We start from the raw sequence: 57,671 nt of genomic DNA, 5'->3' as shown, positions 1-57,671 counted from the left end.
GGTGACGACGAAGAATTGGCCGAGGTCGCGATGGCCGAGGCCGCGCGGGCCTCGCTGCGGCTGCTCGCCGCCGAGCGCGAGGAGGCCACCGAGGCGTCCGACAACGAGGACGCCGACGCCGACGACCCCGCCACCACCTATCACAGCCCGGTCTATCGCCGCGCGGTCATCGCCGCCGATGTGACCGGCGCGAAGCTGCGCCCCGACCTCGACGACGCGGTGGTGCGATTGGCCGGACCGATCGGTTACGACCGGATCGCCTCGGTGCACGTCGACCTGGCCGAAGCCGAACCCGAGGTGGCCAAGGCGGTCGATGTCGTCGATGCCGCCGACCTCGGTGACGCCGATGCCGAATTCGTGCTCGGTGATGCCGAGGACCATCAGCTGGCCTGGTACGCCGCCCAGGAGCTGCCGTTCCTGCTCGAATTGCTGTGAGCGAACGCCAGCGAGTGAACCAGAACACAGCGCCCTTCGGGGCACGGCGGAACCGAGCGCCCGCGATGTGGAGCCGTGACGCGGCAGCCTGCACATCCCGCACTAACCTACGATGCCGTAACCTGGCTGCGAGGCGGCTTCACCGGTCGCTACGACAGGGAGACGAACGGCGGCAATGGTCTTGAAAAAAGCGGCACTCTCGGTGCGCACGGTCCGGGAGTGGCTGGAGGCTCCGGCGGCGGAAGTCGCCGAACGCGGTGGACGGCTGAACGTACTGCGCGGCGCCGTCGCGCGCGTCACCACGCCACTGCTGCCCGACGACTATCTACACCTGGCGAATCCACTGTGGTCGGCGCGTGAGCTGCGCGGCCGAATTGTCGAGGTGCGCAAGGAAACCGCCGATTCGGCCACCCTGGTCATCAAGCCGGGCTGGGGTTTCGACTGGAAATACGAGCCGGGTCAGTACATCGGCATCGGCATTCTGGTCGACGGCCGCTGGCACTGGCGCTCGTACTCGCTGACCTGCCCGCCGAACTGGACCGATCCGGAACACCGCGGCAAGCGGCTGATCTCCATCGCGGTCAAGGCGATGCCCGAAGGTTTCTTGTCCAGCCACCTTGTCAGCGGTGTCGCGGCGGGCACCATCGTCCGGTTGGCCGCACCACAGGGCGGTTTCGTGCTGCCGTCGCCGCCGCCGGAAAAGGTGCTGTTCCTCACCGCGGGCAGCGGCATCACCCCGGTCATGGCGATGCTGCGCGCACTGGATCGCCGCGACGCGGTCACCGATGTCGTGCATGTGCACTCCGCGCGCACCCGCGACGATGTGATGTTCGGCGCCGAACTGCGCGATCTGCACGATCGCCACCCCAGCTTCTCCTCGCATCTGCACCTCACCGACGAGCAGGGCCGGTTCTCCCTCACCACACTGGACGAACACTTCCCGGATTGGCGCGAGCGGCAGACCTGGGCCTGCGGTCCGGCCGCCATGCTCGACGAGATCGAACAGCACTGGCGTGATGCCGACATCAGCGACCTGCTGCATGTAGAGCGTTTCGAGATCGAGCGCTCCGCCGTCGGCGAGGGCGGCACCGTGACATTCGGCAAGACCGGTCGCACCGTCGAGGTCGACGGCGCGACCAGTCTGCTGGAGGCGGGCGAGTCCGCCGGTGTGCAGATGCCGTTCGGCTGCCGGATGGGCATCTGCCAAACCTGTGTCGTCACGCTGACTTCCGGACATACCCGCGATCTACGCAATGGTGACGAGCGCCGTGAGGGTGACAAGGTGCAGACCTGTATCTCGGCCGCGGCGGGCGACTGCACTCTCGACGTCTGAGACAGCGACACTCGCAGACGCACCGTCGGGGGGGATCCGACAGGTACCCTCGAGATACATCCAGTCAGGGAAAGGACCCCGGTGGCCATCACCGATATCAAGGCGTTCGCCCATCTCACGGCGGCCGACATCGAGACACTGGGGCAGGAACTCGATTCCATCCGACGCTCCGTCGAACTGTCCCGCGGCGAGCGTGACGCCAAGTACATCCGGCGCACGATCGCGGCGCAGCGCGGGCTCGAAGTGCTCGCGCGCGGTGTGCTGTTCGGCAGCCGCAACCGGTGGGCCTGGCTGACGGGGACGGCACTGCTGTCGGTCGCCAAGATCATCGAGAATATGGAGCTCGGGCACAACATCAGCCACGGGCAGTGGGACTGGATGAACGATCCGGAAATCCACTCCAGCACCTGGGAGTGGGATATGACCGGGCCGTCGGCGCAGTGGCGGCGGGCGCACAACTATTCGCACCACACCTACACCAATGTGCTCGGCAAGGATGAGGACCTCGGCTTCGGCATCCTGCGGATGACCCGCGACGAGCAGTGGCGGCCGATCCATCTGATCCAGCCGCTGGCCAATATCCTGCTCGCGGCTACCTTCGAATGGGGTATCGCGCTGCACGACTGGAGCATCGAGAAGGAGCTCTCCGGCGTGCCGCCCAAGGAGCTGATGTCGGAGCCGAACAAGGAGTTCGCCCGTAAGATCACCCGCCAGGTAGCCAAGGACTTTCTGTTCTACCCCGCGCTTACCGGCCCGGCCTTCATATCGACGCTCAAGGCGAACGCCACCGCCAACCTGGTGCGTAACCTGTGGGCCTACGCGGTGATCTTCTGCGGCCACTTCCCCGACGGCGCCGAGAAGTTCACCACCGAACAGCTCGAGGGTGAGACCAGCGGCGAGTGGTATCTGCGCCAGATGCTCGGCAGCGCCAACTTCAAGGCCGGACCCGCGATGGCCTTCATGAGCGGCAATCTCTGCTACCAGATCGAACATCACCTGTTCCCCGACCTGCCGAGCAACCGGTATCCGGAAATCGCCGAGCGGGTCCGCGAACTGTGCGACAAGTACGACCTGCCCTACACCACCGGCTCCCTCGGTAAGCAATACCTGCTGGCCTTCCGGACCATCCACAAACTCGCACTGCCGGACCGCTTCCTCAAGCGCACCGCCGATGACGCACCGGAGACCTCCTCGGAGCACAAGTTCGCGGGCATCTCACTGCCTGCCATGCCGTCGATGCCGAATGCCGAGCGCTGGGCCGACAAGTGGAACGAGACGCACTGGCTGCCCGTCGACCCCGAGACCGGTAAGCGTCGCGGCCTACGTTCGGCGCTCAACGAGGCCAAGGTGGTGTTGCGGGAAAAAGCTCGGCACGAGAAGGAAGTGCTGCGCGAGGCCAAGCTGGCGCTGCAGGAAAAGGCACGTCAGGAGAAGGCGACACTGCAGCGAAAGGCCATGCGCGAGCGGGTGATCCGGCGCAGCCGACGCCGCCCATGAGATAGCATCCCCCAGCCACGTTTGCAATGCGGGATTTGCCACATCCCGGAGACAGTCCTCGCAACCTACGGTCTCGTAACTTACGGTACTGTAACCGTCATGGCGATCTCGGATGTCAAGGAATACGCGCACCTCACCGAAGCCGATGTGGAGGCACTCGGTGCGGAGTTCGACGCGATCCGGCGCGATATCGAGTCCTCGCGCGGTGCTCGCGACGCGCGGTATATCCGCAATGTCATCCGCCTGCAGCGTGCGCTCGAGATCAGCGGCCGCACGGTGCTGTTCGCCAGTTTCCTGCCGCCCGCCTGGCTCGCCGGTGTGGCCCTGCTCAGCACTGCCAAGATCATCGAGAATATGGAGATCGGGCACAACGTCATGCACGGGCAGTGGGACTGGATGAACGATCCGGAAGTCCACTCCAGCACCTGGGAATGGGATAACACCGGCCCGTCCAAGCACTGGAAGCAGACACACAACTATCTGCACCACAAGTACACGAATGTGCTGGGCATGGACGACGACATCGGCTACGGCCTGCTGCGCGTCACCCGGGATCAGCGGTGGAAGCCGTTCAATATCGGCAATCCGGTGTACAACCTGGTGCTGCAGCTGTTCTTCGAATACGGCGTCGCGATCCAGCACCTGGAGCTGGGCAAGGTGCACCGGCTGAAGGAGGGCTCGCCGGAGCGGGCAGCATTCGAGGTCAAGCGCCGCGAGGTGCTGGTCAAGATCGGCAAGCAGGTCGGCAAGGATTACCTGCTGTTCCCGCTGCTGACCGGCCCCGCCTTCTTTTCGACGCTCACTGCGAACCTGACCGCCAATATCATCCGCAATATCTGGACCAATGCGGTGATCTTCTGCGGCCACTTCCCCGACGGCGCGGAGAAGTTCACCAAGGCCGATATCGACGGCGAATCCAAGGGCCAGTGGTACCTGCGCCAGATGCTGGGCAGCGCCAATATCTCCGGCGGTCCGGTCATGCACTTCATGACCGGCAATCTGAGCCACCAGATCGAACACCACCTGTTCCCGGATCTGCCGAGCAACCGCTATGCCGATATCGCGGTGCGGGTGCGCGCCCTGGCCGAGAAGTACGACCTGCCCTACACCACCGGCTCACTTCCCGTGCAGTACTTCAAGGCCTGGCGCACCATCCTGAAGCTGGCGCTGCCGAACAAGTACCTGCGCGCGACCGCCGATGACGCCCCCGAGACGGCCTCGGAGCGCAAATTCGACGGCACCACCATGCCGAGCTTCGACCCGGTCACCGGCAAGCGTCGCGGCCTGCGCACGGCGCTGAAGGATGGGCGCCGCCGGTTCGCCCGTCGGGCCGTTTCCGTCGCCTGACGCACAGCCGCACCGACGGCGCCCACGGAAGTCCGTGGGCGCCTTCGCCTTTCGATGGGCCGGCCATTCAGGGCGCGACGGGCTCGTGGTATCCGCCCGGGCCTCGGCGGGAGCGCGGGTTGCGGCTGGTTGACTGAGGACGTGTGTGCTGAAGATCTGAGCGTTTACGAGGCCATCCGGATGCGGCGGGATGTGCGGGCCGAGTTCACCGGTGACCTCGTCGACGATGCCACGCTGTGGCGGATACTCGATGCCGCACATCGCGCGCCCAGTGTCGGCAACTCGCAGCCGTGGGACTTCGTCGTGGTGCGCGAGCATGCGACGCTGCGGAAGTTCGCCGACCACGTCGCGCAGAAGCGGATGGAATTCCGAGACGCACTGCCACCGGGGCGGGCGGCGACCTTCGACCCGATCAAGATCGAGGGCATTACCGAGAGCGGCACCGGCATCGTGGTCACCTACGACCACGACCGCGGCGGCCCCCAGGTACTCGGCCGCGCCACCGTCCCCGAAACCGGCATCTACTCGGCGGTTCTGGCCATCCAGAACCTCTGGCTGGCCGCCACCGCCGAACAGATCGGCGTCGGCTGGGTCTCGTTCTACGATGCCGAATTCCTCACCGACCTGGTCGGCCTACCCAAGGGCATTCGCCCCGTCGCCTGGCTGTGCGTCGGCCCGGTACACGAATTCCAACGCGTACCCGACCTCGAGCGCTTCGGCTGGCGCACCGGCCGCCCCCTCACCGAAGCCGTCCACCAAGAAACCTTCCGCACCTGATCCACACGTCAAAGCATGGTTCGAGCTCGCCGAGCGTAGTCGAATGGCGGTGCCGACAACCACCGTTCGACTCCCCTCGACAAATGCTCGAGTACGCAACCACTGCCGGTCGACCGAGCTGGGAACAGCGTGCATGCCCACCCGTCTGCGGGAGGTAATCCGGGTATGGCACACGACGCGCCCAGCACTGCAACTGCAAAATCGCGGGACCGCTAACACCCCGGGGCGGCAGATCCCGAGAAGTCGGTGCAAGACAACGGGACCCACCGCGGCACGCCAAGAGAACCCACTCCCGCAATAGTCTCGGCCCCTGCACAGTCGAATCCATGGGGCCGGATGCTCGGGGCCGTCAAATGCGTTCCAGCACGGCCGATGCGCCGATTCCGCCTGCGGCGCAGATGCCGAGCAGGGCGGCGTTCTTTCCGGTGCGGGCCAATTCGTTCGCCATGGTGGTGACCATGCGCGCGCCGGTCGCGCCGAACGGATGTCCGAGCGACACCGAACCGCCGTGCACATTGAGTTTGTCGATATCGATCTCGCCGACCGCGGTGTCGCGATCGAGGCGCGTCTTGGCCCATTCCTCGCTGTTCAGTGCGGCGAGCACGGACAGCGTCTGGGCCGCGAATGCCTCGTGGATATCGACGAAATCGATATCGCCCAGCGACATTCCGGCCTTGTCGAGGGCGCGCGGCATGGAGATGGCCGGGCCGATCAGCACCTGATCGGCCGGGTCGACGCTGACGTAGCTCCAGGAGCGGAAGGCGGCAAGCGGACGGTAGCCGAGGGCATGCGCCCGCTCCTCGCTCATCAGCAGTACCGCGGACGCGCCGTCGGTGAGCGGGCTGGCATTGCCCGCGGTCACGCTGCCGTCGCGGGCGAAGACCGGCTTCAGCTTCGCCAACTTCTCGACACTGGTATTCGTGCGCACCAGTCCGTCGCGCGTGACATCCGTGCCGTCGGGGGTGCGCACCCGCAGCACCTCGTCGTCGAAGCGGCCCGAATCGATGGCCGCTGCGGCCCGGTGGTGTGAACGCGAGGCGAATTCGTCCTGATCCGCGCGGCCGATCCCGTGGATGCGGGCCATCTTCTCGGCCGACTCCCCCATCACCTCGCCGGTGGTGCGTTCGGCGATCTTCGGTCGGCTCGGCAGCAGATCGGTGAAGGGCGCGAGCTGACGCGCCGCCGCGAGATAGTCCTTCGGCTTCGGCTTGCCCAGTGCGAGCGGCGCACCGGCGTGCACCAGCTTCTGCGGCAACTTCACCTCGGCATTACTGGTCGAATCGCTGCCGCCGGCGATCATGATGTCGTATTCGCCGCGCTCGATGGCCGCCACCGCCGAGGTGACCGCCTGGAGTCCGGAAGCGCAGGCCCGCGTCACCGTGTAGCCCTCGCACCCGGGGTCGAGGCCGAGATCCAGTGCGATCTCCCGCGCGATATTCGGTGCGGCACTCGGCAGAATCACGCCACCCCATACGATCGCCTGCACCTGCGCGCCGGGCAGACCGGTCCGCTCCAGTAGCCCACGCACCGCGGCATCGGCCAGCGCGATCGAATCCATCCGCGTGTAATCACCGAACGCCTTGACGAACGGCGTGCGCGCACCGGAAACGATGACGGCACGGCGAGCAGCACTGGTAGCCATGGGATTTCCTCCTCGAGAGATCTACACCACAAACTTACTCGGAAGTAAGTTCGAGGTCCAGACCCGCGAGCACCCGGCTCAGCGATCCCCTCCATCGCCGCTGAGCCGGGCATTCGCCACCGTCCCGCTGCGCCCGATTTCGCGAGCACATGGGCAACTCCTCGGGCGCGCCCGAAAAAGAGCCCCGGCACTCAACCGCCGGCCCGCGACAACGCTGTCGGGGCACCCCGCGCCGGCAAAAGGCCCGGGGAGGCGGATGAGCGGCGCCTTGTCCCGGCGAACGCCCCTGCTCGTCCCGGAACCCGCAAGGCCGACGTCGACACCACTCGGCGCGAGGAAACAGTAGCAATCTTTCTATTAGTTTTTCAAACCTTTTCTATGAAGTTGTCATTTCTACCAAAGGGCCTCTAGCATGAGGCTCACTATGCAAAGCCCTTCGGAGCTGTCGCGACATAAGCGCTTCGGCCGAATCATCAAGGAACGCCGGGACGAACTCGGCCTCACCCAGATGCAGATCGGCGATCTGGGAGGGCCCTCGGCGCCGACGATCCGCAAGATCGAAGACGGCGATGCGACCATCAGCACGCACACGCTGAACAAACTCGACGCGCCACTGCGCTGGCTGCCCGGCAGCGCGGCGCGCACCTATGCGGGCGGCGATCCGACCGCGCACAAGGTCGCGGCGCACACCCCGAGTACCGATGAGTCGGTCGTCTCCGGACCCGATTCGATCCGCTTCGAACTCTCCGACCTGACCGGACTGCTCGCGGCGGCGGGTCGGCTCAACGATGCGGTCGAGCGCGGCCGGACCACCGAACCCCATGTGGTGGCGGCCATTTCGGATCTCAACGGGGTGGTCTCCCGGCTATCCGCGCGCTACGCCACCGCGATGCTGGAACGCAACGGCGGACCGGGCAAAACCCTGCATCCGTTGGTCGCGATGGCGTTCTCGCATCTGCTCGACGTGCCCGCCGAGTCCAGCGACCCCGCCGACCTGGAGGAACGCCGCTATCGTCGCTGGCTGGCCGGGCGCGCGGAGGATGTGGACGCCGGCACCGAGGGCCGCTTCCGCGCACGCTGGCTGGCGGCCAATCCTGGGGCAGCATCGATTCGAAACGGCAAGCAGTAGAGGGCAGTACAGATGACCGAAGATGCGGCGAGCCGAGCACGACTGACGCTCAGCCACAAGGTGAATCGACTATTCGCGACCGTGCACCCACGCTCGGAGCCCGAACGCACGACGGCCGCGGTGGCCGAACAGGTCGGTGCGCAATTGGGCAGCACCGTCCCGGAAGAGCAGCTCGACCGGTTGCGGCGCGGCGAATTCGACTCGGTGCCAGTCGGATCCGAACTGCTCAGCGCCATCGCACAGTGCTTCGGCGTGAGCGCCGACTATCTGATCACCACGGGCGCGGCGGCGGCTGCGATCGATCGGGAACTCGAACTTCTTGCCACCATGCGCGATGCCAATGTCGCCAGCATCGCGCTGCGCGGATCCGATGTCGATCTCACCACGCTGACCGCGCTCATCCACCGCACGGATCAACCGATCGAGCGACCGTAGACCGGGCAGTTTTCCGAACAGTCGGTAGCATCGTCGGTTGCATGGGGCGGGACCGCAGCACTGTAGGAGATTGCCGACGAATGCCCGGTATGGAGAACCGGTTCCGGGAAGTATCCCGGAACGTACCGATACCGTCCCCGTGGAATCTGACCGCATACCTCGATGCCGTCGCCGACCATCGCGGTCGCACCATCACCCTGCAACCGGTCGACACCGCATTGCTCGCGAGCACTGGCTGCGGCACCGGCAGCGGTCTGTGGATTGCCAAGCGCGACAGCGACATCATCGTCTACGGCGCCGATACCACCGAATGGCATGCCGAGCACATCATCGTCCACGAACTGGGTCATATGCTGCTCGGCCACGGACCGGAATCGTGGACCGAAACCCCCGCGCCACAACCGATGTCGGCCCTCGCGGACCTACTGCCCTCGATTTCCCCGGAGTCCATCGCCTACGTGCTCGGGCGCAGCGACTACGCATCCGCCCGCGAACGCGATGCCGAAACCTTCGCCGACCTGGTCATGTTGCAGACCATGCGCCCGCAGCGCCGAGATTCCGTGCTGCACAGAACCTTTTTCCGCGAACGCAGGCACTGACGGCAGATACGCAAATTCTCCGGGCATTCAGCTCATGCGCTGAATACCCGGAGAACGAAGGGTTGGCGCGGTACTACGCGAGCCGGATCAGGCCGTAGTCGAATGCGTGGCGACGGTAGACGACCGACGGTCGGTCGGTCTCTTTGTCTTGGAAGAGGAAGAAGTCGTGCCCGACGAGCTCCATCTGGTAGAGGGCGTCGTCGACCGACATCGGGGTCGCGGAATGGACCTTGGTTCGGACGATATGGCCGGGACCGGCCGCGTAATCCGGGGACTCCGTTTCGTGCCGACTACGTTCGGCCTCGGGATGCTCATGTGCGGCGGCGCCCTCCGCCTGGGCGAACAGTGAGTCATCGATCAGATCGGCGGTCGCCTCGGCCACCGAGACCGGGGTCTTGTCCCCGTAGTGGACGCGGCGGCGATCCTTGGTTCGACGCAGCCGGCTCTCCAGCTTCGCGGTCACCGATTCGAGGGCAGCGTAGAAGCTGTCCGCACATGCCTCCGCCCGGACGACCGGGCCCTTGCCGCGCGCGGTGATTTCGACGCGCTGGCAGGCTTTACGCTGACGACGATTGCGTTCGTGGAACAACTCCACATCGAAGATGAATATCGAAGGATCGAAGCGTTCGACACGGGAGAGTTTCTCCGCGACGTAAATTCGGAAATGGTCAGGAACCTCCACGTTGCGGCCCTTCACCACGACATCGCCGCGCGGCGCGCGAGGTCGGTCCGCTGTGGATTGCTCTGTCGCATCCAGGGTGCTGTCATCGAGCACCGAGGCCTGTGTTTCTTTCACAGCGAGGGCGTCTTTCACTGAAGGTCGTGAAGAAGTCGTCACGCGTACCTCCCGGATATGGCCGCACAGACCAGCGTGCGTGCGGCGGGATGAGCCGTGCCGATAGACAATCTCTCGGCACATGATGTCCGAGGCGCCACCTCCAAACTCCCGGTTCGGGTGTGTGATCGCGACGCTAGTACGTCAACGGGCGGTCCGCCACTGTTCACGCAAATTTCCCGGAGTCAAGCCGAACACGTCACCAGCACGGCACGTACCGGCACCCCGATCCGGTCGAGTGCGCGCACCGATTCGCGGGCCGTAGCGCCGGTCGTGAGCACATCGTCGACCAGTACGACCTCGGCATTCGCCGCGCTTGCCGACCCGGCTCCGGTACCTGGTCGGGCCATGATCCGACCGCGCAGATTGTGTTGCCGCTCACCGACTGTCAAGCCCACCGAATCGCGCACACCCCACCACACCCGCAACATCGGTATCACCCGGCTATCCGGCAGCCATCTGGCCGCCGCCCGCGTCGTGCGCACCACCGGATCTCCGCCACGGCGGCGCGCGGACAGCCGCCGACTCGGCGCCGGGACCAATACCAGCGGCCGCTGGTCATCGCGCAGTCGCGCCAGACCATCGGCAAGTGCCAGCCCCACCGGCTCGGCCAGATCGCGACGCCCGTGTTCCTTCGCCGCGAGCACGGCCCGCCGCGCCGGACCCGTATACGACGCCAGCGCCCAGCACGGCACACCCGGATCGGCGCGCGGCCGCACCCGCATCGGCGGCCCGGCCAGGGTGGCCGCACAGTCCGCACACCAGCCCATACCCGCCACACCGCATCCGGCACAGGTTGTCGCCAGGATCAGATCCAACAGCGTTCGCATCGCCCGAGTCTGCGCCCACCCACCGACAGATTCGGGAATATCGGTGGCGCAGTACTCGTTTCGGTGCCGACGATCAGCCGGGTAGCACCGGGACCGAGTTGTCGCCGTTGAGGCCGGGCACCTCGCGCCAGAACCGGTCGGAGGTCTGCTCGCTGTACTGCAGTTGGAGCACCGCACGCGAGTCGCCGACGTACTCGGTCTCCGGCGACGCACTGACCACCCGGACCGGCGCGGTCAGATTCTGGCTGGTCTGCGGTGCGAACTGGGATCCGTCGATGGAGACGGTCGAGAGCGGATCGACATTGCCCTCCCTGGCAATGACGATGGTGTCCGCGGTCAGCCAACTCAACGAAACCGCGCGGGTGCTGAGTGAGAGCGCGAGCGGCACCGGCGAGGTGAGCGCGTATTTGCCGTCCGGGCGTCGTTCGACCACCGCCACATAGACCTTGCCGTCGGCGATGAGCGCCGCGCGCACGCCCGTGCGCGATACCCGCAACTCGGTGATCGGCAGCCGGAGCGCCGATCCTTGTGCCGACGCCATCAGGGCCGAGATGTCCACATCCTGTACCGAGACGTTTCCGGTGGCGCGATCGTTGACCGCGCGGATGACCCGTTCGCCATCGATCACGGCCCAGGCGGCGGTGCCGTCGGCATTCCAGGACGGTCGGCTGATGGTGGAGCCCTCGGCGACCGGGAAGGCGTTGCCACCGTAGCTGCCGACCATCAGCGTGCGCGGCGGCTCCGGTGGCGGACGTCCGGCATCGGCGACCGCGGCGACCAGTTGACCGTCCGGAGAGAGTGCGACCGACTGCAGATTGTTCACCGCGCCGAAGTAGCCGGGCGGTGTGATCATCCCGCCGTCGGTGACCTGTACCAGCGAGCCGTTGCGCAGCGCGTGCAACCCGATCTGGTTGCGCGCGTAGACAGCTGGGCTCAGCTGTTCGACATCGGCGACCGACCAGCCGTTGGCAGCGAAGCGATCGTCGAACGGCTTGCCGTCGGCGAGCAGCATGTACGGGCCGAGGATTTCCGCACCCGCCAGCGTGAGCACCACCTGTCCGGCGAGGAGTTCTTTATCGCGCGGGGACAGCCCGGACGCACCGGCGAAATCAATGCGCACGCCACCGAGCCCGACACCGACGTCGTTGTTGTCATTGTTCGGCTTGGTGATCGAGCCGCGCAGAGTCACCGGTGGTGCGAGTTGATTGCGTACGACCGAGGCGAGGGCGGGTTGGGTGCCCTCGGCCAGCAGGCTGAGCAGGCGTTGGGCCAGCTGGTTCTTGGCCACCGAGATCCAGCGCAGATCGGGGACGGCGGTGGTGCCGGTCGGGTCGATGAAGTACAGGACGTAGCGCCGGTAGGACTTGGCGAAGGCGGTCTGCTCCATCACCACGCCGTCGGGCAGCTCATCGATGCGCCATTCGCCGTCGACCTTGGTCATTTCGATCTTGTTTTCCAAGGGCGCGTCGATGGCCCGATAGGCGCCGTCGGCGGCCAGTTCGCCGACCTTGTGCGCCCGGATCACGTAGGTCGCCTTATCGCCCGAGCGCGATTCGCGCAGGGTATCGGCCTTGTCCACGATCAACGTGCCGGCCGCGTCGTCCCACTGCGCCGACGCCGACGGTGTCATGTACTGGCGTGCGGCCAGGTGCCGGTTGGCCGGATCGGCGGTGGCCTGCAGGAAATCGCGGAGCAACAGGTCCGGATCGCGACCGCCGATGGGCGGCGGCGGACCGTCGGAGGTGGGCTGGCGATTGATGGTGCCGAGGGCCTGCGGTGCGGAGGATTCCGGCAGGCTCGCGCATCCGGTGAGTACCAACAGCGCGGCCACGGCGGCCGCACCCAGCGCGGACAGCCGGAGCGAAGTGCGCCTCGGATACCAGCTACGCATCCTCATGACTGTACGTCCCCGCCGTCACCCGGCACGCTGTGCCCGGCCTGCTTCGGTTCGGTGGATTCGGTTTGCTCGGCCTCCGGTCCCGTGCCATCGAGTCCGATCGAACCGGCACCGTTCGAGTCGTTCGCGGCCGCCGCATCGGTGTCCGTCGCTTCCGCGGCAGTTCCACTCGGGAGCGCGTCGCCACCGTTGGTCTCGACATGGATCACCGGCAACTCGGTGACCGTGGCTTCGGGTTCCGACTCGTCGGTGGCCGGATCCTCGGCCGGTTCCGGATCGACCCGCGGCGCGGACAATGCCTTGCGCAGCACCGGTTCCAGCGGCAGCGGGCTCGCGCCCATCTTCTTGCCGCGCACCAGCGGCAGGGTGAGCCGGAAGCTCGCGCCGATACCGATCTCGCCCCACGCCTCGAGCTTGCCCTCGTGCAGATTGGCGTCCTCGACGCTGATCGACAGACCGAGTCCGGTGCCGCCGGAACGCCGCATCCGGGACGGGTCCGAACGCCAGAACCGGTTGAAGACCAACTTCTCCTCACCGGGCCGCAGGCCGACACCCTGATCGCGCACGATCACCGCGACCGCATTGGCCTCCAGATCGCCACGCATCCGGATCAGCACCGGCTTGCCCTCGCTGTGGTCGATCGCATTGGCCAGCAGATTGCGCAGCACTCGCTCCACCCGGCGCGGATCGACCTCGGCGACCAGCGGCTCCTCCGGCATATCGATGACCACCTCGACACCGGATTCCTTGGCCAGATGCCGCACGGTGGAGATCGCCGCCCGCGCGCACATCCGCACGTCGAGCGATTCGACCTGCAGTTCGGCCACACCGGCATCGTGACGGCTGATCTCGAGCAGATCGTTGAGCAGACCCTCGAAGCGGTCGAGTTCGGTGACCAGCAATTCCGAGCTGCGGGCCAGCGCCGGATCGAGATCGTCACTGCTGCCGTGGATCAGGTCGGCCGCCATGCGGACGGTGGTCAGCGGGGTGCGCAGCTCGTGGCTGACATCGGAGGTGAAGCGGCGCTGCAGATTTCCGAACTCCGCCAACTCGTTGATCTGGTTGGACAGACTCTCGGCCATCTCGTTGAAGGCCTGAGCCAGCCGCGCCATATCGTCCTCGCCGCGCACCAGCATGCGTTCCTTGAGCCTGCCGTCGGCGAAGCGGCCCGCGATCCGCGCGGCCGAGCGGATCGGCAGCACCACCTGCCGGGTGACCAGAGCGGTGATCGCGGCCAACAGCACCAGCAGTACGACGCCGCCGATCAACATGGTGCCGCGCATCAGCGACAGGCTGCGCTCCTCATTGGTCAGCGGGAAGATCAGGTAGATCTGCAGTGTCGGAATCTCCGCGCTCGGACTGCCGATGATCAGCGCCCGGCCGTGGTAGCCGTCCGGATCCGCGACCGTGGCGAACTGGTAGCTGACCTGGTTGCGCGCGACGAAGCGGCGCAGTTCCTCGGGCACCTCCTGGATCGGCCCGGTCGAGATCTGCTGCTGCGGGGTACCACCGACGATGCTGAGCGCGGAATCGAAACTGCCTGCGACACCGGTGGATTGGCCGGTCCCGCCGCGGTTGGACAGCGCGTTGCGGGCATCGATGAGCCGCTGCTGCTGAGTGCCGATATCGTGCACACCCGCGAGCTGGCTCTCCACCGTATTGCGGGCGCGATCCATCTCCTCGACCGCACCGTTGATCTTCGCGTCGATCAGCCGATCGGTGATCTGGCTGGTCAGCACCACGCCGAGGATCGTGATGACGATCAACGACAGGGTGAGTGTGGACACGATGACGCGCAACTGCAGCGAACGCCGCCAAACATGGCCGAGTGCGCTGCCGACTTCCTTGAGCCACGCGACCACCGGCGCGAGGGACCGTTCGAGGCGCTGCACCACACCGGGCGAGGCGGTCGAACGATCCGCGTCGCCACCGATCACGGGGGTCCGGCCTTGTAGCCCACACCGCGGACGGTCAGCACGATCTCCGGATTCTCGGGATCCTTCTCGACCTTCGCCCGCAACCGCTGCACGTGCACGTTCACCAGGCGGGTGTCGGCCGCGTGGCGGTAGCCCCAGACCTGCTCGAGCAGGACCTCACGGGTGAAGACCTGACGCGGTTTGCGGGCCAGCGCGACCAGCAGATCGAACTCCAGCGGTGTCAGCGAGATCTGCGCACCGCCGCGGGTCACCTTGTGCGCGGGCACATCGATGACGATATCGGCGATGGAGAGCAGCTCGGCGGGCTCCTCTTCGGTGCGCCGCAGGCGAGCACGCACGCGGGCGACGAGTTCCTTCGGCTTGAAGGGTTTGACGATGTAATCGTCGGCACCGGACTCCAGACCGAGCACGACGTCGACCGTATCGGTCTTCGCCGTGAGCATCACGATCGGAACTCCGGAGTCGGCCCGCAGCACCCGGCACACGTCGATACCGTTCATGCCCGGCAGCATCAGGTCGAGCAGCACGAGATCGGGACGAATCTCCCGAACCGCCGCCAACGCCTGCGTGCCGTCGCCGACCACATGCGGGTCGAACCCTTCCCCGCGCAAGACGATCGTCAGCATCTCAGCGAGTGCCATATCGTCGTCGACGACCAGAATCTTCGGCTTCATAAGTACTATGTTGTCATCTCTCGCGCTCGGAACGGGCCGCCACGCCAACACTGGTGCAATCCCGCCGCACATCCAACCTTATCCGGCAACAATTTCGACCAAACGAGTAGTCAGCGTCGCCGGATCGTCATCGGATCGGTATCTCGACCACGGCCCGTACCAGTCCCGTTCGGCCAGCTCACGGTACACCTCGCCGGTGCGGCGCTGTAGTCCACCGTCGCGCTCGTAGGCATCGAGTGCGCGGCTGTCGTCGAGTTCGCCACGCAGCCGGGCACGCTCGGCCGCGACCTCGGTCGGCACGTCCAGCAACAACTGCAGCGTCGGCACCGGTAACTCGAACCGGCCGAACTCCAATTCGCCCACCCAGCGCACGATTTCGCCGTCGGCCGACTGATGTAGGCGCGCAGCCGAATACGCGGCATTGGAGGCCACGTAGCGGTCCAGGATCACGATGTCGTTGTCGGCCAACAGCTTCGACAGGTCGTCGCGCGCCGCGGCCCGATCGAGTGCGAACATCAGCGCCATACCGTGCACCGAATCGGCGAGATCGCCATGGGCGCCACGCAATGCCTCGGCCGCGAGATCCGCGTGGATGGACCGGTCATAGCGCGGAAACGCGAGTGTTTCCGCGCGCAGGCCCCGCGCGCGCAGGTTCGCGACGACGCTGTCGATCAGCGTCCGCTTCCCGGCGCCGTCGAGGCCCTCGACCGCAATCAACACGCCCATGGCGAGCAGGCTACCGCCAGGCCACGACACCGAACGACAGTGCCCCGCCGACCGGACTCGGTCGGCGGGGCACAGGCCTTTTCGGTGCTACCTGCGGCGGCTCAGTAGCGGTAGTGCTCGGGCTTGTACGGGCCCTCGACATCGACGCCGATGTACTCGGCCTGATCCTTGCTGAGCTTGGTCAGTGTGCCGCCGAGCGCCTCGACGTGGATGCGCGCGACCTTCTCGTCCAGGTGCTTGGGCAGGCGGTAGACCTCGTTGTCGTACTCGTCCGGCTTGGTCCACAGTTCGATCTGCGCGATCACCTGATTGGAGAAGCTGTTCGACATCACGAAGGACGGATGTCCGGTCGCATTGCCGAGATTCAGCAGCCGACCCTCGGACAGCACGATGATGGACTTGCCGGACTCCTTGAACGTCCACAGGTCGACCTGCGGCTTGATATTCAATTTCGTTGCGCCGGAACGCTCCAGCGCCGCCATATCGATCTCGTTGTCGAAGTGGCCGATATTGCCGAGGATGGCCTGGTCCTTCATCGCCTTCATATGGTCGAGGGTGATGATGTCCTTGTTGCCGGTCGAGGTGATGACGATATCGGCCTGGCCGATCGCCTGCTCGACGGTCACGACGTCGTAGCCGTCCATCAGCGCCTGCAGCGCGTTGATCGGATCGATCTCGGTGACCTGCACCCGGGCGCCCTGTCCCGCAAGCGATTCCGCGCAGCCCTTGCCGACGTCGCCGTAGCCGCAGATCAGTACCTTCTTGCCACCGATCAAAACGTCGGTGCCCCGGTTGATTCCGTCGATGAGGGAGTGGCGGGTGCCGTACTTGTTGTCGAACTTGGACTTGGTGACCGAGTCGTTGACGTTGATCGCCGGGAACACCAACTCGCCCGCCGCCGCGAACTGGTAGAGCCGCAGCACGCCGGTGGTGGTCTCCTCGGTGACGCCCTGCACCGACGCGGCGATCTTGCCCCACTTGGTCTTATCGGTTTCGAAGCGCTCGCGCAGCAGGTTCAGGAAGACCTTGTACTCGGCCGAGTGGTCCTCGTCCTCCGGCGGCACCAGGCCCGCCTTCTCGAACTGCGCGCCGCGCAGCACGAGCATGGTGGCGTCACCGCCGTCGTCGAGGATCATATTGGCCGGCTCGCCCGGCCAGGTCAGCATCTGCTCGGCGGCCCACCAGTACTCCTCCAGGGTCTCGCCCTTCCAGGCGAAGACCGGGGTGCCCTTGGGCTCGTCCACGGTGCCGTGCGGTCCGACGACGACCGCGGCGGCGGCATGGTCCTGGGTGGAGAAGATGTTGCAGGAGGCCCAGCGGACCTCGGCGCCCAGCGCGGTCAGCGTCTCGATCAGCACGGCGGTCTGGATGGTCATGTGCAGCGAACCGGAGATGCGCGCACCTCGCAGCGGCAGCACCTCCGCGTACTCGCGGCGCAGCGCCATCAGACCGGGCATCTCGTGCTCGGCGAGGCGGATCTCCTTGCGACCGAATTCGGCCAGCGACAGGTCCGCCACCTTGTAATCGATGCCGTTGCGGACATCGGCGGTCAGGGACGTGCGTGCGGGAAGTTCTGAGGTCGTCATCTGCCTCTATCAGCCTCTCCTGGTTCGTCAGTACCGGGTTAAGGCTAACCGCTGAGCGCACCCGCCGGACTACGCGGTCACGCCATAGGACATCAGGATCCGACGGCGCTTACGCGGCTGGATATTCGCGAGGGTGATGTCGCCGCCGTAATGGGCCAGTACGCGGTGATCCATGATGTGTCGCCACAGCGGCGGGATGGCCGCGAACACGATCATGGACAGGTATCCGGCGGGTAGTTGCGGCGCCTGCATCGAACTGCGCAGGGTCTGGTACCGACGCCCCGGATTCGCGTGGTGATCGCTGTGCCGCTGCAGATGGAACAGGAAGATGTTGGTGACGAGGTGGTCGCTGTTCCAGCTATCGCGCGGCGAGCAGCGCACGTAGAGGCCATTGGGGCGGCGGGCCCGCAGCAGTCCGTAGTGCTCGATGTAGTTCACCGTCTCCAGCAGCATGACGCCGACCACCGCCTGCAGCGCCAGATACGGAAGCACGCGCCAGCCGAAGATCGCGATCAGCGTGCCGAACAGCACCACACTCATTGCCCATGCCTGCAGAATGTGGTTGTCCAGGGTGAACCAGCCTTTGCCCTTGCGGGTAAGGCGCTCGCGTTCGAGCCGGATGGCCGAGCGGTATCCGCCGGAAATGCTGCGCGGCAAAAACTCCCAGAGTGACTCGCCCAGCCTGGCGCTGGCGGGATCCTCCAGTGTCGCCACGCGCGCGTGATGGCCCCGGTTGTGCTCGACGAAGAAGTGTCCGTATCCGGATTGCGCCAGCGAAATCTTGGCCAACCAGCGCTCCAGATGTTCGACCCGATGCCCGAGCTCATGCGCCGCGTTGATGCCGATACCGCTGACGAACCCGAGAGTCATTGCCAGCCCGAGCTTGTCGACCACGGCCAGCTCGTCGCCCGACCACATGACGGCGGCGATGACCAGGCCGACCAACTGGACCGGCAGGAACAGATAGGTGCACCACCGGTAGTACCGATCGTTGGACAGCAACTCGTAATCCTCATCGCGTGGATTTGTGCCGTCCACACCGACCACCCAGTCCAGCACCGGGATGACGATCAACACGATGATCGGCCCGATCCACCAGCAGACCGGGGCGCCGGTACGCAAGACCAGCTGCGATGGCAACAGCGCGATCGCAGGAGCGATCAGGCCGAGAACCCACAGATGGCGTTTGGGGTCGGGCGACCCCGCCGGTTTGCCAACCGTTTGCACGTTTGCCCCGCTAAATAATTGCCCTAACTCCGACGCATGACAATACATACAGACCTTACGTCCGTTACACAGCAGCTTGGCGCCGAAAGATGTCAACCGTTACATGCGTGGCGGTCGGTTTTTAAGCATCTTCACATGTGGTCATGATCAGGGCATACTCACCGCAAACAGTCAATTTCCCAGTGGTGGAATCAGTGCAGCTCACGCGCGGCCAGAATCGCCTCGACATACGGGCTGAAGACGGCGCTCAATTCCGCGGGCGCATTGCGGCCTTGCGCGGGCGGCGTCGGGATGTAACTCAGCGCGATACGCACCAGAGCCTGTGCCAGCACATCGGATTCGGCGACCGTCGCCTGTACCCAGCTGTGCTGGAACGCGATGGACAGCCGTGCGGTCGCATGTTCGACCAACGGCTCGGCATCAAGGGTGATGAGCCGCAACAGATCCAGCTTCACCTCACCGGCGACCAGCGACTGGACCAGCGGGTCGGCGGCGGCTGCCTGGAAGAAGTCGCGCAGCCCCTCTTCGAATGCGGCGAGCGCGTCGCCGATATTGCCATCTATCGCCGAGCCGACATGATCGACCAGATCGTCGGCCAGGCGTAGCGCATAGGACTGCGCAAGCCCGGCGCGCGAACCGAATTCGTTGTAGAGAGTCTGTCTGCTGACACCGGCGCGGGTGGCCACATCACCCAGGGTGATCTTGGACCAGTCCCGCTCGGTGAGCAGCTCGCGCATCGAATCCAGAACGGAGGTGCGCAGCAGTTCCCGCGCCGCCTCCTGATAGGAAACTCTGGGTCCGTTGCGCGGCATACCCGCGAGGTTGTCACGGGTGGTTGCCGCAGTCAAAATTCACGACCGTTCGATCTCGACCATGTAGAAGTCGGCCTTGGCGGCGCCGCAATCCGGGCAGGACCAATCGTCTGGAATGTCGTCCCAACGGGTGCCCGGCTCGATCCCGTCCTCCGGCCAGCCCTTGGCCTCGTCGTACTCGAAGCCGCACTGGATGCATTGAAACAGTTTGTATTCACTCATTTGAGAACCCCCATCGGTTCGAAGTCGATCTTCTCGCGCACGCCGCAGTCCGGACAGCACCAGTCGTCGGGTATCTTTTCCCACGCCGTGCCCGCCGGAAACCCTTCGTGCGGTGCGCCTTTCAGCTCGTCGTAGACGTAATCGCAGACGGGACAACGAAATCTGCTCATGATCACGCCTCCGATGCGGCTGTGCCGTAGCGCGCGATCACCTTGTCCCGCTTGGCCGGATGGATATTGGCGCGGGTGATATCGCCGCCGTAATGCGCGAGCACCCGCTTGTCCATCACGCGCCGCCACAGCGGCGGGAAGTAGGCGAGCAGGATCATGCTGGCATAGCCGCTCGGCAGATTCGGCGCACCGTCCCAACTGCGCAGCGTCTGATAGCGGCGGGTCGGGTACGCGTGGTGATCACTGTGCCGCTGCAGGTGGTACAGGAAAATATTGGTGACGATGTGGTCGCTGTTCCAGCTGTGCACGGGGGCGGGCCGCTCGTACCGGCCGGACGCGGTGCGCTGACGGACCAGACCGTAGTGCTCGAGGTAGTTGACCGCCTCCAGCAGGCTGAAGCCGACGATCGCCTGCAGGATCAGATACGGCAGCAGGCCGATTCCGAACACCCCGAGCAGGACCGCGAACAACGCCACCGACATCAGCCAGGCGCTGAGCACCTCGTTGCGTAGACTCCACGACTTCTTGCCCAGCCGATCCAGCCGGGTCTTCTCCAGCCGCCACGAGGAGATGAAGCCGCCCCATACCGTGCGCGGCCAGAAGGCCCAGAACGATTCGCCGACACGGGAACTCGCGGGATCCTCGGGCGTCGCGACGCGCACGTGATGGCCGCGGTTGTGCTCGATGTAGAAGTGGCCGTAGCAGGACTGGGCCAGGGCGATGCGCGAGAGCCAGCGCTCCAGATCGACCTTCTTGTGGCCGAGTTCGTGCGCGGTATTGATGCCGATTCCACCGATCATGCCGACGGTGATGGCCAGGCCGATCTTGTCGACGATGTGCAGCCCGCCGTCGATGCCGAGCCAGCTCAGGTTGTCCGCCGTGATCAGGTAGCACCCCAAGATCAGCGTCGCGTACTGGAACGGCAGGTAGAGGTAGGTGAGATAGCGGTAGTACTTGTCGTTCTCCAGGTACTCCATCACCTCGTCGGGCGGATTGTCGCCATCCGGCCCGAAGAAGATATCGGCCAGCGGGATCACCACGTAGACCAGCACCGGGCCCAGCCAGAACGGCACTTGGGCCAGCCCGTGCCAGCCGAATTCGTTGAACGCCCAGATCAGCGGAAGGCCGATGGTGAAAAGGCCGGTCGGCGCGAACAACCCCCACAGCCACATGTATCGCTTGCGGTCGCGCCAATCGGTCGCTGCGGCCTGCCGGTCTGGCGCATGGGTTTCCGTGGACATCGTTGTCTCCTCATCCAAGCGGCACATCACATGTGATGTGCAGTACCACTTACTTGGACATTAGAGATCGACTTGTCTTCTGTCTAGACAAATTTATGAATTTGTAAAGACTGGCGGAAACGGCAAATCTGGCACCGCGGCACGCGCGAAACGACAATCGCCGCGTCATCCCGTCGAGGGCGGGATGACGCGGCGATCGAGCTGTCGAGATTCAGCGAAGCAGGACGTCGGCGTTGTCGGGCAGTGCGTCGATCGGCCACCAGCGCAGATCGGTGGATTCATGGCTGCGGATCGGGACCGCACCGGGCGGCGCGACGATGCGGAACAGCAGGTCGAGGTGGCGCGTCGGGACGCCGAGCGAGCAGGTGATCGGATGGGCCTGCGCACCGTAGAGTTCCGCCTCCATGCGCAGGCCCGTCATGCCGGACTCCTCGGTCGCCTCGCGCAGCGCGGCGTCGGCCACCGTCTCGTCACCCTCCTCGCAGTGCCCGCCGAGTTGGATCCAACGGCCGACCCGCGGGTGCAGCGTCAGCAGCACCTCGCGCCCGTCGTGCGAGAAGACGACGGCAGAGGCGGTGATATGACCGGGTGCGTGCTCGCGCAGACACCCGCGCGGTGCGGATCCGAGGAAGGCCAGCATCGCCTCGCGCAGCGAGGCATCGACCCCCGTCGGCTTCCACGTCTCCAGTAACTGCGTTGCCGAGGCATGCAGCGAACTCGCGCTCACGACTGCGCCTCGCCGACGCTCGGCTCCGTCGTGCGCGGGGGCGCACTGTGCCCATGGTTCACTCGCCGGCGCTCGCTCACAGTTCGACCAGGCCGGGGCCCGGGCCGAAGACCGGACGTGGGGTCAGTTCTTCGAGGGGGTGGCCGATCGCAATGGCGCCCAAGGGGTTCCAGTCGTCGGCAAGGCCGAGAACCTCGCGGGTGGTCTCCGGAGCGAAGATGGTCGAGCCGATCCAGCAGCTGCCGATGCCCTCGGTGGCCAGCGCGACGAGCAGGCCCTGAACCGCGGCGCCCACCGCGACGGTGAACATGGTGCGTTCGTTGGCGCGCCGCCGCTCATCCGGATAGTCGTGTGCGCCATCGGGCACGCAGAACGGGATGATCACCTCGGGTGCGTCGTGCAGGATGCGGCCGCGGGCGATGCGACGTTCCACCCGCTCCGGATCGAGACCGTCCGCGCTGAGATCGGCCCGCCACCGCTCGGCCATGGCCTCCAACAGTTGCGCGCGCAGACCGGGTTTGCGGACCCAGACGAAGCGCACCGGACGGGTGTGATGCGGCGCCGGCGCGGTGAGTGCCTTCGCCACCGCGGCGCGGATGCGTTCGGGATCGACTGGGGTATCGGCGAATTGACGGATCGAGCGACGTAGCAGCAATGCCTCGGAGCGCCCCTGCTCGATCGCTTCGGCCGTGCCGAGCCAGAACAGGTCATCGGTGCCGCCGCGCAGCAGATCCGCGGCGCAGGAGCCGTCATCGGTGACCGGCAGCCCGCGCACCACCGCGACCGGGACACCACCGAGCTTGCCCTTCACCAGATCTGCGGCGGCGGCCAATTCGTCGGCCACCGCCACCTGGGTGACATGCAGTTCATTGCCCTGCCCATCGACCGCGCCCGCATAGTCGTGCAGCACCCGCAATCCGGCGGCGCCGATGGCGGTATCGGTCTGCCCATTGCGCCAGGCCCGGCCCATGGTGTCGGTGACGACCACCGCGACGTCCACCCCGAGCCGCTCGGACAGCGCGGTGCGCAATGCCTTCGCACTCCCATCCGGATCCGATGGCAGCAGGACGAGCTCACCCTGCTCGACATTGGATCCGTCCACCCCGGAGGCGGCCTGCACGATGCCGAGCTTGTTCTCGGTGATCAGCGTTCGCCCCTTGCGCGCGAGCACGCGCACGGCCTCCTGCTCCACCAGCGCGCGGCGCGCGGCATCGCGCTCCTCCGGATCCAGCGGCGCCTCGACGATGCGGCCCTCGACCTTGGCGACGATCTTGCTCGTGACGACCAGGATGTCGCCGTCGACCAACCAGGGCGCGACGGCGGCGATATGTTCGGCGAGATCGTCGCCGGGCCGGAATTCCGGCAGCCCGGTGATCGGCAGGATCCGCAACTCCCCCGCCGCGTGATCGGCCGGTTCCGTCAATGGCTCTTGCGTTGTCATGGCTTCACCTCGCTGACGCTCGGTTCCGCCATGAATGACGGCGCTGTGTCCTTGGTTCGCTCGATGCGCTCGCTCACGCCGGCCAAGTCGAGCGCCTCCCGCACCATTTCAGCGGTGGTCGGCGGATCGGTCATCAATAGCGGCACGCTGCGCACTTCGACACCGGGCACATCCGCGGTATCGGTGCTGTGGATCAGCCATCCGTCCAGGATGCCGGTGGCCGAGCGCGCGCCGTAGTGGCGCCCGATCGCCTCGGCGGTGGTTTCCACGCCGATCACCGAGAGGCATTCATCGGCCATTCCGCGCAGCGGTTTTCCGTCGATCACGCCGGAGATGCCGATGACCTTGGCCTCGGTGGTGCGCAGTGCGCCGCGAATGCCGGGCACCGCGAGGATGGCGCCGATGCTCACCACAGGGTTGGACGGGGCCAATAGCACCGCATCGGCCTCGGATATGATCTCTGTCACATTTGGCGCCGGTTTGGCGTCATCGGCCCCAATTGTGGCGAATCCGTGCGTCTCGATGTCCGCGCGATAGCGAACCCACCACTCCTGAAAATGGATCGCGCGGCGTTCGCCAGGGTTGTCGGGGTCGCTGACAACGACATGCGTTTCGCAGCGATCGTCGGTAGCCGGGATGAGTTTTACGCCCGGCTGCCACCGGTTGCACAACGCCTCGGTGACCGCGGAGAGCGGGTACCCGGCACGCAGCATTTCGGTCCGAACCAAGTGCGTCGCGATATCGCGATCCCCCAAACCGAACCAATCGGGCTGGGCGTGATATTTGGCCAGTTCTTCCTTGGCGTGCCAGGTTTCGGCGACCCGACCCCAACCGCGTTCGGTATCAATTCCGCCGCCGAGGGTGTACATGCAGGTATCGAGGTCGGGGCAGATCCGGAGGCCGTGCATCCAGACGTCGTCACCGACATTGACGATGGCGGAAACATCCGCATCGGGCAGTAGTTCCCGGACGCCCTGAAGGAAGCGCGCGCCGCCGACCCCGCCCACCAGGACGGCGATCTTGGGCCCACTTGCGGGTGCGGTGTCCGCTTGTTGTGGAGTCACATCGACACAGCCTATGCGCTGCCGAAGCGGCCGCGGTTCGCACTGTATTTGCCGGTCATTTGCTGTTCCGCGTTCAAGATCAGCTACGGAAAGCGGTAGCGGATAGTAACGGAATTGCGACGGCGGCTTGACCATCGACACGTTCGGCGTGTCTAATCACAGTCATGTCATTTCGGGTTCGCGCGAGAGTTCAAGGCGCGGACAGCTTTTCGAACAGGTGTTCGCACCGGGGTGGCAAGCTCGGGGATGTCCGCGGGACAACGTCGCGGGGTACGGCCGTCGGTGTGCGTGTTGGTCCGGCGGAAAGAATCAATCTGCGCTAACACACAGTGAGGAGGCGGAGCGATGGCCAATGAGCTGGCCCCTTCGGGCATGCCGGGCGGCGTATCGCAAACCGATTCCACAGCAGGCGCAGCACGTGGCGTCTGCGCAGAGATCGGTCGGATCGAACCGGACCGGATCGGGCCTGAGATGACCGACGGAGTGACAGCACCCCGGCTCAGCTTGGTCGTGACGGGCTTCGACGAGATGTTCGAATCGATCGAGGAGCAGTGGCAGGAACGTGCCCTGTGCGCACAGACCGATCCGGAGGCGTTCTTCCCCGAGAAGGGCGGCTCGACCCGTGAGGCCAAACGGATCTGCATGGGCTGCGAGGTACGCGACGAGTGCCTGGAATACGCGCTCGCACACGATGAACGCTTCGGCATCTGGGGCGGCCTCTCCGAACGAGAGCGGCGCCGCCTGAAGCGCGGCATCGGCTAGAACTTCGCGTCGGCCCGCCTCGGGTGCGCATAGCAGAGGCGGGCTGACTAAGTTTTAGTCATGGCCCGTTCACGTAATCGTCGTCCACCGACCGCACGATCGGTGATCCGTCGTGGACGCGGGGTGCGCGGGCCGATGCTCCCACCGACGGTGCCGGCCTGGCGCACCAGGGGGCAGCAGTTCGACCGGCTGGTCCTGGAGGCCTTCGCACCCTTGGACACCCGGTGGCACGATCGACTCACCAAGCTCGATATCGCCGTCGACGATGTGCCGAAAATCCGTCCGCTGCACCCGGATTCGGTCACCTGGCCGGACGAGGTGGTGGCCGACGGACCGGTGCCGCTCTCGCGACTCATTCCGGCCGGCGTCGACCGGCACGGGGTGGCCACCCGCGCCCGAGTTGTGTTGTTCCGCAAGCCACTCGAACTGCGTGCGGGCGATCCCGACGATCTGGTCGATCTACTGCGCGAGGTCCTCGTCCAACAGATCGCCACCTATCTCGGCGTCGATCCGGACATCATCGATCCCGAAGGCGCGTGACGAACACACCGCCGAGCGGGGATGAACTCGCCCGAAAACGCCGAATCCTCAGCGTGTCTGAGCACATCGCAACGTCGAGCGCGTTACTCTCATCGGCGTGATCCCCATGCGTCGTTGCTGCCGACCAGGTTGCAAGAATCCCGCTGTTGCGACGCTCACCTACGTGTACTCCGACTCGACCGCGGTGGTCGGGCCACTGGCGACGGTGGCCGAACCGCATTCCTGGGATCTGTGTGAAACACATGCTTCCCGCATCACCGCACCAAAGGGCTGGGAAATGGTTCGCCACGAAGGCGGATTCTCTTCCAGCACACCGGATGACGATGATCTGACGGCATTGGCCGAAGCAGTCCGCGAGGCCGGGCTGCGCCGCCGTCCGCCGGAGCACGACCAGCGTGGCTACTCCGATTACGCCCCGCCCGCACCGCGCGCCACGCGCACCGGCCGGCGCGGACACCTCCGAGTACTCCCGGACCCACCCAGCTAGCAGTCGGGACGGGACCGTGTCAGGGGTGTCGGCGCGAGCCACTAGGGTGGTCACCATGACTGTGGCCCGCTCTGCCGAATTCGTGAACGCGGTGATCAAGGCTTATGACGTTCGCGGGGTCGTCGGTGAACAGATCGACGGAGAATTCGTCAAGGATGTGGGGGCCGCGTTCGCGCGGTTGATGCGTGCCGAGGGCGCGACCCGCGTGGTCATCGGACACGATATGCGCGAGTCCTCCCCGGAACTGGCCGCCGCCTTCGCCGACGGCGTGCGCGGCCAAGGCCTCGACGTGGTGCACATCGGGCTCGCCTCGACCGATCAGCTCTACTACGCCTCCGGTGACCTCGACTGTCCCGGCGCGATGTTCACCGCCAGCCACAATCCGGCCCGCTACAACGGCATCAAGCTGTGCCGGGCGAAGGCGCTTCCGGTCGGTCAGGACACCGGCCTGGCGACGATCAAGGACGAGGTGATCAACGGGGTACCCGGTTACGACGGAACGCCGGGCAGCGCCACGAAAGTCGATCTGCTGGCCGATTACGCGAAGTTCCTGCGCGGGCTGGTCGACCTCGACGATGTCCGCCCGCTCACCATCGCGGTGGACGCGGGCAACGGCATGGGCGGGCACACCGTGCCCGAGGTGCTCGGCACCGTGGCGCAGCTGACCCTGGTGCCGCTCTACTTCGAGCTGGACGGCTCGTTCCCGAATCACGAGGCCAATCCGCTCGATCCGAAGAATCTGGTCGATCTGCAGGAGCTGGTCCGCAAGTCCGGCGCCGATATCGGACTTGCCTTCGACGGCGACGCCGACCGCTGTTTCGTGGTGGACGAGAACGGCAATCCGATTTCGCCATCAGCGATCACCGCCCTGGTCGCCGAGCGTGAGCTGGCCAAGGAACCGGGCGCGGTCATCATCCACAACCTGATCACCTCGCACGCGGTGCCCGAACTCGTGCACGAACTCGGCGGCACCCCGGTGCGCACCCGGGTCGGGCATTCGTTCATCAAGCAGGAGATGGCGGCCACCGGCGCGGTATTCGGCGGTGAGCATTCCGCGCACTACTACTTCCGCGATTTCTGGGGCGCCGATTCCGGCATGCTCGCGGCCCTGCACGTGCTCGCGGCGCTCGGCGAGAAGGACCGGCCGATTTCGGAACTCATGTCGTCGTACGAAACATATGCGGCGTCCGGAGAGATCAACTCGACAGTGGCGGACGCGAAGGAGCGGACGATGGCTGTAGTGGACGCATTCGGGGCTCGGGCCATATCGGTGGACCGGTTGGATGGGGTCACCGTCCAGCTCGCCGACGACGCCTGGTTCAATCTTCGCGCGTCGAATACCGAACCGTTGCTGCGGCTGAATGTCGAGGCCCGGTCGACGGAGGAAGTAGACGTACTCGTGACCGAGATTCTGAGCATCGTCCGGTCCTGACTGGGATAGTGGAATCACAGCCGGAATGGACGCGCAGGCTCACGATTCGACGCCCGAGGAAGGGGACGGCTCAGCCCGAAACCGCGATTCTGAGCATCGTTCGCTCCTGACTGGAATAGTGGAATTACAGACGTTGGATTCGCCCGACCCGGGCGCCCGTGTCGAACCCTCCGGGTCGACAGTCCGGGTGGGAGCAGGGCGGGACCGCACACAGCGCGATGAGGGGAGGTGGGACGCCCGATGATCGCTGGAACACCGGTGCTCGACCTCGACGATGCCGCTTCGCTCGAGGCCGCCGATGTCGGCGGCGCCCTGCGCTCCGCGGCATCCGGCGGCGCGCAGGTACGCGCGACCGCGGCAGCAGTCGGTGAGGACGCGCTCGCGCGCCTCGCGGATCTGCGACCACGCAGCGTGGTGTTGGTCTCCGGCGCGGGCCGGGCCGCACGCGCCGCGAGTCTGATCGTCGCCGCACTCGGCGACCGTGCCGGCCTACCCGTGGTCCCGGTCGCTGCCCTTCCGCCATGGGTCGGCCCGTTGGACGTCGTGCTCGTCGCGGGTGACGACGCGGGCGATCCCCGGCTGATCGATGCGGTCGACCGGGCACAGCGCCGGGGCGCGGAGGTTGTGGTCGCCGCGCCGCACGAAGGTCCGCTGCGGGCCGCGGCGGCCGGGCGTACCTCACTGCTGGAGCCGCGGATTCCGGTCCTGGAGCACAATCGGCTGCTGCGTTTCCTCGCCGCCTGTATTGCGGTGCTGCGCATAGTCGATCCGACCCGCTCCGGCGCGGCCGTCCCCGATCTGACCGAGCTGGCCGATGTGCTCGATGCCGAGGCATTGCGCGATGGCCCGCACAACGAGGTCTTCCATAATCCGGCCAAAACGCTGGCCGCGCGCATGCAGAAGCGCGCCGTCGTGCTGGCCGGGGACTCCCCGGCCGCCAGCGAACTCGCCGAGCACGGCGCCGAGGTGCTGTTGCAGTCGGCGGGCAGGGTCGCCACCGCGGTGGATCTGGCCGAGGCCGTGGCCGCCAACCCCCGAATGGTCGAGGCCGCAGGAGAATCCGCGCCGAACTTCGATCCGCTGTTCCACGACGAGGAACTCGACGGACCAGCGCCGGTGGAGCGCATCCGGGTGTTCGTGCTCAGCGCGGATCTGGATCAGGCCGCGGCGCGGCGCCGGCTCGCCGTCTTCGGCGGCAACGGATCGGGTCTGGTCGACGCCGATCTGGTGAGCGCGGATATCGAACCGCTGCACACCTCGCTCACCGATCCCGCCGCGCCCTTGCCTGCAAGAGTGGATGATTCGGGCGCGCCGCTGCCCGGCACCCTCGCCCATGCCAGCGAACTCGAACAACTCGCGGTGCTCGCGCTGCGCTTGGAGATGGCCGCCGCCTATCTGCGGTTGATCGGATCGCGCAGCGGTGCGACACAGTCCACGGAAGAGCTCGACGGGGGACACTACTAGTGCACGAACTCGTTGGTGCGCTGCGTTCCTATGCCTGGGGTTCACGCACCGCACTCGCTCAGTTGTGCGGCCGACCGGTCCCTTCCGCGCATCCGGAGGCGGAGCTGTGGTTCGGCGCGCATCCCGCCGATCCGGCGCATGTCCGCTTGGAGAACAGCACCCGCTCACTGCTGGAATTCGTTGCGGACGATCCGGAGCGTGAACTCGGCTCCGCCGCACCGGAATTCGGCGGGCGGCTGCCGTTCCTGTTGAAGATCCTGGCCGCCGAGGAACCGCTATCGCTGCAAGCGCATCCGAGTTCGGCGCAGGCGCGGGCCGGATTCGAGCGCGAGAACCACGCGCGAGTGCCGCTGGATTCGCCGATGCGCAACTATCGCGACGAGAACCACAAGCCGGAATTGGTTGTCGCGCTGGACCGGTTCGAGGCGCTGGCCGGATTCCGAGATCCACATCGCACGGTCGAACTGCTACGCGCACTGGATGTGCCGGGACTGCGCTCATATGCGGATCTGCTTGCCGCCCAACCTGATTCGGCCGGACTGCGGACGCTGTTCACGACCTGGATCACGCTGCCGCAGAACGTCCTCGGCACACTGCTCCCCCAGGTGCTCGATGGATGCGTGCGTTATCTCTCGGTGAAGGGCGCCCGGGAGTTCACCGCCGAGGCGCGCACCACACTCGAACTCGCCGAGGCATATCCGGGCGACACCGGTGTGCTGGCCGCGCTGCTGCTCAATCGGCTGACGCTGGAACCGGGACAGGGACTGTTCCTCGCGGCTGGCAATCTGCACGCATATCTGCGCGGACTCGGTGTGGAGATCATGGCCAATTCCGACAATGTGCTGCGCGGTGGTCTCACGCCCAAGCATGTCGATGTGCCGGAGTTGCTGCGGGTGCTGGACTTCGAGCCGATCGATCTGCCGGTGGTGCTACCGGAACCGGCGGGTGACGGGTCGGTGCGCTATCGGACACCCGCGCCGGAGTTCGCGCTGCGGCGGTTCGACCTGACCGCGGGAGCAGGGCAGGTGCCGCTGACATCCGCCGGACCGGGAATCGTGCTGTGCACGGGCGGGACTGTGCGGCTGCTGCAAGGGGTGAGTGAGCTGGTGCTGGAACGCGGCGCGGCGGCGTGGATATCGGCGGCCGACACCGAGATTCGCGCCCAGGCCGTCGACGGCGACGCCCAGTTGTTCTGCGCCTGCGTCGGTGGCACGAACTGACCTGTCGCCCAGTTTGTTCGTCTGCTGCCCTAGGCTGTTCGTTCGACGGCCTTAACCGGACCGCAACGGAGCGAGTCTTACGAGCGACGTTCGCGGCCCGTCTCGCGGCCGAGTGGCCGAAGCGCATGCGACGAAGTCGCGAGTCTCGGCCGCTCGGCCGCGAGACACCAGGGGGCTGCGAACACGCAGCGCCGCAGGCGCTGCAGATCGGACACAGGAGGACCTACCCAGATGTCGGCTGGTGGTGGCAAAAAGGCGATTCTCGCCGCGTTGTCGGCGAACGCGGGGATCGCGGCGGCGAAGTTCGTCGGCGCGTTCATCACCGGTTCCGGATCGATGCTGGCCGAGGCGGTGCACTCGGTCGCGGACACCGCCAACCAGGGTCTGCTACTGCTCGGTCAGCGCCGCGCTGCGCAGGATGCCGATGAACTGCACCCGTTCGGATACGGGCGCAACCGCTACTTCTATTCGTTCATCGTGGCGCTGGTGCTGTTCACACTGGGCTCGATCTATGCCATCTACGAGGGCATCCACAAGATTCAGCATCCGGAGGAGCTGAGCAATCCGATCGTCGCGATCGTCATCCTGTTCCTCGCGATCTGTCTCGAGGGCTACAGCTTCATGACCGCGATGCGGGAATCCATCCCGCTCAAAGGCAATTCGAGCTGGTGGCGGTTCATCCGCAATTCGCGCAGTCCGGAACTGCCGGTGGTGCTGCTGGAAGACACCGGCGCGCTGATCGGTCTGGTCTTCGCATTCGCGGCGGTCGGGCTGACCATGCTCACCGATGACCCGGTCTGGGACGGCATCGGCACCCTCGCCATCGGCGCACTGCTCGGCGTCATCGCGCTGATCCTGATCGTGGAGATGCAGAGCCTGCTCATCGGTGAGGGCGCGACGCCGGAGGAGGACAGGGCGATCCGGGCCAACCTGGTCGACGGCAAGCGCATCGACCGGGTGATCCACCTCAAGACGCAGTACCTCGGGCCGGAGGAGATCCTGGTGGCGGCCAAGATCTCGATCGTGCCCGATCTGGATATCGAGGACATCGCCGCGGCCATCGACGATGCGGAGGCCAGGGTGCGGGCGGCCGTGCCCGCCGCACGGGTGATGTATCTGGAACCCGACCTGTACCGGACGCCGCGGGCCTGATTCGGTGATCGCGCGCGCGTCCTGCCGCGCGATCCGGCCTGGGCGCGCACTTTCCGCCAAATCTGGGGACTCTTGCCAGATCCCGCGAGAAATGCATGCTCAGGCGGGGTTCGGTGTGCGCAGCAGATCCAGTGGATTGGTGTGAATGCCGAACTCCGTGCGCAGCACGTGCCGCGCGGCATGCAAACCGGACATGCCGTGAACACCGGGGCCGGGCGGGGTCGAGGCGGAGCAGAGGTAGACGCCGGGTAGTGGTGTGGCGTAAGGGTTCCAGCGCGGAACCGGGCGGAAGGCGAACTGGCGCAGAGTCATCGCGCCCGCGGAGATATCGCCGCCGATGTAGTTGGCGTTGTGCGTCGGCATTTCGGCGCCGGTGACGACATTTTTGGCCAGGATCAGGTCGGCGAAACCCGGGGCGAAGCGTTGCACCTGGGCGATGACGGCGGCGCTGATATCGCGGGTGGAGCCGTTCGGGACGTGGGCGTAGGTGTAGAGCGTGTGGCCGCCCGCCGGTGCCCGCGTCGGGTCGACCACGCCCGGCTGAATGGCGAGGACATACGGACGATCCGCGTGCTGTCCTGCGGCGACGGTCTTTTCGGCGGCCATTGCCTCCGCGCGGGTGCCGACCAGATGCAGTGTCCCGGCGAGTTCACAGCCCGGTGCCTGCCACGGCACCGGCCCGGACAGCGCGAAGTCGACCTTGCAGGCCGCGCCGCCATAACGGAAGCGGCGCAACCCCTTTGCGTAATGATCCGGCAGCCGGTCCCCCGCCATGCGCAGCAGTTCGGCGGGCGCGGTATCCAGCACAACCGCCCGCGCGCCGCCGAATTCGTCGAGCGATTCGACGCGGTGCCCGGTGACGAGCTTGCCGCCGAGGCGTTCGAGTTCGGCGATCAACGCATCCGGAATGGCCTGGCTGCCGCCGCGTGGCAGCACCCAGCCTCCGGCGTGCGCGAGTGTCGCCAGCAGCATGCCCGCGCCGGCCGCGGGGATGGCCCGCGGCGGTGTGATCGCATGCGTGGCAACGCCGGTCAGCAGTGCCGGCGCCGTCTGCTCGCGAAATCGTAGATTCCACAGGGGCGACCCCTGCTCGAGCACCCGAAGTCCGAAGCGGAGTCCGGTCAGCAGGTCGGCCGGCGGACGGCGCAGATCCGACATCGCGAAATCCACGACCTGCTGCCAATGTCGGACCATCGGCTCGAAGAGGGCACGCCATGCGGCACCGTCACGACCGAGACCGGCGGCGGTGCGGTCCAGATCGCGCCAGGCCACACCGGCCGTCCCGCCGTCGAGCGGATGCGCGTAGGACACCTGGGGCGCGAGCAGTTCGACACCGTGCGCGGACAGATCGAAGGCGCGGAAGAACGGCGACGCCAATGCCATCGGATGCGCACCGGCACAGACATCGTGCCGATATCCGGGCAGCGTCAGCTCGGCGGTGCGGCTCCCACCGCCCGCGGCGGCCTGCGCCTCGTACACCTCGACGGTGAGACCGGCACGGGCCAGGATCACCGCCGCGGCGAGACCGTTGGGACCGGAACCGACCACGACGACATCAGGCATACCTCGATTCTGCCGGGCCGACCCGGGACGTGCCGTCACCCGAGCGAGGTTTCGATCACTGATGTGTCCATTGGCCGAGCAGCACCCGGATGCGTTCCTCGCGCAGGTCGTCGACCAGGCGACCGCTGCGGTCCAGGGTGGCGATGCCGTGCACCGTGCTCCAGACCACCTCGGTGCCCGCCTGTAGATCGAACTCGCCGGCGAACGGCGCGTATGCGCTCTGGATCTCACCGAACGCATCGCGCAGCGCCTGTGGTGCGTCGTTGCCGAAGGTGAGTTCGGTATCGAGGACGAACATCGCGTCATAGCGGGCCGGGTTCTCGGTGGCGAAGTCCAGGTAACCGCGCACAACGGCCTCGAGTACCGCGACCGGATCCTGCGCGGCCGCCCGCCTTTCCCGCAGGTGGGCGGTGAGTTCGGCGATTCCCTGCTCGGCGACGGCCGACACGATCGCCGCCTTCCCCGCGAAATGGCTGTAGAGGACCGGCTGGCTGTATTCGATTCGTTCGGCCAGGCGGCGCACGGTCACCGCCTCCCAGCCCGAGGCTTCGGCGAGTTCACGTGCGGTGTCGATGATGCGCTGATGGCGTTCGGCTCGTTCGCGTTCTTTGCGGCTCTGCGTGGTCATGCCGAAAATTCTAGCAGCGCTAGACAAACTAACAGGGTCTCCATTATCGTTGCTCGCAGACCTAGCGACGCTAGATTTCAGAGCAGCACGCAAGCACGTATGGAGGAGCACCCATGACCATCTCGCGCATCGCCACCACCCTTTCCCTCATCGGCGCGGCCTTCATCCTCTACATCGGCATCAGCTACCTGGTCACTCCGGAGACCATTGCCACCGGATTCGGCCTGCCGGAATGGCCGAAGGGCGACGCGGTCGCGTTCATGAATCTCAAGGGCGTCCGCGATACCGTCTCCGGGCTGATCATCTTGGTACTGCTCGCCACCGGGCAGCGCTATGCCCTCGGCATCGTCACCCTGGTCATCGCGCTGATCCCGATCGGCGACATGCTCACCGTGCTCAGCTGGGGCGGATCCACCGCGGCCGCCTTCGGCATCCACGGGCTGACCGCCGCACTGGTCGCCGTGACCGGTGTGCTGCTGATCCGCGAGCGGACTGTTGCGGACCAGCAGGAACGCGCGTCCGTCAACGCCTGAGCACCGATGAGTTTCGGCGATCGGCCCCGTCCATATCGCTGAACGCACGAACAGAGGAGACGAACATGGCAACGACCAAGCCCAAGGGGCCCGCGTCCTACTTCCCGTCGATCGAAGCCAAATACGGTCGCACCATCGATGAGTGGAAGTCCGCCGTGCGCGCGTCGAATCTGGCCTCGCACAAGGAAATCGTCGAATGGCTGAAGTCCGAGCACGGCTTCGGCCACGGCCACGCCGCCGCGATCGCCCAGCACTACCTGCATCCGGAGAAGTGGGCCGACTGATCCCACCCGACACCACGAAGGGGCCCGCAGATCCTGCGGGCCCCTTCGTCATACGGGTACAGCTAGGCCGAAACCAGATCCTTGGTGTCGTCCTGCTGTGGCCGCGGGCCGTGGTCATCGTCGACCATGGTCCGCTCGTCGAAGGGCAGTTTGCGATCGAGGACCGTGTGGACTCGGTCCACATCGACGGTCTTGGTCCAGGTGCCGACCAGCACCGTGGCGATGGCGTTGCCCGAGAAGTTGGTCAGCGCACGGGCTTCCGACATGAAACGGTCGATGCCGACGATGAGGCCCACGCCGTCGAGCAGTTCGGGACGATGGCTCTGCAATCCGCCGGCCAGCGTGGCCAGACCTGCGCCGGTGACACCGGCCGCGCCCTTGGAAGCGACGATCATGAACAACAGCAGGCCGACCTGTTCCCCGATGCTGAGCGGTTTGCCCATCGCATCGGCGATGAACAGCGACGCCATGGTCAGGTAGATGGCGGTGCCGTCCAAATTGAACGAGTACCCGGTCGGCACAACGACACCGACGGTGGTCCGTTCGACGCCGAGGTGCTCCATCTTGGCGATCAACCGCGGCAGCGCCGACTCCGAAGAAGAGGTGCCGAGGATCAGCAGGTACTCCCGCGCCAGATAGCGGACCAGCTTGAAGACCGAAACCCGCGATACACCCCACAGCAGCACGCCGAGCACACCGAAGATGAACACCAGACAGGTCAGGTAGAACGCGATCATCAGCAGTGCCAGTTGCTTGACCGCATCGAGTCCGGTCTTGCCGACCACATTGGCGATCGCGCCGAACGCGCCGATCGGGGCCAGCCACAGGATCATCGACAGAATCCGGAACACCAGCTTCTGCAGCGATGCGACACCGCGCAGGATCGGCTCGCCCGTCCTGCCCATCGCCTGCAGCGCAAACCCGACCAGGAGGGCGATGAACAGCGCCTGCAGCACACTGCCGGTGGTCAGCGAGGACAGCAGTGTGGTCGGGATGATGCTCTGGATGAACTCCCACGTGCCGCCCGCGGCATGCGCCTGATCGGCCAGCTTCGCGCCCTGCTTGGCGGTCCTGGCGATATTCATGCCGGAGCCCGGCTCCAGCAGGTTGCCGACGACCATGCCGATGCCGAGCGCAACTGTCGACATGACCAGGAAGTAGCCGAGCGCAAGTCCGCCCACCTTGCCGACATTGGCGGCCGAACGCACCGAGCCGATGCCGAGCACGATGGTGCAGAAGATGACCGGCGCGATCATCATCTTGATCAGATTGACGAACATCGTGCCAAGCGGGCCGACGTCCTGACCGAATTCGGGGGCCTGCCAACCGACCAGAATTCCCGCGATGACAGCGACGATGACGGCCAGATACAGCCAGTGGGTACGGTCGCGTGGCACCTGTCGCTCTGGTGTTTTGGCGAGGTCGATTGTTCGGTCGCTGCTATCGCTCATGGTGGGTGAAGTCCCCTTCAAGTGGTACCGGCGTGAGGTGGCTCACGCCCTCACGGCACAATGTTGGCTGCTAGAGGTGATGCCGGTCACGCTTTGGTGCATTACGTTCAAAATGGCACGAGGGAAAGAAAGTGTTGCGCGGTGAGAAACACGGGGGACGCGGTCGGCTATCGCTGGCCGGACAGGCCTTCGTGCTCCAGCTCGTGGTGCTCGGGTTGGTCATCGGAATCGGGGCGGTTCTAGCCGTACTGGACGCCAGGCACAACAGCGATGTCACCACCTCACGCGAGGTCACCGATGTCGCGGTGGCCGTGGCGGGCGCGCCGTCCACCATCGAGGCCCTGCGCACCCCGGACCCCACAGCCCTGCTGCAACCGGTAACCGAGCGGACCCGCAAGGCGACCGGGATGGACTTCATCGTGGTGATGGCACCGGATCGGACCCGGTACACCCACACCACACCCGAACGCATCGGGCAACCGTTCAGCGGCAATATCGATCGGGCACTGGCCGGGGAGACGTTCACCGAGACGTTTTCCGGAACGCTCGGGCCCTCCATTCGAGCGGTCACACCGGTCTATGACGACGGGCGCATCGTCGCGTTGGTGTCGGCGGGCGTGACGCGGGCGCGGATCGGCGCTCAGGTCGGTACGCAATTGCCGTTGATTCTCGGCGTTGCGGCGGCCGGTCTGGCGGTCGCGGCGGCGGGTTCGTTCCTGCTGAGTCGCCGGATTCGCCGGCAGACGCACGGTCTCGCGCCGGATGAGCTGCGCACGATGTACGAACAGCACGATGCGGTGCTGCATTCGATCCACGAGGGCCTGGTGGTGTTCGGTCCGAGCGGTGAGGATGCGGAAGTCGTCAACGATGAGGCGCGCAGGCTGCTAGATCTGCCCGATGGCCGCGTCGCGCGCGCGGATCTGCCGATCTCGATGCAGCGGATGAGTTGGGGGGTGGTCCGTGACGAGATGCATGTGACCACGGATCGGATTCTGCTGGTCAATCAGGATGTCGTCACCTGGGAGCGGCGGCCGATCGGCACCGTGATCACCATTCGCGACCACACCGAATTGCGTACCGTGATGGGCGAACTCGATTCGGTGCGCGGTTTCGCGGAATCGCTGCGCGCGCAGGCACACGAATCGGCAAACCGGCTGCACACCGTGATCACCATGGTCGAGTTGGGGCGCTATCGGGAAGCAGTGGAGTTCGCGACCGCGGAACTTCGACTGTCCCAAGCCCTTATCGATCGACTGCTCGCCTCGGTCGGCGATCCAGCGCTTGCGGCACTATTGCTCGGCAAGGTGAACCAGGCCGCCGAGCGCGGCATCGAGCTGACGATCACCGAGGATACGGCGCTCGACTCGACCGCGCCGCTGTCCGCGCAGGAGACGGTGACGCTGGTGGGCAATCTGATCGACAATGCCATCGACGCGGCCGCCGAAGGTGACGCTGGATGGGTGGAAGTGACTGTGCGCCAGCATGATTCGGCATTGCATGTGCGCGTCGCGGACAGCGGGCCCGGAATGTCGGCCGAAGCTTTCGCCCGCGCCGCCGAACGCGGCTACTCCACCAAGGCCGACCATCAGGGCCTCGGGCTGGCACTGGTCCATCGCCTTGTCGACCGGCACAGCGGCGTGATCGGCACCGAACGTGATCCGGAAAGTGCCGTAACCGTGACGATCCCACGAAAGGATGCGCGATGATCCGAGTGTTGATCGTCGAGGACGAGCCATTGATTGCCGAGGCGCACCGCGCCTACGTCGAACGGATTCCGGGCTTCAGCGCGGTCTCGGTCGCGCACACCGGTCGCGAGGCCATGCGCGCCGCCGCCGATGCCGCCGCCGAGAATGCGCCGATCGACTTGGTGCTCATGGATATCGGACTTCCCGATGCCAGCGGCCTCGATGTGGCCGCCGCCCTGACCGGCCTCGCACCGCGCCCCGACGTCATTGCCATCACCTCGGCCCGCGACCTGGCCATGGTGCGCACCGCGGTCTCCTACGGCGTGGTCCTCTACCTGCTGAAACCGTTCACCTTCGCCGCCTTCCGCGACAAACTCGAACGCTACCGCGAATTCCGCACCGCCCTGCCCGCGGGCGAAACCGCCATCTCCCAACAGGACATCGACCGCGCCCTCAGCGCCCTACGCACCTCCGACCAACGCGCCACCGCCCCCAAAGGCGTTGCCCCCCAAACCCTGGACGAAATCTCCCGCACTGTCCGCGACGCCCCGGGCGGCCTCACCGCCGCCGACACAGCCAGCACCGTCGGCGTTTCACGCATCACAGCCTGGCGCTACCTGGAAAAGCTAGCCGACGACGGCCTGGTCGACCGCAAATCCGACTACGGCCGAGCCGGCCGCCCCAAAACCCGCTACACCTGGAAGATCCGCCCAGAATAAATCGCTATTCCGGATGGACAGTGCGGCTTATCAGTCCGGACGGGGTTTGGGGGTGGTGCGCAGGTGGGCGCGTTCGCCTTGTTTGCCGAAAAGGCTCAGGAATTCGACGGGGTCGGGGCCGGCGGTGCCGAACCAGTGTGGGACGCGGGTGTCGAATTCGGCGGCTTCGCCGGGGGTGAGGACTACATCGTGTTCGCCGAGGATCAGGCGGAGGCGGCCGTTGAGGACGTAGAGCCATTCGTAGCCCTCATGAGTTCGCGGGTCGGGCTCGCGGCGGATATTCGGGGGGATCACCAGTTTGTAGGCCTGGATGCCGCCCGCTCGGCGGGTCAGGGGCAGGTAGGTCATGCCGTGGCGGGTGGTCGGGCGCAAGTGGATGCGCGGGTCGCCGGTGGGTGGGGCGTCGACGAGTTCGTCGAGGGTGACGCCGTGCGCCTTGGCCAGCGGCAATAACAGTTCGAGGGTTGGGCGGCGGGCGCCGGATTCCAGGCGCGACAGGGTGCTCACCGAAATGCCGGTTTCCGACGAAAGGTCGGCCAGTGTGGTTTCGCGCTGGCGGCGCAGCGTGCGTAACCGAGGTCCGACCGCGTCGAGGGCACTGCCGAGGTCGTTGTCCATGCCGCCAGTTTGCCATATCGGCAAGATAGTTTGCCAATGTCGCCGACCGGCCTGCATGGTCTTCCCGAGGAGGTGGTCATGGTGACTGATCAGCTGAAAGACGGCTATGACGTGGTGGTGATCGGCGGTGGCGCGGCCGGATTGAGCGGCGCGCTGATGCTGGCCAGGATGCGCCGGTCGGTGGTTGTCATCGATGCGGGGCAGCCCCGGAATGCCCCGGCCGAAGGCGTGCACGGACTGCTCGCCAGGGACGGAACGCCGCCGGGCGAGTTGCTGGAACGCGGTCGGGCCGAGGTCCGCGGCTATGGCGGACATGTGGTGAACGGCGAGGTCGTCACGATTGCGCGGGACGCCGACGGGTTCGCGGTGTGCCTCGGTGACAGGTCCGTGCGGGCACGTCGGCTCTTGGTGACCACAGGCCTGATCGATGAGCTACCCGAGATCGCGGGACTGCGGGAGCGTTGGGGCCGCGATGTGATCCACTGCCCGTACTGCCACGGCTGGGAGGTTCGCGACCAGGCCATCGGTGTGCTCGGCACCGGCCCGATGGGGGTGCACCAGGCATTGCTGTTCCGTCAGCTCACCGCCGATGTCACCTACTTCTCGCACACCATGCCACTCACCGCCGAACAGTCGGAGGAGTTGAACGCCCGCGGCATCCGCGTGGTGCACGGCGAAGTGACGGCGCTGGAGATCGTCGACGACCGCCTCGCGGGAGTGCGGTTGAGCGACGGCACCGCAATCGCCCGCGAGGTCGTGGTGGTCGGCTCGCGGATGGTCGCCCGAGCGAACTTCCTCGAAACACTCGGACTGCAACCGACCGAACACCCGGCCGGTGTCGGCGAATACCTCACCACCGACGCCACCGGCCGAACCGATGTGCCCGGCATTTGGGCCGCAGGCAATGTCACCGACCTGACGGCCCAGGTCGGCGCGGCCGCAGCGGCAGGCGCAGCTGCCGGAGCTCAGATCAACGCCGATCTGGTCGCCGAGGAGACCCGTCGAGCCGTTGCCGCCTACCGCGAACCGTTCTCCGCCGAAGCCGAAGCGCAACTGTGCGAGGCCGTTACGGGCGACCGTCGGCACGGCATGTAGCCCCTCAGACCGTCGTCGGCTCGGGAGCCGGGGTGCTGGCCCGGCGACCGAGCCGAACCGGCATCCGCTCATATCCGTGCAGCGTGAACAACTTTCGACGCTGCGGCGCCCCATCGAGTTGCAGGTCCGGGAAGCGCTCGAACAAGGATTGCAGCGCGTAGGTGGCTTCCATTCGGGCCAGGCTCGCACCGAGGCAGACGTGGATGCCGCTGCTGAATGTCAAGTGCTCCTTGGCATTCGAGCGGCCGACATCGAAGACATCCGGATCGGCGAAGACCGCGGGATCGCGGTTCGCGCCTGCCAGCGACAGCACCACGGTATTGCCCTTGCGCAGCCGCACACCCTCGAGTTCCAAGTCGGTCGATGCGATTCGCGCGGTCGTCTGCACCGGCGCATCGATGCGCAGCACCTCTTCGACCGCATTCGGCCAGAGATCCGGTTCGGCGCGCAATCGGTCCAATTGTTCGGGATGCCTGACCAATTGGGCGACGCCGTTGCCGATCAGGTTGACCGTGGTCTCGAAACCCGCGCCCATCAACAGGCTCGCGGTCGCCTTCAAGGCGAAATCGTCGAGTTCACCCGAGGTGACCAGAGTGCTGAGAATGTCGTCGCCCGGTTCGCGGCGCAGTCGCGCGATATGGCCGTCGAGGTAATCGTTCATCACCTCCATCGAACCGAGCGCACGCCGGAATGCCCGCCAGGAGATCCCGATATCGAGCAGCGGCGTCATCCGATCGCCCCAGTTCAGGAATAGCTTTCGGTCCTTTTCCGGGAAGCCGAGCATTTCCGAGATGATGGCGATCGGCACCTGCGCGGCATACGACGCGATCAGATCGGCCGAACCGCCCGAGGGCAACGCACCGAGCAGTTCCTCGGTGACCGTCTCGACCCGTTCCCGCAATCGGCCGATCGCTCGCGGGGTGAAGGCCGATGCGACCGGCTTGCGCATCTGCGTATGCTCCGGCGGGTTGATGACCAGCATGGACGGCGGCTCGACCGGATTGGGCGGCAAAGGAAGACGCTCGGCGAGCAATTGCAGCGGCTTCGGAATATTGAAGGTGTCGGTGGTGCGCACACCGAATCGGTTGTCCCGCAGCACGGCGCGGCACAGCTCGTGGTCGAAGCTCGCCCACGCGATCGCGGTGCGCTGCAGCCGCCCCTGTCCGCGCAGCCGCTCGATCAGTGGATAGGGATCGGCGAGACCATCCGGCCCGCCCATCAGTTGGGCGAACGGATCGCCGCGCCGCGCCTGGGTGCGCAGGGCCAACCGCGGCGCACCCTGCACCGATAACCACCGGAACCAATACTGCGGCTTCATCACTTCACCAACCCCATCGTTGCGCGACAATTCCACCGTACGGACTCCCCGGCCAGGGTGGAACGTCCCATGGTCGGACGCCGACCTGATACCAGGGTAGGAGCTCAGCCGCGCTGCGCGGTGACTCGCTCGGATTCGATGCGCCGCTCGCGCAGCGCCGGATCCGGATTGACCACCTGCACCAGCGAGGCCCCCGCCACCAGCACCGAGACGAACCCGTCGATCAGTTCGGCCGGGGTATCCCAGGAAGTGCTCGCCAGCACCCGGTCGCCCTCGGAAAACCCTTGTAGCACAGCGGATTTTCTGGCCTCGGCGAGCACCTCGGAGACCGGCATCCCGTCCAGCGCCACCCCGGCGCCGCGCGGCATGAACTGGTCGCCGTGCACCCGCACCGAGGTGGCGAAGTCGGTGATGCCGATCGGCAGATCGCGCACCGGCATGCCGAAGGCATCCAACGAGAGCGCGGCGACCTCCGGAATACCGTCGGTCTCGTCCAACCGTTCGGCAGTCGCCAGCGCCAGATCGGCATCCGGATCGGGCCCGAGCACTACCTCGGTCCCGGCCCACCAGCAACCGAGCAGCACCGCGGCGGTCTGCCAGTGCGCGGGCAGCAGCACCGCAACGCGCGCACCCGGGCTCAGCCCGAATTCGTCGCGGATCAGATTGGCGGTCTTGGCCGCCCAGTTCGCCAGGGTCAGCCCGGATAGTTCGATCCGGGCGCCAGTGGCGTCGTCGTAATAGGTGACGCGCGGACCGGCGGGGTCGCGCTCGAGGATGGGATCGAGCACCGCCTCGGTGAGTGTCAGCACCTGGTCGTGGTCACGCATCGGTCAATTCACGCATGGTCAATTCACGCATTTCGGTCCGTTCTGGCCTGCGTCGATCGGTGGAGCCGGCGGTACGGGCGTTGCGGTGCTCGACGTTCCGGAGAAGTCGAACATGCTGCCCGCGGTCGAGCCCGGACCAGAATAGTCGCTTGCCAGCACGACGCTGACCGAATCCGGGGACAACGTGCTGTCCGCGATGACCGTCAGCCCGCCGAGCGCCTTCGCGACCGCCTTGGCCTTCGGATTCGAGGCATCCATCGCGAGCACTCGACTGCTGGTGACGGTGGGCCCGGTGTAATTGCCGACCAATCCCTCCTGGAATCCCCTGGCCGTCAACGCCTGTGCCACCTGTCCCGCGAGCCCGCCGATCCCACTCGCATTGAACACACTGACGCTCACCGATGCCGGATCGATCGTCGGCTCAGCATGATCCTCCGACTTGCCGTCGACCAGCGACGCCACATACGACTGCACCGCTTTCGGATCCACTCGCACGACCGATTCACCATCGCTGGTCGTGTCGTTGAGATCGGCGACCGGAATCGTCTCGAAACCGACCTGACCGCCCGAAAGATCCTTCAGCTGTTGCAGAAACGCCAGCACGTCCCAATCGTCGTCCAGCACGACGGTGCGCCCGACGGCATCACTGAGATTCTGCAACTTGCCCGGATTGCTCAGCGTCTTGGCGCTGAGCACCTGGCCGACCAACCGCGCCATGAAAACCTGCTGGCGCACGATCCGGTCCAGATCGCCGCGCGGCAGATCGTGGCGCTGGCGCACGAAGCTCAAAGCCTGTGGGCCGTTGAGCTTCTGGCGACCCGCACGGAAGTCGGCGCCGGACATCCATTCGTCGACGGGATTGTTCAGGCAGACATCGACCCCGCCGACCGCATCGGTCAGCAGCACGAACCCGAGCAAACTGACCTCGGCGTAGTGGTCGACCGTGATGCCGGTGAGATTGGCCACTGTCTTGATCAGCGCCTGGCGCCCAGCCTGCGTGGACTGCTTGTCCGCGTCGGCCGCCGAGAGGCCATGGTTGATCAGCTCGCGGCGCTGTGCCTCTTTGGTCGCGCCGTACGCCGAGTTGATCTTGCTCTTGCCGATGCCCGGAATGTCGACATAGGAGTCGCGCGGAATGGAGATGGCGGTGGCGGAGCGGCCGTCGTTCGGGACGCGAACCAGCACGATGGTGTCGGTATTGGTGCCGACCTCATCGCCCGCGTGCAACATGGCACGCTCATTGCTGCTGAGCGGATTGCCGTGCGCGTCGGTGCGGCTGTCCACACCGACCAGCAGGATGTCGACCGCGCCGTCGCTGCCGCCGCCGAGCCCGAGGCCGCCGATGCGTTCGATATTCGAAATCAGCGAGTCGACGCTGTGCCAGGCGAATCCGGTGATGAGCAGGACCAGCACCGCCCCGACCGCGACGACCGCGCGTAGCGGACTCAGGCCGCTCCCGGCTGCGGGTAGTCGCGACGACGCTGTCGCCCTCATCTTCTGCGGCACCACTGCATCCTCTCGCCAAAAACCGAGCATCCTGCCGCGCTTGCCCGCGCGCTCCCAGCTGATGTACCGACCGCGCAGCGCCGGTTTCGTCGAACCGACGCGTAGCTGACTCGACTGCCCCGCCTCCGGTAGCCCCCGTCTTGCTTGCCCCGAGGCTAACCGACGGCTACCGCAGCGGACCACAACCGCAGGTGCCACGGCGTGCCAGACTCGTGCCCGTGACCGCGATATCGCCCTCATCGACCGTAGCCGCGCGCCTCGTCGTGACCGGAGCGGGTGGGCAGTTGGGACGCGAACTGTTGCGCCGCGCACCCGACGCCCACGCCTTCGGTCGCGACGAATTGGACATCACGGACGCGGCCGCCGTGCGCGCCGCACTCGAACCGGGTGATGTCCTGCTGAACTGCGCCGCCTACACCGCCGTCGACCAGGCCGAATCCGATCCCGAGGCCGCCTTCGCGGTCAATGCGAACGGACCGGCCGTACTCGCTGCCGCCTGTGCGGAGGTGGATGCCCGATTGATCCATGTTTCGACCGACTATGTGTTCGCAGGAACCCACGACAAGCCGTACGACACCGACGACCCGACCGAACCCGCCACCGTCTACGGCCGATCCAAGTTGGCAGGCGAACGGGCCGTGCTGGCAACCGCGCGGCACGCACATGTGGTGCGCACCGCGTGGGTATACACCGGGCACGGAAGCGATTTCGTCGCGACCATGCTGCGGCTGGAACGCGAACGCGACACCCTCGACGTGGTCGACGATCAGCTCGGCTCCCCGACCTATGCCGCCGATCTCGCCGACGGACTCCTGGAATTGGCGGGTCGGCCGGATGCGCCGCGAGTGCTGCACGCCACCAACTCCGGCCAGGTCAGCTGGTTCGAATTCGCGCGGGCGATATTCGCCGGAATCGGCGCTGATCCGACTCGGGTGCGCCCGTGTGACTCGACCGCATTTCCGAGACCCGCACGGCGCCCGGCATATTCGGTGTTGTCCAGCCGATCCTGGGCCGATGCCGGACTGACTCCGTTGCGGCGGTGGGAGGTCGCACTCGGGGACGCGCTGTCGGGGTTGTCACAGTAGGCTGCAGTGCCGTGAGGGAGCCACAGCGAGTGAACCATCAACACAGCGCGCAATCGCGCACCACGGAGCCGAGCGTCAGCGAGGCGCAATCGTGAGCGATTCCGGATCTGCTGCCCCCGGCGGCCTTGTCGTCGTCACGGTGACTTATTCACCCGGCGAGCACCTCGAGCACTTCATCACCACCCTGGCCGCTGCCACCAGCGAAAAACCACAGGTGATCTTGGCCGACAACGGTTCGGTGGACGGTGCGCCGGAGCTGGCTGCGGATGCCAACGCACACGTGCGGCTGCTGCGGACCGGCGGAAATATCGGATACGGCGGTGCGATCAACCGGGCGGTCGCGGAGATCGATCCGAGCGTCGAATTCATCGTCATCGCCAATCCGGATATCCGCTGGGGCACCGATTCCATCGACAAACTGCTTGCCGCCGCGAAGCGCTGGCCGCGGGCGGGCGCGCTCGGGCCGATGGTGCGCGAGCCCGACGGCAGCGTCTACCCGTCCGCACGCTCGGTGCCCGGCCTGCTCGACGGCGCCGGACACGCCATTCTCGGCACGATATGGCCGTCGAATCCGTGGACCCTGCGCTACCGCCAGGACAACGAGCAGATCTCCGAGCGGGCCGTCGGCTGGCTGTCCGGTTCGTGCCTGCTGGTCCGGCGCGCGGCCTTCGATTCGATCGACGGCTTCGACTCGCGCTACTTCATGTACATGGAGGACGTGGACTTCGGCGACCGGATGGGCAAGGCGGGTTGGCACAACGTCTTCGTGCCCGACGCCGAGGTCACCCACGCCAAGGGCCACGCGGCCGGACGCCATCCCGAGGTGATGCTCCCCGCGCACCACGCGAGCGCGTACCGATTCCAGGCCGATCGGCATCCGCACTGGTGGCAGGCACCGTTGCGGTTGGCGTTGCGGGCCGGACTTGCGATCCGTTCCCGAATTGCGGTTCGGTCTGCGCTGCGTCAACAGGCGCGGGAAGCCCAGAGCTAACGTCACAAGTTCGGCACACAACGGTGCCGAACCCGTGTCGCCGGATACTGAAACTGGTGTCTGTGGCGTTGACGCGCACCACCGAGCACACGATTCACCGTGAACAGGGAGCATGATGGCAGGAAATGCAGGCACCGACGCCGTGATTCTGGTCGGCGGCCAGGGCACGCGGTTACGTCCGCTCACCCTGTCGGCGCCCAAGCCGATGCTGCCGACGGCCGGACTGCCGTTCCTGACCCACCTGCTCGCTCGCATCGCGGACGCCGGAATCACCCACGTCGTGCTCGGCACCTCGTTCAAGGCGGAGGTCTTCGAGGAACACTTCGGTGACGGCGCCGACCTCGGCCTCGACCTCGAGTACGTCACCGAGACCGAACCGCTCGGCACGGGTGGCGGCATCCGCAATGTGCTGCCCAAGCTGCGCGCCGACAACATCATGGTGTTCAACGGCGACGTGCTCGGCGGCACCGATCTCGGTGCGATCCTGGACACCCACGAGTCCACGAACGCGGATGTGACCCTGCATCTGGTTCGGGTGAGCGACCCGCGCGCATTCGGCTGCGTGCCGACCGACGAGGACGGGCGGGTCACCGTCTTCCTGGAGAAGACGCAGGATCCGCCGACCGATCAGATCAACGCCGGTTGTTATGTCTTCCGGCGCGAATACATCGAGAAGATCCCGGCGGGGCGGCCGGTGTCGGTGGAGCGCGAGGTGTTCCCTGCACTGCTCGCCGAAGGCGCCCGAGTGCAAGGCCACGTCGACTCCTCCTACTGGCGCGATATGGGTACGCCGGAGGACTTCGTCCGCGGCTCGGCCGACCTGGTCCGCGGCATCGCCCCCTCCCCGGCCCTGCCCGGACAGCGTGGTGAATCTCTCGTCCACGAGGGTGCGGGCATCGCCCCGGGCGCGCTGCTGATCGGCGGCACCGTCGTCGGACGCGGCGCCGAAGTAGGCGCAGGTGCGCGCCTCGACGGCGCGGTGCTCTTCGACGGCGCCCGCATCGAAGCAGGCGCCACCGTGGAACGCTCCATCATCGGCTTCGGCGCCCGCATCGGCCCCCGCGCCCTCGTCCGCGACGCCGTCATCGGCGACGGCGCCAATGTCGGCGCCCGGTGCGAACTACTACGCGGCGCCCGCATCTGGCCCGGCGTCGACATCCCAGACGGCGGTATACGTTTCTCCACAGACGTGTAATAGAAAGGCGCACCAGGTATTCGGCGTGCGCGAGGTGAGCCGTGCGCTAGCTCGACCGGATGCATGGTGAACCATCCGCGGGCTCAACCGACCCGCGCCGCCAACCCTGGCTGTCCCTCGGTGGCCTCGAGGAGGTGCAGAGGGACTCAGCTGAAGCCGACGGCTTGTTCGCCCCAGGCGGTGTGCAGGTCGCGGTCCGGGTCGTCGACTACGCGGTCGATGTTGTCGATCAGAAGTGTGGTGCGGGTGCTGGGGCGGTAGGGGGGCCAGTGTTTGGAGCCGTCGATCGCGGCGGGAACCCCGTGGGTGGCGAAGGCGAGCCAGCGGCGTTGCATGCGACCGGAGACTTCCATGGCTACCTTGCGGCCGCCGAGCCAGAAGGTGGGATCGTGGTTCAGGGTGCCGAAATTGCCGAAGACATAAGGCAATTCGGTGGCGTGACCGGCGCCGACGCGGGCCGCCTTCAGCATAGGGGTGGCGTGGTCGAAGCGGTACATCCAGGTCGGTGAGTGCTGGGCGTGGCCGTCGGCGACCCAGTGGGCCGGCATGCGGAAGGCCGCGTCGGTGGACATGGCAAGCGCGCCACGGGTTTTCGCGAGATCCGGATAGGCCGAAGTGATTTCGGCGATGCGCTCGGGCGACATATCCGGATGATTGGCGGCCACATCGCGCAGCATGGCATTCACCGCATCCGGGGTCACCGGCATGATCGGCGATCGGAGGACGCGGAACAGCGAGGCCTCGTCCCTATTGGTGCCGATGATCAGCGGTACGCGATGCGAACGGCCCTGTTGGAAGCGGTCGATGGGATAGGTCGGGACCAGATAACCGTCGACGACGGGCGCGGCGGCCAGTCGGCCCGGCTCCTTCAACGGAATCTCGTCCAGCAGTACGCCCGCGGCGGTCACGATCCGGTCGATCGGGCACTCCAGCAATTCGCTTGCGCGGGAATACGGCAACTCGATCAGTTCCAGAAAGCGTTGGGCCACGGCGGCAGCCCGATCCTGTCCGAAAACCGTTGTCGCGGGCGGACTTTGCGCGATCGCCTGATGGAACAGACCGGCCGCCGGCGGTGCAGTCAGCAGTGCGGTTACGCATCCGGCGCCGGACGATTCACCGAATAGCGTCACGTTGCCCGGATCACCGCCGAATGCGGCGATATTGTCGCGAACCCACCCGAGTGCGGCGATCTGGTCGTGCAGACCGAGATTCGGCGTGAAATCGTCGGAGAGCGAGGACAAGTCGAGGAAGCCGAGGGCACCGAGGCGGTAATTGACCGTCACCACGACCACGTCACCGGCTTCGGCCAACTTGCGACCGTCGTAGATCTCCTGGGCTGCGGTGCCGAGGCAGTATGCGCCGCCGTGCAACCAGACCATGACCGGGCGCGGCGCACCGGTGTCAGCGGAACTACGCGGTGACCACACATTGAGCCACAGACAGTCCTCCCCCATCCGCAGGTCGGAGTCGACCGGGACCATATTGCCCATTGTCTGCGGGGCGATCTCGCCGAAGGTCGTGCACTCGCGGATTCCATCCCACGGCTGCGGCGGCTGTGGCGGCCGGAACCGGTTCGGACCGGACGGCGCGGATGCGTACGGAATGCTGCGCCACACCGCGACCGGTCCGTCCCAGCGTCCACTCACGCGGCCCCAGGTCGTCTGGGCGACCGGCTCGGTGTCGCCGACCTCGAAGCCAGGTTCGATATCGAACTGCGTGGTCATCTTCCACACCTCCTGCCTACGCCCCGGGCAGGTGCGCTGCGAGTTTGCTCCGGCCGGGTCCAAGCACCTAGCGATCTCTTATTCGAGAGTACGTCCAGTTGGACAGTGGATAGGTGGGACGCACCTCTCACCTTTGGCGCTACGCTGGGCCGATGCCGAGTTATAGCTTCCGGTGCCGCAGCTGCGGCGACACTTTCGAGATCAACCGTCCGATGGCGGAGGCGTCGAATCCGGCGGCCTGCCCGAACGGCCACGATGACACGGTCAAGCTGCTGACCACATTTGCCACGGTCAGCAGGGGTGGTGGCGGTGCCGCGTCACCCGCGCCCGCGCCGCGGCCCGCCGGTGGCGGGTGCTGCGGTGGCGGCTGCTGCTCGTGAATCCGGCGTAGTGCTCGGCGTGGTCGATATCACGCTGAGTCGGGTCGGTCTCGCTTGTCCACGTGGCCGAGGTCACGGTCCGGTGCGACGCGGTCACGCACGCGCTGCTTGAGTACAGCGATATCCGGGAATCCGCCGTCCGCTTTGCGCTCCCATATCTGGTCGCCGTCGATGGTGATGCGGAAGACGCCGCCCGTGCCGGGGATCAGCGCCACCTCGCCGAGTTCGGTGGCGAAGGTGCTCAGCAATTCCTGTGCCATCCAGCTCGCGCGCAGCAACCAGCGGCACTGCGTGCAGTATTCGATCGCGACACGTGGCATGGGTGGCACGCTACCCGTCACGGTTCGATGATGCCGTCGAGGTAGCACCAGGCGCCGTCCACACGGGTGAATGTGCTGACCTCGTGCAGAGATCCACGTCGGCCCTCGGCCCTGTAGTGGGCGATGAATTCCACAGTGCCGGTGTCGTCGAACGGTCCGCCGCGCTCGGTGCGCACGATCTCCAAGAACAGCCAGCGCTGGTCCGGATCCAGGTCGAGCGTCTTCGGTCGGGTGCGCGGATGCCAGGACCGCAGCAGGTATTCGGTATCGCCGACCGCGAATGCGGTGTAGCGCGAACGCATCAGCGCCTCCGCCGTCGCCGCGGACCGCTCCCCCGCCAGCACCGGTCCACAGCAGGCGCCGAACGGCTCCCCACGCTTACAGGGGCACGGCTGTGAATCGCCCATGACTCCAAATCTTGCTCGCCCTGCGGATCACTGCGTGCTCCGGGGCCCGGATCAAGATCAGGTGGCACTGGTGGAGGGGGCTACTCGGGCGATGCCCGCGCAGATTCCACCTGATCTTGATCCATACGTTCGAGAGCGCTCAGGGCGAATGGATTTCGTTTAGATTGGCGTGTCGCGCGGAGTGTCGCGTAGAGGTGCACTGGCATCGGCGATCCGGCGATTCGGGGGCGACGAATTACGGTGTGGGTAAGCGGGAGTGTCGACACCGAATAAAGGAGCCCGCCATGGGACTGCTGAATGTGTTGAACATGTTGGGTACCGGTTCCGCCATTGCCTCGGAGGGCCTTTCGCTGCTGGCCGGTGTCATCGGACTGTTCAGTCAGTCCTGACCTCTCGATCGATCCAACGGGTGGCGGCTGTGGCGAGTGCGGTTGCGATGGCCGCGGTCTGCTCGCGCCAGCGGCGTAATTCGGTGACGCTCGGGGCGAGTTCGTAATCGTGGTGGTGGGCGGCGCGGGACAGGGCTGCCCATACCGTTGCGACCTGTGCGGCGGTGGCGTCGCCCGCGAATACGCGCAGGGCGAGCAGTTGGGCGCGCATCGGGCAGCGCGCCAATTCCGGTGCCACCTGCAACCACAACTCGTCGACGGATTGCTCGAGCGCGAGCCGCAGAATCCACACGGTCGCCCGCGACCACAGCCCATCGGCATCGGTCACCGACCCTTCGAGCAGCCGATCCACCGCATCGAACCGCTCGGCCACCGTCGGCCGCGGCGGATGCGGTTTCCCCGCCACCCCCTGCTTGCGCGCGCCCCCTCGCCGGCCCGCCCCACCCACCTTCCGCTGCCGAGCCCCCTCACCTCGGCGAGTCGTACCGCCCTGCCGAGCCGCGGCGCTCTTCCCAGCCGATTCGTCCGGCACCCCGACTTGCCTACCCGCCCAACCCTTTCCTCCCTGCCCGACCGGCTTCCCCTGCGAGCCGCCATCCCCCTTTCGACCGGCACCGTCTCGTCGCCCCTCGAAACGGTGCAAACCCGCGCCACCCGATGGATCACTATCTCGCACCCGACGGTCGTCCGCGTCGCCCGACGTGCCCGCGTCATCACGCGACGCGCTCACCGCCACCCCCGAGCTATCGACGCGCAGCCCCAGTTCATCGTCGTAGCCAGCCGACGAACTTCTCGGTGTCCGCGATCAGGTCGCGCATGCTGCGGCCGATGGGTACGTGGGCTCCCGCGGTGGCGTCGCGTAAGGCGTCGACGACCCATTTGCCTTCCCGGGCGAGGTGTTTGTTCAGGTCGTCTACTCGGCCGCCGATACCCATTACCGCGAGCGCGACCATTGCGCGAGTTGTTTGTGCGCCTTCGATATGGCGTTCGACGTCGCGGTGGTCCATGCCGTCGGCGAGCAGATTGCGCCTGGCTCTGGCCAGGCTGGCCGCTTCCACGGCGGAGCGGCAACAGGTGGCCACCAGTTCGTCGGCGATCGCCGGGGGGAGTTGGGGGGTGCGGACCAGGGAGCGGGCGTCGTCGAGGTAGCGGCGGATAGGGTCGCTGGATACCCGTACTTCCACTACCGAGCGTTCGCGGCGCTGCACTTCGAGCACGCTGGCGTCCAGTTGCATGCGCCGCACCGCCTCGGCCAGTCGCTCGTCATGGGTGAAGACGATGACCTGCCGCGTCCACGCCATGACCTCGAGCACCCTGGCCAGTCCGTCCACCTTGGCCGGATCCATGGCCTGTACCGGGTCATCGATCATGACGAAGCGAAAAGGACTGTCCTCCACCGTCGCTCGCGGCAGGAACAGCGAAAGTCCGAGGGCGTGCAGCTCGCCTTGACTCATCACGCCGAGCGCGGCGCCGTCCACCTCGTCGACGGTGACATCGAGCAGCACCCGACGCGCGGTTCCGGCGTTGCCCTGCAACCGAATCGCACCGAGTTCGACATTGCTCTGCTGACGCAGTGTGCGCCAGACCCAGCGCGCCGTGGTCTCCAACGGCGCCATCCGCTCCCCGCGCAATCCGGCCGTCGCGGATTTGAGCCAATCCTCGGCGCGCTTGAGTGTGCGCAGCTCGCTGCCGTTCGCGACGACGGCACGGGCCCCTTCGAGCCAACTGCTGATGCGCGGCACCAGCGGGGCCCACACCTCGTCGAGGCGGTTGAGTTCCTTCCGGGTGCCCTGTTGCAGCAACTCGAGTTCGTCGACCAGGCGCGTGTGCGCACCGCGTAGTCGATCGGGCAGGTCAGGTGAATAATCGGCGCCGGTCAGCGCCGCCCAATCCGTCCAGGCGCGACGCACGGCGGTGGTGTCGACGGTGGGCGGATTGCGCGGATCGAAATCGAGTTCCGGGGGGATATGTTCCGGGAGTGCGCGGGCGTCGCGGACGGCCTGTCGCAGTGCGGCCCGCGCGGTCGCGAGTGCGTCGACTCGGGAGGTCAGCTCGGCAATCGAGGCGTCCGCACCGCGCAACCACGTCGCGTCCAATTCCCCTCGCCCACAGACCGGACACGCACATTCCCCGCTGGCACCGACATGATCGCGCGCCCGCCGCAGCAATTCCAGCACCCGTAGATCGGCCTCGGCATCGGCGGTCGAATCGCGCGCGAGCACCGTGCGGCATTCTTCGAGGCGAGCGGCGATCGCTTCTACTTCGGCACCCGACGGCAAGATCAGCCGCACGATTGCCCGCAGCCCATCCGGCCCGACCGGATTCTCGGCCGTGCCGAGTATTTCGCGACCGATGGCCCTGAGATCGGGGCGGTCCGGCCGCAGTAGCGTCGCCATCCGTACCGCACGGTCGTCGGCCACCGTACCGAGCGCGGTCACCAGTTCGATGCGTTCCTGGCGCGAATCCCGCACGGCGCGTTCGAGTTCCAGTCGGCGGGTGCGAATCCGCTCCTGGGCCACGGTCAGTTCGTCGAGGCCGAGCAGCCGGTGTAGCGCGTCGAACAGATCGCTCGGTTTGCCGTCGACGAGTGCGCCGAGTTCGCTGTAGGACAGAAAGGGGCGATACAGCTCCAGCAGACCGGCCCAGCGGTTGCCGTCGAAATCCGTTGACGCGGTGCCGGATCGCTGTTCGGTCCAGTGCGCCTGTCCCAGATCCGCCTGCGGTGACCACTCTTTGGCGATGGTCAGCTCGGGATCGGCTCCGGTGGTGAGTAATTCGAGTTCGATGCGCGCCGAGCCGCCGTCGTGCAGATTCCGCCAGCCCTCGCGCCATGCCGCCGACCGGCCGTCCCAGCGGCGATTACTACCGGTGAGCACCAGTTCTGCGGCCTCGGCGAAGCTCGACTTACCACTTCCGTTGCGGCCCACCACCAATGTGAGACCGGGACCCGGCGGCAGCTGCAGTGTCGCCTCGGGGCCGATACCGCGGAAGCCGCGCACCCGGATCGCACGCAGGAAGATGCCGGAGCCGTCGAATTCGGTTGTCAGATCATCGGACTCGCCGCCGCCGAGGGCGCGGAGCACGGTGTGCGCGACATCGGGGGTGACCGCGGGATCGGCCGCGAGCCGTCGGGATACCACTTCGGTCAGGCGCGGCACCGTCGCAGTATCGGTTCCGGGATCTGTACGCATGCGTAACCCCCTAGACCACGAACCGCGGCACGTCCTCCAACCCCGCACGGGTATCACCGTTGAAAGCTGAGCGAAACGCTACCCGATGGCGTCGAATTCGCCCACAGCGGTGCCGTCGCGCGGTCGGAAGGGGAATGCGAATCTGCCCGCGGGGATGGTATGGCCATCGAACAGGCTGGGCCCCGCTCGATGTCCACCCCTCGCCAACCCCGGCGGGCAGCTCGATGGTGTGTCACCCGATTTGGGTGGCCCGGTCGGAGCCGAACAGGACAGAATGCCAGAATCGGACAACCAGCGCAAGGCGATTTTTCTGCCGAATCTGTCGTGCGCGCAGCGTATTCCAGAAAAATACCCGCTCACCACCTAACTTGTCGGTGGGCTGCGGTAGAAATTCGGCAACCGAGTAACGGGGGAAGACATGACATACAGTCGATCCGGGGCCGCCGGATGAACCAGGCGGGAGCCATACATATGACCGCGCCGTGGACCGAGGAACAGGTCAGCGCGCTCGCACCCGATGCGAGCTCGCTATCCGCCGCGCGCAAGCTCACCGGGCGCTGGCGCGGCACCGGACGGTCGGACACCGCGCTGTGGGGCCAGTGTCAGGGCAGCGGCGCCAAGCCGTATCAGACAGTCGTGGATCTGGCGGGTCCGGCGTACAAGTGCTCGTGTCCGAGCCGCAAGTTCCCGTGCAAGCACGCATTGTCGCTCTTGCTCGCCTGGTCGGGCGGCGCGGTCGCCGAAGCCGCGATCGCGGACTTCGCGGCGGAATGGATCAACGCCCGCGCGGTCCGCGCGGCCGAGCCCGCCACCGACCCGCAGGTCCGCACGGCAAATCCGGCGACTGCCGAACAGCGGCGGATGCGGGTGACGGCTGGTCTGGAGGAACTCGATATCTGGCTCGGCGATCAGGTGCGCACCGGGCTGGCCCAGACCGACCGCTCGTTTCGTGCTTTCGAGTCGATCGCGGCCCGGATGGTCGACGCGCAGGCCCCCGGCGTCGCCGCCGCGTTGCGCCAGCTGCCGACCACCGTGGTGACCAGGGCGGACTGGCCAGATGTCGTACTCGCCGAATACGCGAGGCTGCATCTGCTGATCGCCGCGCACCGCCGGCTCGACGAATTGTCACCGGAGCTGCGGGCCGGCGTCCGCACCCATATCGGCTATCCGACATCCGCCGAATCCGTGCGCGCCGAACCCGCGGTCCGGGATCAGTGGCAGGTACTCGGCATTCGAACCAGCGAGGAGGAGCGGCTCTACACGCGCCGAACGTGGTTGTACGGCAGGCAGACTCGACGCTGGGCGCTGCTGCTCGAGCACTCCTTCGGCGCGCCGAGCTTCTCGGCGGAGGTGCCGCTGCCCGGCATGATGGCCGAAGCGGATCTGCACTATTACCCGGGTGGCGCGCCGCTGCGGGCGCTCTGGGGCGAACGGCACGGTGCGACCGAACCGTTCACCACGCTGCCGGTTGCCGACGGGACGATCGCCGCCGCATTGACCGAGCATGCCGAGGCACTCGCGGGCGATCCATGGTTGCGATTCCGACCGCTGCTGCTCACCGATGTCGTGCCGGTGTGTATCGAAAATGACTGGTACATAGCCGAATCCGACGGTACTGCGCTACCCGTTGCGGCTACCGAGCAGCCGTGGCGACTGCTCGGGGTGTCCGGTGGGCATCCGGTGACGCTGGCCGCCGAATGGGGTGTGGCCGGATTGGTGCCGATCTCGGTATTCACCGCGGGTGAGGTCGTCGATGTCGACAGTGCGGAGTTCGGCACGCGTGCGACGTCGAACGCGCCTGCCGCGCCGGTGTCGGAGGAGCTGACCTCGGTGGCGCTGCTCGGCACGGCCCGCAGGGCAGCGGATCCCGCGCGGCTCGAGGCTCCGATTGCCGCCGCGGCGAGCCGGTTGCGCACCGATCCGGCATTTGTCCTTCTCGAATCTGCCGCGCTGCGTGGCGCTTTCGCGCGTGGTGGCGTATCCGTCAGCGCGGCGACCAAGCCCGAACCCGCCGTGGATGACGCGCGGCGACTCCTGCCCCGCGCCGCGGCGTCCCGACTCGCCCGCCTGTTGCGGGATCGGTCCCCCTTCCTGCCCGAATGGTTCGCGGCCGCAGTCCCGTTCGACTATCGCGCCCCGGATGCACTGTGCGCGCTACTGCTCGAGCAGGCGAAGGCGAATACCGAACTGCGCGAGCCGCTATTGCGGCTGGCCGGAACCCGCGGCCGCTGGCTGACCGACCAGCATCCGGACTGGCGCGACCTGGTGCGGCAAGGTCCTTTCGCTGCGCCGACCGAGCTGAGCTGGGAGTTCGGCCGACCGCCCGAGCGCCGCGAATGGCTCGCCGAACTGCGCCGCCGAGATGCAAAAGCCGCACGTGCAGCGCTGACCGCGTCGTGGCCGAAAGAATCCGGCCCGCTGAAGGCCGAACTCTTGGCCATCCTCGCCGATGGGATTTCGGCCGATGACGAACCGCTGCTCGAAACCGCGTTGGACGATCGACGATCGGATGTCCGGCGAGTCGCGGCCGGACTGCTGCCGCTGCTATCGGATTCGGCATTCACACAGCGCATGACCCGGCGCGCGAGCGCATGGGTCACGGTCGAACATCTGCTGCCGCATCCGAATCTGGTGGTCCGCATTCCGGAGGAGCTCGACGATGCCGATCGCAGGGACGGCATCAACGACCGGACGGTGGAGTTCACCTATCGCTGGGACGGCGCACCGGACCTGCGTGCGGGTCGGCTGCGGCAACTCGTCGCGGCGACACCGCTGAGGCACTGGGAGTCCGAACGCGGCGCACCGGATAAGGCCACCCGAGCCGAGATCAGTGACCGGTTCCGGCAGCCGCTGTTCGACGGTTGGGTGGATGCCGCACTGGCCCAACATGATTCGGCCTGGGCGCGGGCGCTGTTCGATGCCGGGGTGCCGACCGATCTGGCCATGCTGCGGCGCCGCGAATTGTTCGCGCTGCTGCCGCTGTCCGATCGCACCCGGCATCTGCTGCAATTGGACGGCGCGTGGCTCTCGGAGCTCGAGGCGCTGCTGCCCGCCATGGGCCATCCGTGGCCGGAACCCCTTGCCCAACACCTGATTCTGTTGTTGTTCGAACGCGCACGTGCTGCCGCCAAACGCCCCGAAGCACATGGCACCGGCCCGAGCGCGCATCGGTCGCTGCTGTCCGCGGCGGCCGTGCACCTGCCTGTCACGGCGGCGCGGACGGCCACCGCGGTGGCGCGCCGATGCACCGATCCCAATTGGGAGCGAGCCTTCGATCAGCTCGCCCATGACCTCAATCACCGCTCGATGATGCTCGAGGAGTTGCAGTGACCACTACCCATTCGAAGCCGGAGCTGTTGCGTCCGCATGCCGAACAGGCCTATGCCGAGGAACTGCGGGCACTGGCGGCGATCGACGATCGGCCGCGGCCGCCGTCGTGGCAAATGTCGCCGTGGGCGGTGGTCACCTATCTGCTCGGTGGCACGCTCGACGACGGCACCGTGATCAGCCCCAAGTACGTCGGGCCACGACGGCTCATGGAGGTGGCGGTCGCGACGCTGGCGACCGATCGGGCGCTGCTGCTGCTCGGCGTGCCCGGCACCGCGAAAACCTGGGTATCGGAACATCTTTCGGCCGCGATCAGCGGTGAATCGACGCTGCTGGTACAGGGCACCTCGGGTACCGCCGAAGAGGCGATCCGCTACGGCTGGAACTATGCGCGGCTGCTCGCGGAGGGGCCGAGCGAGGGTGCGCTGGTGCCGTCGCCGGTCATGACCGCGATGCGTCGCGGCGCCATCGCCCGGATCGAGGAACTCACCCGCATTCCGTCCGATGTGCAGGACGCGCTGATCACCGTGCTGTCCGAAAAGACCCTGCCGGTACCGGAGCTCGGGATGGAGGTGCAGGCCGCCAAGGGTTTCAATGTCATTGCCACCGCCAATGACCGCGACCGTGGCGTCAACGATCTGTCCTCTGCTCTGCGTCGCCGCTTCAATACCGTTGTGCTGCCGCTGCCCGCCAGTGAGGACGAGGAGGTCGCCATCGTGACCCGCCGCGTCGAACAACTCGGCTCCGCGCTCGAACTTCCGGCGGTCCCCGCCGCGGCCGAGGAAGTACGGCGGG

General features: G+C 66.5%; 54 protein-coding genes (2 of these 54 cut by a window edge). 26 read left to right on the top strand and 28 right to left on the bottom strand.

Annotated features, from left to right (window positions below; all coding sequences use genetic code 11):
* The 5 genes from ACIBW7_RS24445 to bluB all read left to right on the top strand — a co-directional run.
* Positions 1-435 carry the 3' portion of a DUF6912 family protein gene (locus tag ACIBW7_RS24445; RefSeq protein WP_397050007.1) on the top strand. Its footprint begins 123 nt before the window's first position, so only the last 435 of its 558 coding nucleotides appear in the window; its start codon lies beyond the left edge, outside the window; the stop codon is at positions 433-435.
* A gap of 175 nt (positions 436-610) precedes the next feature.
* Positions 611-1,768 (top strand): ferredoxin reductase, encoded by a 1,158-nt coding sequence (locus ACIBW7_RS24440; RefSeq protein WP_397049920.1) that lies wholly within the window; start codon positions 611-613, stop codon positions 1,766-1,768.
* Between the two features lie 81 nt (positions 1,769-1,849).
* Positions 1,850-3,265, top strand: coding sequence for a fatty acid desaturase family protein (locus ACIBW7_RS24435; protein WP_397049918.1), 1,416 nt, complete (start codon positions 1,850-1,852; stop codon positions 3,263-3,265).
* Positions 3,266-3,364: 99 nt separating this feature from the next.
* Positions 3,365-4,612, top strand: coding sequence for a fatty acid desaturase family protein (locus ACIBW7_RS24430; RefSeq protein WP_397049916.1), 1,248 nt, complete (start codon positions 3,365-3,367; stop codon positions 4,610-4,612).
* A gap of 156 nt (positions 4,613-4,768) precedes the next feature.
* A complete protein-coding gene (bluB, locus tag ACIBW7_RS24425) occupies positions 4,769-5,389 on the top strand; it encodes a 5,6-dimethylbenzimidazole synthase (RefSeq protein WP_397050005.1) in 621 nt (206 codons plus the stop codon).
* Between the two features lie 349 nt (positions 5,390-5,738).
* Here bluB and ACIBW7_RS24420 read toward each other — a convergent pair whose 3' ends face one another.
* Complete coding sequence (locus tag ACIBW7_RS24420) at positions 5,739-7,031, bottom strand: acetyl-CoA C-acyltransferase (RefSeq protein WP_397049914.1); 1,293 nt, start codon at positions 7,029-7,031, stop codon at positions 5,739-5,741.
* A gap of 424 nt (positions 7,032-7,455) precedes the next feature.
* On the opposite strand from ACIBW7_RS24420, the gene ACIBW7_RS24415 reads away from it, so the two are divergent.
* From ACIBW7_RS24415 to ACIBW7_RS24405, 3 genes are all read left to right on the top strand, one after another.
* Positions 7,456-8,160: a helix-turn-helix domain-containing protein gene (locus ACIBW7_RS24415; protein WP_397049912.1), complete on the top strand. Its 705-nt coding sequence runs from the start codon at positions 7,456-7,458 to the stop codon at positions 8,158-8,160.
* Positions 8,161-8,172: 12 nt separating this feature from the next.
* Positions 8,173-8,595 (top strand): hypothetical protein, encoded by a 423-nt coding sequence (locus ACIBW7_RS24410; protein WP_397049910.1) that lies wholly within the window; start codon positions 8,173-8,175, stop codon positions 8,593-8,595.
* A gap of 80 nt (positions 8,596-8,675) precedes the next feature.
* Positions 8,676-9,194, top strand: a complete 519-nt coding sequence (locus ACIBW7_RS24405; protein WP_397049908.1) for a hypothetical protein — start codon at positions 8,676-8,678, stop codon at positions 9,192-9,194.
* Between the two features lie 73 nt (positions 9,195-9,267).
* On the opposite strand, the gene hpf is transcribed toward ACIBW7_RS24405, so the two are convergent.
* The 15 genes from hpf to cofD form a co-directional block, all read right to left on the bottom strand.
* On the bottom strand, positions 9,268-9,969 hold the full coding sequence (gene hpf / locus ACIBW7_RS24400; RefSeq protein ID WP_397050003.1) for a ribosome hibernation-promoting factor, HPF/YfiA family: 702 nt from the start codon (positions 9,967-9,969) through the stop codon (positions 9,268-9,270).
* A gap of 245 nt (positions 9,970-10,214) precedes the next feature.
* Positions 10,215-10,859, bottom strand: a complete 645-nt coding sequence (locus tag ACIBW7_RS24395; RefSeq protein WP_397049906.1) for a ComF family protein — start codon at positions 10,857-10,859, stop codon at positions 10,215-10,217.
* 73 nt (positions 10,860-10,932) lie between these two features.
* Positions 10,933-12,750: an MtrAB system accessory lipoprotein LpqB gene (lpqB, locus tag ACIBW7_RS24390; RefSeq protein ID WP_397049904.1), complete on the bottom strand. Its 1,818-nt coding sequence runs from the start codon at positions 12,748-12,750 to the stop codon at positions 10,933-10,935.
* A gap of 2 nt (positions 12,751-12,752) precedes the next feature.
* Positions 12,753-14,618 carry an MtrAB system histidine kinase MtrB gene (gene mtrB, locus ACIBW7_RS24385; RefSeq protein WP_397050000.1) on the bottom strand — a complete coding sequence of 622 codons (1,866 nt, stop codon included), beginning with the start codon at positions 14,616-14,618 and terminating at the stop codon, positions 12,753-12,755.
* A 71-nt stretch (positions 14,619-14,689) separates the two neighbouring features.
* Entirely contained in the window at positions 14,690-15,367 is a 678-nt protein-coding gene (gene mtrA, locus ACIBW7_RS24380; protein ID WP_062984230.1) for an MtrAB system response regulator MtrA, read from the bottom strand.
* Between the two features lie 78 nt (positions 15,368-15,445).
* Positions 15,446-16,093 carry a dTMP kinase gene (locus ACIBW7_RS24375; protein WP_397049902.1) on the bottom strand — a complete coding sequence of 216 codons (648 nt, stop codon included), beginning with the start codon at positions 16,091-16,093 and terminating at the stop codon, positions 15,446-15,448.
* A gap of 101 nt (positions 16,094-16,194) precedes the next feature.
* Positions 16,195-17,679 (bottom strand): adenosylhomocysteinase, encoded by a 1,485-nt coding sequence (gene ahcY / locus ACIBW7_RS24370; protein ID WP_397049900.1) that lies wholly within the window; start codon positions 17,677-17,679, stop codon positions 16,195-16,197.
* A 69-nt stretch (positions 17,680-17,748) separates the two neighbouring features.
* The gene (locus ACIBW7_RS24365) at positions 17,749-19,002 is read right to left on the bottom strand and encodes an alkane 1-monooxygenase (RefSeq protein ID WP_397049898.1); all 1,254 of its coding nucleotides are present in this window, start codon (positions 19,000-19,002) and stop codon (positions 17,749-17,751) included.
* Positions 19,003-19,097: 95 nt separating this feature from the next.
* A complete protein-coding gene (locus ACIBW7_RS24360) occupies positions 19,098-19,718 on the bottom strand; it encodes a TetR/AcrR family transcriptional regulator (RefSeq protein ID WP_397049998.1) in 621 nt (206 codons plus the stop codon).
* Positions 19,719-19,757: 39 nt separating this feature from the next.
* Positions 19,758-19,940 (bottom strand): rubredoxin, encoded by a 183-nt coding sequence (locus tag ACIBW7_RS24355; RefSeq protein ID WP_040694906.1) that lies wholly within the window; start codon positions 19,938-19,940, stop codon positions 19,758-19,760.
* Entirely contained in the window at positions 19,937-20,110 is a 174-nt protein-coding gene (locus tag ACIBW7_RS24350; RefSeq protein WP_397049895.1) for a rubredoxin, read from the bottom strand. Before ACIBW7_RS24350 ends, ACIBW7_RS24355 begins: the two co-directional genes overlap by 4 nt.
* Before the next feature lie 2 nt (positions 20,111-20,112).
* Positions 20,113-21,351 carry an alkane 1-monooxygenase gene (locus tag ACIBW7_RS24345; RefSeq protein WP_397049892.1) on the bottom strand — a complete coding sequence of 413 codons (1,239 nt, stop codon included), beginning with the start codon at positions 21,349-21,351 and terminating at the stop codon, positions 20,113-20,115.
* 211 nt (positions 21,352-21,562) lie between these two features.
* Positions 21,563-22,078, bottom strand: a complete 516-nt coding sequence (locus ACIBW7_RS24340; protein WP_397049890.1) for an NUDIX hydrolase — start codon at positions 22,076-22,078, stop codon at positions 21,563-21,565.
* Between the two features lie 76 nt (positions 22,079-22,154).
* The gene (locus ACIBW7_RS24335) at positions 22,155-23,519 is read right to left on the bottom strand and encodes a coenzyme F420-0:L-glutamate ligase (RefSeq protein ID WP_397049888.1); all 1,365 of its coding nucleotides are present in this window, start codon (positions 23,517-23,519) and stop codon (positions 22,155-22,157) included.
* Complete coding sequence (gene cofD, locus ACIBW7_RS24330) at positions 23,516-24,583, bottom strand: 2-phospho-L-lactate transferase (RefSeq protein WP_397049885.1); 1,068 nt, start codon at positions 24,581-24,583, stop codon at positions 23,516-23,518. The genes ACIBW7_RS24335 and cofD overlap by 4 nt, the downstream gene beginning before the upstream one ends.
* A gap of 528 nt (positions 24,584-25,111) precedes the next feature.
* Between cofD and ACIBW7_RS24325 the strand changes: the two genes are divergently transcribed.
* The 7 genes from ACIBW7_RS24325 (at position 25,112) to ACIBW7_RS24295 (ending at position 31,640) form a co-directional block, all read left to right on the top strand.
* Entirely contained in the window at positions 25,112-25,345 is a 234-nt protein-coding gene (locus tag ACIBW7_RS24325) for a WhiB family transcriptional regulator (protein WP_029901515.1), read from the top strand.
* A gap of 60 nt (positions 25,346-25,405) precedes the next feature.
* Entirely contained in the window at positions 25,406-25,885 is a 480-nt protein-coding gene (locus ACIBW7_RS24320) for a metallopeptidase family protein (protein WP_169338101.1), read from the top strand.
* A gap of 106 nt (positions 25,886-25,991) precedes the next feature.
* The gene (locus tag ACIBW7_RS24315) at positions 25,992-26,372 is read left to right on the top strand and encodes a DUF3499 domain-containing protein (RefSeq protein ID WP_083898166.1); all 381 of its coding nucleotides are present in this window, start codon (positions 25,992-25,994) and stop codon (positions 26,370-26,372) included.
* Positions 26,373-26,433: 61 nt separating this feature from the next.
* On the top strand, positions 26,434-27,804 hold the full coding sequence (locus ACIBW7_RS24310; protein WP_397049995.1) for a phosphomannomutase/phosphoglucomutase: 1,371 nt from the start codon (positions 26,434-26,436) through the stop codon (positions 27,802-27,804).
* A 240-nt stretch (positions 27,805-28,044) separates the two neighbouring features.
* The gene (locus tag ACIBW7_RS24305) at positions 28,045-29,268 is read left to right on the top strand and encodes a tobH protein (RefSeq protein WP_397049883.1); all 1,224 of its coding nucleotides are present in this window, start codon (positions 28,045-28,047) and stop codon (positions 29,266-29,268) included.
* Entirely contained in the window at positions 29,268-30,488 is a 1,221-nt protein-coding gene (gene manA / locus ACIBW7_RS24300; protein ID WP_397049881.1) for a mannose-6-phosphate isomerase, class I, read from the top strand. Before ACIBW7_RS24305 ends, manA begins: the two co-directional genes overlap by 1 nt.
* A 231-nt stretch (positions 30,489-30,719) precedes the next feature.
* On the top strand, positions 30,720-31,640 hold the full coding sequence (locus ACIBW7_RS24295; protein WP_397049879.1) for a cation diffusion facilitator family transporter: 921 nt from the start codon (positions 30,720-30,722) through the stop codon (positions 31,638-31,640).
* 99 nt (positions 31,641-31,739) lie between these two features.
* On the opposite strand, the gene ACIBW7_RS24290 is transcribed toward ACIBW7_RS24295, so the two are convergent.
* Together ACIBW7_RS24290 and ACIBW7_RS24285 are read right to left on the bottom strand one after the other, a co-directional pair.
* Entirely contained in the window at positions 31,740-33,203 is a 1,464-nt protein-coding gene (locus tag ACIBW7_RS24290; protein ID WP_397049877.1) for a phytoene desaturase family protein, read from the bottom strand.
* A gap of 55 nt (positions 33,204-33,258) precedes the next feature.
* Positions 33,259-33,831, bottom strand: a complete 573-nt coding sequence (locus ACIBW7_RS24285) for a TetR/AcrR family transcriptional regulator (RefSeq protein WP_397049875.1) — start codon at positions 33,829-33,831, stop codon at positions 33,259-33,261.
* 113 nt (positions 33,832-33,944) lie between these two features.
* On the opposite strand from ACIBW7_RS24285, the gene ACIBW7_RS24280 reads away from it, so the two are divergent.
* Together ACIBW7_RS24280 and ACIBW7_RS24275 are read left to right on the top strand one after the other, a co-directional pair.
* On the top strand, positions 33,945-34,364 hold the full coding sequence (locus ACIBW7_RS24280; protein ID WP_397049872.1) for a DUF4267 domain-containing protein: 420 nt from the start codon (positions 33,945-33,947) through the stop codon (positions 34,362-34,364).
* A gap of 65 nt (positions 34,365-34,429) precedes the next feature.
* Positions 34,430-34,648, top strand: coding sequence for a DUF4287 domain-containing protein (locus ACIBW7_RS24275; RefSeq protein WP_397049870.1), 219 nt, complete (start codon positions 34,430-34,432; stop codon positions 34,646-34,648).
* Positions 34,649-34,710: 62 nt separating this feature from the next.
* Here ACIBW7_RS24275 and ACIBW7_RS24270 read toward each other — a convergent pair whose 3' ends face one another.
* On the bottom strand, positions 34,711-36,099 hold the full coding sequence (locus ACIBW7_RS24270) for a cation:dicarboxylate symporter family transporter (RefSeq protein ID WP_397049868.1): 1,389 nt from the start codon (positions 36,097-36,099) through the stop codon (positions 34,711-34,713).
* A 131-nt stretch (positions 36,100-36,230) separates the two neighbouring features.
* Between ACIBW7_RS24270 and ACIBW7_RS24265 the strand changes: the two genes are divergently transcribed.
* Together ACIBW7_RS24265 and ACIBW7_RS24260 are read left to right on the top strand one after the other, a co-directional pair.
* Positions 36,231-37,805, top strand: a complete 1,575-nt coding sequence (locus tag ACIBW7_RS24265) for an ATP-binding protein (protein ID WP_397049866.1) — start codon at positions 36,231-36,233, stop codon at positions 37,803-37,805.
* Positions 37,802-38,503: a response regulator gene (locus tag ACIBW7_RS24260; protein WP_397049864.1), complete on the top strand. Its 702-nt coding sequence runs from the start codon at positions 37,802-37,804 to the stop codon at positions 38,501-38,503. The genes ACIBW7_RS24265 and ACIBW7_RS24260 overlap by 4 nt, the downstream gene beginning before the upstream one ends.
* Before the next feature lie 30 nt (positions 38,504-38,533).
* Here ACIBW7_RS24260 and ACIBW7_RS24255 read toward each other — a convergent pair whose 3' ends face one another.
* Positions 38,534-39,121, bottom strand: coding sequence for a helix-turn-helix domain-containing protein (locus tag ACIBW7_RS24255; protein ID WP_397049861.1), 588 nt, complete (start codon positions 39,119-39,121; stop codon positions 38,534-38,536).
* Positions 39,122-39,199: 78 nt separating this feature from the next.
* Between ACIBW7_RS24255 and ACIBW7_RS24250 the strand changes: the two genes are divergently transcribed.
* Positions 39,200-40,216, top strand: a complete 1,017-nt coding sequence (locus ACIBW7_RS24250) for an NAD(P)/FAD-dependent oxidoreductase (protein ID WP_397049859.1) — start codon at positions 39,200-39,202, stop codon at positions 40,214-40,216.
* 4 nt (positions 40,217-40,220) lie between these two features.
* Here ACIBW7_RS24250 and ACIBW7_RS24245 read toward each other — a convergent pair whose 3' ends face one another.
* The 3 genes from ACIBW7_RS24245 to ACIBW7_RS24235 all read right to left on the bottom strand — a co-directional run bounded on the left by ACIBW7_RS24245 (position 40,221) and on the right by ACIBW7_RS24235 (position 43,855).
* Positions 40,221-41,534 (bottom strand): cytochrome P450, encoded by a 1,314-nt coding sequence (locus ACIBW7_RS24245; RefSeq protein ID WP_397049857.1) that lies wholly within the window; start codon positions 41,532-41,534, stop codon positions 40,221-40,223.
* Between the two features lie 104 nt (positions 41,535-41,638).
* Entirely contained in the window at positions 41,639-42,361 is a 723-nt protein-coding gene (locus tag ACIBW7_RS24240) for a TIGR03089 family protein (RefSeq protein ID WP_397049852.1), read from the bottom strand.
* Between the two features lie 18 nt (positions 42,362-42,379).
* The gene (locus ACIBW7_RS24235; protein ID WP_397049993.1) at positions 42,380-43,855 is read right to left on the bottom strand and encodes an LCP family protein; all 1,476 of its coding nucleotides are present in this window, start codon (positions 43,853-43,855) and stop codon (positions 42,380-42,382) included.
* Between the two features lie 230 nt (positions 43,856-44,085).
* Between ACIBW7_RS24235 and rfbD the strand changes: the two genes are divergently transcribed.
* The 3 genes from rfbD to ACIBW7_RS24220 all read left to right on the top strand — a co-directional run bounded on the left by rfbD (position 44,086) and on the right by ACIBW7_RS24220 (position 47,138).
* Positions 44,086-44,952, top strand: a complete 867-nt coding sequence (gene rfbD, locus ACIBW7_RS24230; RefSeq protein WP_397049850.1) for a dTDP-4-dehydrorhamnose reductase — start codon at positions 44,086-44,088, stop codon at positions 44,950-44,952.
* A 91-nt stretch (positions 44,953-45,043) separates the two neighbouring features.
* On the top strand, positions 45,044-45,943 hold the full coding sequence (locus tag ACIBW7_RS24225) for a glycosyltransferase family 2 protein (protein WP_397049848.1): 900 nt from the start codon (positions 45,044-45,046) through the stop codon (positions 45,941-45,943).
* Between the two features lie 115 nt (positions 45,944-46,058).
* A complete protein-coding gene (locus ACIBW7_RS24220) occupies positions 46,059-47,138 on the top strand; it encodes a sugar phosphate nucleotidyltransferase (RefSeq protein WP_397049845.1) in 1,080 nt (359 codons plus the stop codon).
* Positions 47,139-47,284: 146 nt separating this feature from the next.
* Here the strand turns inward: ACIBW7_RS24220 and ACIBW7_RS24215 are convergent, their stop codons facing one another.
* Positions 47,285-48,862, bottom strand: a complete 1,578-nt coding sequence (locus ACIBW7_RS24215) for a carboxylesterase/lipase family protein (protein WP_397049843.1) — start codon at positions 48,860-48,862, stop codon at positions 47,285-47,287.
* A gap of 152 nt (positions 48,863-49,014) precedes the next feature.
* Here ACIBW7_RS24215 and ACIBW7_RS24210 point away from each other — a divergent pair, with 152 nt between their 5' ends.
* Positions 49,015-49,242, top strand: coding sequence for a zinc ribbon domain-containing protein (locus tag ACIBW7_RS24210; protein WP_397049841.1), 228 nt, complete (start codon positions 49,015-49,017; stop codon positions 49,240-49,242).
* 29 nt (positions 49,243-49,271) lie between these two features.
* Here ACIBW7_RS24210 and ACIBW7_RS24205 read toward each other — a convergent pair whose 3' ends face one another.
* The 4 genes from ACIBW7_RS24205 to ACIBW7_RS24190 all read right to left on the bottom strand — a co-directional run bounded on the left by ACIBW7_RS24205 (position 49,272) and on the right by ACIBW7_RS24190 (position 53,549).
* Positions 49,272-49,562 (bottom strand): SelT/SelW/SelH family protein, encoded by a 291-nt coding sequence (locus ACIBW7_RS24205; protein ID WP_397049839.1) that lies wholly within the window; start codon positions 49,560-49,562, stop codon positions 49,272-49,274.
* Between the two features lie 17 nt (positions 49,563-49,579).
* Complete coding sequence (locus tag ACIBW7_RS24200) at positions 49,580-49,969, bottom strand: YchJ family protein (protein WP_397049837.1); 390 nt, start codon at positions 49,967-49,969, stop codon at positions 49,580-49,582.
* Between the two features lie 375 nt (positions 49,970-50,344).
* Entirely contained in the window at positions 50,345-50,764 is a 420-nt protein-coding gene (locus ACIBW7_RS24195) for a hypothetical protein (RefSeq protein ID WP_397049834.1), read from the bottom strand.
* A 358-nt stretch (positions 50,765-51,122) separates the two neighbouring features.
* The gene (locus ACIBW7_RS24190) at positions 51,123-53,549 is read right to left on the bottom strand and encodes an AAA family ATPase (protein WP_397049832.1); all 2,427 of its coding nucleotides are present in this window, start codon (positions 53,547-53,549) and stop codon (positions 51,123-51,125) included.
* Positions 53,550-54,020: 471 nt separating this feature from the next.
* Here ACIBW7_RS24190 and ACIBW7_RS24185 point away from each other — a divergent pair, with 471 nt between their 5' ends.
* Together ACIBW7_RS24185 and ACIBW7_RS24180 are read left to right on the top strand one after the other, a co-directional pair.
* The gene (locus ACIBW7_RS24185; RefSeq protein WP_397049830.1) at positions 54,021-56,879 is read left to right on the top strand and encodes a DUF5691 domain-containing protein; all 2,859 of its coding nucleotides are present in this window, start codon (positions 54,021-54,023) and stop codon (positions 56,877-56,879) included.
* Positions 56,876-57,671 carry the 5' portion of an AAA family ATPase gene (locus tag ACIBW7_RS24180; protein ID WP_397049828.1) on the top strand. It continues 305 nt past the right edge of the window, so 796 of the gene's 1,101 nt are visible here — the first part of the coding sequence; the start codon lies at positions 56,876-56,878; its stop codon lies off the right edge, out of view. Before ACIBW7_RS24185 ends, ACIBW7_RS24180 begins: the two co-directional genes overlap by 4 nt.

It is taken from the genome of Nocardia sp. NPDC049526, assembly GCF_044465765.1.
Taxonomy (GTDB): domain Bacteria; phylum Actinomycetota; class Actinomycetes; order Mycobacteriales; family Mycobacteriaceae; genus Nocardia.
Note: the sequence above shows the minus strand (reverse complement) of the source record. Positions and strands in the feature narration are given on the sequence as shown.

Coding starts and splice junctions, on each gene's coding strand:
- ACIBW7_RS24440 (WP_397049920.1), top strand. CDS start 611: ATGGTCTTGAAAAAAGCGGCACTCTCGGTGCGCACGGTCCGGGAGTGG.
- ACIBW7_RS24430 (WP_397049916.1), top strand. CDS start 3,365: ATGGCGATCTCGGATGTCAAGGAATACGCGCACCTCACCGAAGCCGAT.
- ACIBW7_RS24420 (WP_397049914.1), bottom strand. CDS start 7,031: ATGGCTACCAGTGCTGCTCGCCGTGCCGTCATCGTTTCCGGTGCGCGC.
- ACIBW7_RS24415 (WP_397049912.1), top strand. CDS start 7,456: ATGCAAAGCCCTTCGGAGCTGTCGCGACATAAGCGCTTCGGCCGAATC.
- ACIBW7_RS24410 (WP_397049910.1), top strand. CDS start 8,173: ATGACCGAAGATGCGGCGAGCCGAGCACGACTGACGCTCAGCCACAAG.
- ACIBW7_RS24405 (WP_397049908.1), top strand. CDS start 8,676: ATGCCCGGTATGGAGAACCGGTTCCGGGAAGTATCCCGGAACGTACCG.
- ACIBW7_RS24395 (WP_397049906.1), bottom strand. CDS start 10,859: ATGCGAACGCTGTTGGATCTGATCCTGGCGACAACCTGTGCCGGATGC.
- lpqB (WP_397049904.1), bottom strand. CDS start 12,750: ATGCGTAGCTGGTATCCGAGGCGCACTTCGCTCCGGCTGTCCGCGCTG.
- mtrA (WP_062984230.1), bottom strand. CDS start 15,367: ATGAAGCCGAAGATTCTGGTCGTCGACGACGATATGGCACTCGCTGAG.
- ACIBW7_RS24375 (WP_397049902.1), bottom strand. CDS start 16,093: ATGGGCGTGTTGATTGCGGTCGAGGGCCTCGACGGCGCCGGGAAGCGG.
- ahcY (WP_397049900.1), bottom strand. CDS start 17,679: ATGACGACCTCAGAACTTCCCGCACGCACGTCCCTGACCGCCGATGTC.
- ACIBW7_RS24360 (WP_397049998.1), bottom strand. CDS start 19,718: ATGCCGCGCAACGGACCCAGAGTTTCCTATCAGGAGGCGGCGCGGGAA.
- ACIBW7_RS24355 (WP_040694906.1), bottom strand. CDS start 19,940: ATGAGTGAATACAAACTGTTTCAATGCATCCAGTGCGGCTTCGAGTAC.
- ACIBW7_RS24350 (WP_397049895.1), bottom strand. CDS start 20,110: ATGAGCAGATTTCGTTGTCCCGTCTGCGATTACGTCTACGACGAGCTG.
- ACIBW7_RS24345 (WP_397049892.1), bottom strand. CDS start 21,351: ATGTCCACGGAAACCCATGCGCCAGACCGGCAGGCCGCAGCGACCGAT.
- ACIBW7_RS24335 (WP_397049888.1), bottom strand. CDS start 23,519: ATGACAACGCAAGAGCCATTGACGGAACCGGCCGATCACGCGGCGGGG.
- ACIBW7_RS24325 (WP_029901515.1), top strand. CDS start 25,112: ATGTTCGAATCGATCGAGGAGCAGTGGCAGGAACGTGCCCTGTGCGCA.
- ACIBW7_RS24320 (WP_169338101.1), top strand. CDS start 25,406: ATGGCCCGTTCACGTAATCGTCGTCCACCGACCGCACGATCGGTGATC.
- ACIBW7_RS24315 (WP_083898166.1), top strand. CDS start 25,992: ATGCGTCGTTGCTGCCGACCAGGTTGCAAGAATCCCGCTGTTGCGACG.
- ACIBW7_RS24305 (WP_397049883.1), top strand. CDS start 28,045: ATGATCGCTGGAACACCGGTGCTCGACCTCGACGATGCCGCTTCGCTC.
- ACIBW7_RS24295 (WP_397049879.1), top strand. CDS start 30,720: ATGTCGGCTGGTGGTGGCAAAAAGGCGATTCTCGCCGCGTTGTCGGCG.
- ACIBW7_RS24290 (WP_397049877.1), bottom strand. CDS start 33,203: ATGCCTGATGTCGTCGTGGTCGGTTCCGGTCCCAACGGTCTCGCCGCG.
- ACIBW7_RS24285 (WP_397049875.1), bottom strand. CDS start 33,831: ATGACCACGCAGAGCCGCAAAGAACGCGAACGAGCCGAACGCCATCAG.
- ACIBW7_RS24280 (WP_397049872.1), top strand. CDS start 33,945: ATGACCATCTCGCGCATCGCCACCACCCTTTCCCTCATCGGCGCGGCC.
- ACIBW7_RS24275 (WP_397049870.1), top strand. CDS start 34,430: ATGGCAACGACCAAGCCCAAGGGGCCCGCGTCCTACTTCCCGTCGATC.
- ACIBW7_RS24270 (WP_397049868.1), bottom strand. CDS start 36,099: ATGAGCGATAGCAGCGACCGAACAATCGACCTCGCCAAAACACCAGAG.
- ACIBW7_RS24260 (WP_397049864.1), top strand. CDS start 37,802: ATGATCCGAGTGTTGATCGTCGAGGACGAGCCATTGATTGCCGAGGCG.
- ACIBW7_RS24255 (WP_397049861.1), bottom strand. CDS start 39,121: ATGGACAACGACCTCGGCAGTGCCCTCGACGCGGTCGGACCTCGGTTA.
- ACIBW7_RS24250 (WP_397049859.1), top strand. CDS start 39,200: ATGGTGACTGATCAGCTGAAAGACGGCTATGACGTGGTGGTGATCGGC.
- ACIBW7_RS24245 (WP_397049857.1), bottom strand. CDS start 41,534: ATGAAGCCGCAGTATTGGTTCCGGTGGTTATCGGTGCAGGGTGCGCCG.
- ACIBW7_RS24240 (WP_397049852.1), bottom strand. CDS start 42,361: ATGCGTGACCACGACCAGGTGCTGACACTCACCGAGGCGGTGCTCGAT.
- ACIBW7_RS24235 (WP_397049993.1), bottom strand. CDS start 43,855: ATGAGGGCGACAGCGTCGTCGCGACTACCCGCAGCCGGGAGCGGCCTG.
- ACIBW7_RS24220 (WP_397049845.1), top strand. CDS start 46,059: ATGGCAGGAAATGCAGGCACCGACGCCGTGATTCTGGTCGGCGGCCAG.
- ACIBW7_RS24215 (WP_397049843.1), bottom strand. CDS start 48,862: ATGACCACGCAGTTCGATATCGAACCTGGCTTCGAGGTCGGCGACACC.
- ACIBW7_RS24210 (WP_397049841.1), top strand. CDS start 49,015: ATGCCGAGTTATAGCTTCCGGTGCCGCAGCTGCGGCGACACTTTCGAG.
- ACIBW7_RS24205 (WP_397049839.1), bottom strand. CDS start 49,562: ATGCCACGTGTCGCGATCGAATACTGCACGCAGTGCCGCTGGTTGCTG.
- ACIBW7_RS24200 (WP_397049837.1), bottom strand. CDS start 49,969: ATGGGCGATTCACAGCCGTGCCCCTGTAAGCGTGGGGAGCCGTTCGGC.
- ACIBW7_RS24190 (WP_397049832.1), bottom strand. CDS start 53,549: ATGCGTACAGATCCCGGAACCGATACTGCGACGGTGCCGCGCCTGACC.
- ACIBW7_RS24185 (WP_397049830.1), top strand. CDS start 54,021: ATGACCGCGCCGTGGACCGAGGAACAGGTCAGCGCGCTCGCACCCGAT.